This is a genomic window from Orenia marismortui DSM 5156 (genome assembly GCF_000379025.1).
Taxonomy (GTDB): Bacteria; Bacillota; Halanaerobiia; order Halobacteroidales; family Halobacteroidaceae; genus Orenia; species Orenia marismortui.
Window position 1 is genome coordinate 287,653 of the sequence record NZ_KB900618.1, and the last position, 57,671, is coordinate 345,323.

50 protein-coding genes and 1 riboswitch (2 of these 51 only partly in view) are annotated in these 57,671 nt (G+C 30.3%); of the genes, 15 read left to right on the forward strand and 35 right to left on the reverse strand.

The annotated features are described in order from the left end of the window. Positions 1-1,055, forward strand: the 3' portion of a protein-coding gene (locus OREMA_RS0107390) for an MATE family efflux transporter (protein WP_018248630.1). It extends 319 nt beyond the left edge of the window; only the last 1,055 of its 1,374 coding nucleotides appear in the window; its start codon lies beyond the left edge, outside the window; it ends in the stop codon at positions 1,053-1,055. A 170-nt stretch (positions 1,056-1,225) separates the two neighbouring features. Here OREMA_RS0107390 and OREMA_RS0107395 read toward each other — a convergent pair whose 3' ends face one another. Then, the gene (locus OREMA_RS0107395) at positions 1,226-3,382 is read right to left on the reverse strand and encodes a cell division protein FtsA (RefSeq protein ID WP_018248631.1); all 2,157 of its coding nucleotides are present in this window, start codon (positions 3,380-3,382) and stop codon (positions 1,226-1,228) included. 794 nt (positions 3,383-4,176) lie between these two features. Between OREMA_RS0107395 and OREMA_RS19425 the strand changes: the two genes are divergently transcribed. Then, a complete protein-coding gene (locus OREMA_RS19425) occupies positions 4,177-4,602 on the forward strand; it encodes a CPBP family intramembrane glutamic endopeptidase (RefSeq protein ID WP_407667764.1) in 426 nt (141 codons plus the stop codon). 291 nt (positions 4,603-4,893) lie between these two features. Here OREMA_RS19425 and OREMA_RS0107405 read toward each other — a convergent pair whose 3' ends face one another. Continuing rightward, the gene (locus tag OREMA_RS0107405) at positions 4,894-7,122 is read right to left on the reverse strand and encodes an alpha-amylase family glycosyl hydrolase (protein WP_018248633.1); all 2,229 of its coding nucleotides are present in this window, start codon (positions 7,120-7,122) and stop codon (positions 4,894-4,896) included. Positions 7,123-7,373: 251 nt separating this feature from the next. Between OREMA_RS0107405 and OREMA_RS0107410 the strand changes: the two genes are divergently transcribed. After that, a complete protein-coding gene (locus OREMA_RS0107410) occupies positions 7,374-8,324 on the forward strand; it encodes a dipeptidase (protein WP_018248634.1) in 951 nt (316 codons plus the stop codon). Between the two features lie 117 nt (positions 8,325-8,441). On the opposite strand, the gene OREMA_RS0107415 is transcribed toward OREMA_RS0107410, so the two are convergent. From OREMA_RS0107415 to OREMA_RS0107465, 11 genes are all read right to left on the reverse strand, one after another. Then, positions 8,442-9,254 (reverse strand): formate/nitrite transporter family protein, encoded by an 813-nt coding sequence (locus tag OREMA_RS0107415; protein WP_018248635.1) that lies wholly within the window; start codon positions 9,252-9,254, stop codon positions 8,442-8,444. 437 nt (positions 9,255-9,691) lie between these two features. After that, positions 9,692-11,092, reverse strand: coding sequence for an MATE family efflux transporter (locus OREMA_RS0107420; protein WP_018248636.1), 1,401 nt, complete (start codon positions 11,090-11,092; stop codon positions 9,692-9,694). 4 nt (positions 11,093-11,096) lie between these two features. Then, complete coding sequence (locus OREMA_RS0107425) at positions 11,097-11,549, reverse strand: MarR family winged helix-turn-helix transcriptional regulator (RefSeq protein ID WP_018248637.1); 453 nt, start codon at positions 11,547-11,549, stop codon at positions 11,097-11,099. Between the two features lie 84 nt (positions 11,550-11,633). Beyond that, the gene (locus tag OREMA_RS0107430) at positions 11,634-11,909 is read right to left on the reverse strand and encodes a hypothetical protein (protein ID WP_018248638.1); all 276 of its coding nucleotides are present in this window, start codon (positions 11,907-11,909) and stop codon (positions 11,634-11,636) included. Between the two features lie 236 nt (positions 11,910-12,145). Further along, positions 12,146-13,507, reverse strand: a complete 1,362-nt coding sequence (locus OREMA_RS0107435; RefSeq protein WP_018248639.1) for an FAD-dependent oxidoreductase — start codon at positions 13,505-13,507, stop codon at positions 12,146-12,148. Between the two features lie 389 nt (positions 13,508-13,896). Next, positions 13,897-14,361: a DUF4912 domain-containing protein gene (locus OREMA_RS0107440; RefSeq protein WP_018248640.1), complete on the reverse strand. Its 465-nt coding sequence runs from the start codon at positions 14,359-14,361 to the stop codon at positions 13,897-13,899. A gap of 541 nt (positions 14,362-14,902) precedes the next feature. After that, positions 14,903-15,955: a Gfo/Idh/MocA family protein gene (locus tag OREMA_RS0107445; RefSeq protein WP_018248641.1), complete on the reverse strand. Its 1,053-nt coding sequence runs from the start codon at positions 15,953-15,955 to the stop codon at positions 14,903-14,905. Positions 15,956-16,094: 139 nt separating this feature from the next. After that, a complete protein-coding gene (locus OREMA_RS19050; protein ID WP_169331533.1) occupies positions 16,095-16,817 on the reverse strand; it encodes a GGDEF domain-containing protein in 723 nt (240 codons plus the stop codon). Between the two features lie 811 nt (positions 16,818-17,628). Beyond that, positions 17,629-18,960, reverse strand: coding sequence for an alpha-amylase family glycosyl hydrolase (locus tag OREMA_RS0107455; protein ID WP_018248643.1), 1,332 nt, complete (start codon positions 18,958-18,960; stop codon positions 17,629-17,631). 420 nt (positions 18,961-19,380) lie between these two features. Next, positions 19,381-19,935, reverse strand: coding sequence for a manganese efflux pump MntP (locus OREMA_RS0107460; protein ID WP_018248644.1), 555 nt, complete (start codon positions 19,933-19,935; stop codon positions 19,381-19,383). Positions 19,936-19,989: 54 nt separating this feature from the next. Then, on the reverse strand, positions 19,990-20,295 hold the full coding sequence (locus tag OREMA_RS0107465; protein WP_018248645.1) for a Dabb family protein: 306 nt from the start codon (positions 20,293-20,295) through the stop codon (positions 19,990-19,992). Between the two features lie 836 nt (positions 20,296-21,131). Here OREMA_RS0107465 and OREMA_RS0107470 point away from each other — a divergent pair. Further along, the gene (locus tag OREMA_RS0107470; RefSeq protein ID WP_407667765.1) at positions 21,132-21,758 is read left to right on the forward strand and encodes a tyrosine-protein phosphatase; all 627 of its coding nucleotides are present in this window, start codon (positions 21,132-21,134) and stop codon (positions 21,756-21,758) included. Positions 21,759-21,854: 96 nt separating this feature from the next. Here OREMA_RS0107470 and OREMA_RS0107475 read toward each other — a convergent pair whose 3' ends face one another. Further along, on the reverse strand, positions 21,855-22,319 hold the full coding sequence (locus OREMA_RS0107475) for a DUF3189 family protein (RefSeq protein ID WP_018248647.1): 465 nt from the start codon (positions 22,317-22,319) through the stop codon (positions 21,855-21,857). A 96-nt stretch (positions 22,320-22,415) separates the two neighbouring features. Next, positions 22,416-23,141, reverse strand: coding sequence for an N-acetylmuramoyl-L-alanine amidase (locus OREMA_RS0107480; protein ID WP_018248648.1), 726 nt, complete (start codon positions 23,139-23,141; stop codon positions 22,416-22,418). 343 nt (positions 23,142-23,484) lie between these two features. On the opposite strand from OREMA_RS0107480, the gene OREMA_RS0107485 reads away from it, so the two are divergent. After that, entirely contained in the window at positions 23,485-23,709 is a 225-nt protein-coding gene (locus OREMA_RS0107485; RefSeq protein ID WP_244871494.1) for a hypothetical protein, read from the forward strand. A gap of 31 nt (positions 23,710-23,740) precedes the next feature. On the opposite strand, the gene OREMA_RS0107490 is transcribed toward OREMA_RS0107485, so the two are convergent. After that, a complete protein-coding gene (locus tag OREMA_RS0107490) occupies positions 23,741-24,856 on the reverse strand; it encodes an aminopeptidase (RefSeq protein ID WP_018248650.1) in 1,116 nt (371 codons plus the stop codon). A gap of 131 nt (positions 24,857-24,987) precedes the next feature. Then, positions 24,988-26,979, reverse strand: a complete 1,992-nt coding sequence (locus OREMA_RS18315) for a sensor histidine kinase (RefSeq protein ID WP_018248651.1) — start codon at positions 26,977-26,979, stop codon at positions 24,988-24,990. A 569-nt stretch (positions 26,980-27,548) separates the two neighbouring features. On the opposite strand from OREMA_RS18315, the gene OREMA_RS0107500 reads away from it, so the two are divergent. Further along, positions 27,549-27,728 (forward strand): hypothetical protein, encoded by a 180-nt coding sequence (locus OREMA_RS0107500; protein WP_018248652.1) that lies wholly within the window; start codon positions 27,549-27,551, stop codon positions 27,726-27,728. A gap of 98 nt (positions 27,729-27,826) precedes the next feature. Here OREMA_RS0107500 and OREMA_RS0107505 read toward each other — a convergent pair whose 3' ends face one another. From OREMA_RS0107505 to OREMA_RS0107515, 3 genes are all read right to left on the reverse strand, one after another. Further along, positions 27,827-28,117: a carbohydrate-binding protein gene (locus OREMA_RS0107505; protein WP_018248653.1), complete on the reverse strand. Its 291-nt coding sequence runs from the start codon at positions 28,115-28,117 to the stop codon at positions 27,827-27,829. A gap of 171 nt (positions 28,118-28,288) precedes the next feature. After that, positions 28,289-29,641 (reverse strand): nucleobase:cation symporter-2 family protein, encoded by a 1,353-nt coding sequence (locus OREMA_RS17380; protein ID WP_018248654.1) that lies wholly within the window; start codon positions 29,639-29,641, stop codon positions 28,289-28,291. A gap of 69 nt (positions 29,642-29,710) precedes the next feature. Then, positions 29,711-30,280: a xanthine phosphoribosyltransferase gene (locus OREMA_RS0107515; protein WP_018248655.1), complete on the reverse strand. Its 570-nt coding sequence runs from the start codon at positions 30,278-30,280 to the stop codon at positions 29,711-29,713. 270 nt (positions 30,281-30,550) lie between these two features. Continuing rightward, positions 30,551-30,652, reverse strand: a riboswitch (purine riboswitch). A gap of 296 nt (positions 30,653-30,948) precedes the next feature. On the opposite strand from OREMA_RS0107515, the gene OREMA_RS0107520 reads away from it, so the two are divergent. The 6 genes from OREMA_RS0107520 to OREMA_RS0107550 all read left to right on the forward strand — a co-directional run bounded on the left by OREMA_RS0107520 (position 30,949) and on the right by OREMA_RS0107550 (position 37,899). Next, positions 30,949-31,788: an ABC transporter ATP-binding protein gene (locus tag OREMA_RS0107520; protein ID WP_018248656.1), complete on the forward strand. Its 840-nt coding sequence runs from the start codon at positions 30,949-30,951 to the stop codon at positions 31,786-31,788. Next, a complete protein-coding gene (locus OREMA_RS0107525; protein WP_018248657.1) occupies positions 31,721-32,479 on the forward strand; it encodes an ABC transporter permease in 759 nt (252 codons plus the stop codon). The genes OREMA_RS0107520 and OREMA_RS0107525 overlap by 68 nt, the downstream gene beginning before the upstream one ends. 693 nt (positions 32,480-33,172) lie before the next feature. After that, the gene (locus OREMA_RS0107530) at positions 33,173-34,174 is read left to right on the forward strand and encodes an aliphatic sulfonate ABC transporter substrate-binding protein (RefSeq protein ID WP_018248658.1); all 1,002 of its coding nucleotides are present in this window, start codon (positions 33,173-33,175) and stop codon (positions 34,172-34,174) included. A gap of 386 nt (positions 34,175-34,560) precedes the next feature. Then, the gene (gene cysK, locus OREMA_RS0107535; protein ID WP_018248659.1) at positions 34,561-35,475 is read left to right on the forward strand and encodes a cysteine synthase A; all 915 of its coding nucleotides are present in this window, start codon (positions 34,561-34,563) and stop codon (positions 35,473-35,475) included. 262 nt (positions 35,476-35,737) lie between these two features. Continuing rightward, positions 35,738-36,442, forward strand: coding sequence for a muramidase family protein (locus OREMA_RS0107540; protein WP_018248660.1), 705 nt, complete (start codon positions 35,738-35,740; stop codon positions 36,440-36,442). A 401-nt stretch (positions 36,443-36,843) separates the two neighbouring features. Next, complete coding sequence (locus tag OREMA_RS0107550; RefSeq protein WP_018248661.1) at positions 36,844-37,899, forward strand: M14 family zinc carboxypeptidase; 1,056 nt, start codon at positions 36,844-36,846, stop codon at positions 37,897-37,899. Positions 37,900-38,051: 152 nt separating this feature from the next. Here the strand turns inward: OREMA_RS0107550 and OREMA_RS0107555 are convergent, their stop codons facing one another. The 12 genes from OREMA_RS0107555 to OREMA_RS0107610 form a co-directional block, all read right to left on the reverse strand. Beyond that, entirely contained in the window at positions 38,052-38,564 is a 513-nt protein-coding gene (locus OREMA_RS0107555) for a ParB N-terminal domain-containing protein (RefSeq protein ID WP_018248662.1), read from the reverse strand. A gap of 382 nt (positions 38,565-38,946) precedes the next feature. Next, positions 38,947-41,685 carry a heavy metal translocating P-type ATPase gene (locus tag OREMA_RS0107560; RefSeq protein ID WP_018248663.1) on the reverse strand — a complete coding sequence of 913 codons (2,739 nt, stop codon included), beginning with the start codon at positions 41,683-41,685 and terminating at the stop codon, positions 38,947-38,949. A 458-nt stretch (positions 41,686-42,143) separates the two neighbouring features. Next, a complete protein-coding gene (locus OREMA_RS0107565) occupies positions 42,144-44,732 on the reverse strand; it encodes an efflux RND transporter permease subunit (RefSeq protein WP_018248664.1) in 2,589 nt (862 codons plus the stop codon). Beyond that, positions 44,729-44,956, reverse strand: a complete 228-nt coding sequence (locus tag OREMA_RS0107570) for a YgaP family membrane protein (protein ID WP_018248665.1) — start codon at positions 44,954-44,956, stop codon at positions 44,729-44,731. The genes OREMA_RS0107565 and OREMA_RS0107570 overlap by 4 nt, the downstream gene beginning before the upstream one ends. Before the next feature lie 65 nt (positions 44,957-45,021). Continuing rightward, positions 45,022-46,293 carry a hypothetical protein gene (locus OREMA_RS17385; RefSeq protein WP_018248666.1) on the reverse strand — a complete coding sequence of 424 codons (1,272 nt, stop codon included), beginning with the start codon at positions 46,291-46,293 and terminating at the stop codon, positions 45,022-45,024. A gap of 31 nt (positions 46,294-46,324) precedes the next feature. After that, entirely contained in the window at positions 46,325-47,131 is an 807-nt protein-coding gene (locus tag OREMA_RS0107580) for an outer membrane lipoprotein-sorting protein (protein WP_018248667.1), read from the reverse strand. Positions 47,132-47,820: 689 nt separating this feature from the next. After that, complete coding sequence (locus OREMA_RS0107585) at positions 47,821-48,894, reverse strand: IS30 family transposase (protein WP_018248668.1); 1,074 nt, start codon at positions 48,892-48,894, stop codon at positions 47,821-47,823. Between the two features lie 303 nt (positions 48,895-49,197). Beyond that, entirely contained in the window at positions 49,198-49,449 is a 252-nt protein-coding gene (locus OREMA_RS0107590) for an SHOCT domain-containing protein (RefSeq protein WP_018248669.1), read from the reverse strand. A 70-nt stretch (positions 49,450-49,519) separates the two neighbouring features. Further along, on the reverse strand, positions 49,520-50,059 hold the full coding sequence (locus tag OREMA_RS0107595; protein WP_018248670.1) for a Spy/CpxP family protein refolding chaperone: 540 nt from the start codon (positions 50,057-50,059) through the stop codon (positions 49,520-49,522). Positions 50,060-50,924: 865 nt separating this feature from the next. Next, positions 50,925-51,374 carry a hypothetical protein gene (locus OREMA_RS0107600; protein ID WP_018248671.1) on the reverse strand — a complete coding sequence of 150 codons (450 nt, stop codon included), beginning with the start codon at positions 51,372-51,374 and terminating at the stop codon, positions 50,925-50,927. A 129-nt stretch (positions 51,375-51,503) separates the two neighbouring features. Then, on the reverse strand, positions 51,504-52,142 hold the full coding sequence (locus tag OREMA_RS0107605; RefSeq protein ID WP_018248672.1) for a class I SAM-dependent methyltransferase: 639 nt from the start codon (positions 52,140-52,142) through the stop codon (positions 51,504-51,506). Positions 52,143-52,283: 141 nt separating this feature from the next. Continuing rightward, positions 52,284-53,516 carry a permease gene (locus tag OREMA_RS0107610; protein ID WP_083900085.1) on the reverse strand — a complete coding sequence of 411 codons (1,233 nt, stop codon included), beginning with the start codon at positions 53,514-53,516 and terminating at the stop codon, positions 52,284-52,286. Between the two features lie 190 nt (positions 53,517-53,706). Between OREMA_RS0107610 and OREMA_RS0107615 the strand changes: the two genes are divergently transcribed. After that, positions 53,707-53,859 carry a ribbon-helix-helix domain-containing protein gene (locus tag OREMA_RS0107615; protein ID WP_018248674.1) on the forward strand — a complete coding sequence of 51 codons (153 nt, stop codon included), beginning with the start codon at positions 53,707-53,709 and terminating at the stop codon, positions 53,857-53,859. Positions 53,860-54,049: 190 nt separating this feature from the next. On the opposite strand, the gene OREMA_RS0107620 is transcribed toward OREMA_RS0107615, so the two are convergent. Next, on the reverse strand, positions 54,050-54,400 hold the full coding sequence (locus OREMA_RS0107620) for a four-helix bundle copper-binding protein (RefSeq protein WP_018248675.1): 351 nt from the start codon (positions 54,398-54,400) through the stop codon (positions 54,050-54,052). A gap of 433 nt (positions 54,401-54,833) precedes the next feature. Here OREMA_RS0107620 and OREMA_RS0107625 point away from each other — a divergent pair, with 433 nt between their 5' ends. Further along, on the forward strand, positions 54,834-55,745 hold the full coding sequence (locus tag OREMA_RS0107625) for a YIEGIA family protein (protein ID WP_018248676.1): 912 nt from the start codon (positions 54,834-54,836) through the stop codon (positions 55,743-55,745). A gap of 3 nt (positions 55,746-55,748) precedes the next feature. Further along, positions 55,749-55,955: a capping complex subunit for YIEGIA gene (locus OREMA_RS0107630; RefSeq protein ID WP_018248677.1), complete on the forward strand. Its 207-nt coding sequence runs from the start codon at positions 55,749-55,751 to the stop codon at positions 55,953-55,955. Positions 55,956-56,064: 109 nt separating this feature from the next. Here OREMA_RS0107630 and OREMA_RS0107635 read toward each other — a convergent pair whose 3' ends face one another. Beyond that, positions 56,065-57,168 carry a saccharopine dehydrogenase NADP-binding domain-containing protein gene (locus OREMA_RS0107635; RefSeq protein ID WP_018248678.1) on the reverse strand — a complete coding sequence of 368 codons (1,104 nt, stop codon included), beginning with the start codon at positions 57,166-57,168 and terminating at the stop codon, positions 56,065-56,067. A 101-nt stretch (positions 57,169-57,269) separates the two neighbouring features. Next, a protein-coding gene (locus OREMA_RS0107640; protein WP_018248679.1) for a heavy metal translocating P-type ATPase crosses the window boundary here: on the reverse strand, positions 57,270-57,671 show its 3' end. Its footprint extends 1,959 nt past the window's final position; 402 of the gene's 2,361 nt are visible here — the last part of the coding sequence; its start codon lies beyond the right edge, outside the window — the gene reads right to left on this strand; its stop codon occupies positions 57,270-57,272.

Consider the following 57,671-nt stretch of genomic DNA (forward strand, 5'->3'; position numbering starts at 1 on the left):
GAATATTAGTAGGTTTAGTTGGATTCTTTTATTCAGATATTATATTTAGAATTTTCACCTCAGACCCTGTATTGATTGATTTAGGAGTAGAATATACAAGAATTATCTTAGTTGGATCTTTGGCACTATTCTTTCCTATCGTTGCTAACAATATTTTAAGAGGAGAAGGAAATACCCTAATGCCAATGCTTACAATGTTAATTGGAGCAATTATAAATATTGTTCTAGATCCTTTTCTAATCTTTGGAATAGGTATTTTCCCAAAGCTAGGAGTTGCAGGTGCAGCTTATGCTACTGTTTTTGCCAGAATTATTAGTGGAATCTTCATAGCTTTAATCTTGTTTAGTGATAAAAATCAAATTAAATTAAAGCTTGAAGAATTTGAATTTGATTTTGAAATTCTGAAAGGGATTTATCAAGTTGGCTTACCAGCAATGGTTATGCAACTATTGGCAAGCTTTATGATTGCAGTTGTTAATATAATTGTAGGAGGTTATAATGCTACTGCTATTGCTGTAGTTGGAATCTATTTTAGATTACAATCCTTTGTTTTCATGCCTGTCTTTGGTTTAAATCAAGGTTACATGCCTATTATTGGTTATAATTATGGACATAATAAGCCTGACCGGATGAAAAAAACAATGAAGTATGGTTTTTTAATAGCACTTATCTTTACTACAGCAGGCTTTGTTATTTTTCAAATATTCCCAGAGCAGCTAATTAGATTATTCAATAAAGATCAGAAACTAATAGAGATTGGAGTTATAGCCTTAAAAAGAATCAGCCTTGCTTTTCCTATAATCGGTCCTGCAATTATTGGTTCTAGTACTTTTCAAGCTTTAGGCAAAGGATTACCTAGCCTAATTCTATCCTTTTTAAGACAGATGATACTCTTACTACCGATTATGTACTTACTTGGAATCTTCTTTGGCTTAGATGTTTTATGGTTTGCTTTCCCTATAGCTGAGTTTATTGGATTGATTTTATTGGCTTTCTGGTTATCTAAAACATTAAAAGATGTCTTTACTACTATGAAAAAAAGAAAGCTGAACTAAGCAAATAAAGGGCTGGTCGTATAATACGACCAGCCCTTTATTGTTATCATATTTAAATTTAATCTAAAATTACTCAATATAAAATCAATAAATTAGTCCTATAATCCTTTTAATAAGCAATTCATATTTTAGACTACTCTTAAGCAATTACCTTTCCCTGATTAAGAGAATTATTTATTATTTTCAATATAGACTTTGACTCTATCGCCATCAGTCAAAGCTTCAATCAATTGTGCCTTCTGATTATTTTTTTCTATAATTAACTTTCCTCCTAAAGACCTTGGAATCTTATAATTAATATGCTCTAATACTTGATTAAGTCTAATACCTCCACTTTGATACTCAATCTCATCACCTTGCTGGATAATATCATCTAATTTTGCAGGCTTATTATTCTTTAACAATTTATAATCTTTAGCTGGTACTGCGATTGCCTTCTCATTAAAAACTATATTAATCATAGATTCTTCTGAAAGATCGCCTAATATATCTTTGATCTTCAGATTAAAAAAATTATTCTCTACAAAGCTAATCTTATCACCTTCATCTACTTCTTTATCTAAAGAAACTTCTTTACCATTAACCTTAATCTTATAATTTTGATATTTATACTCTCTATCCTGACCATTTAAACTGTAGTTTATCTTATTAAATCTCAACTTCTCAATAGGGAAACCTATTACATCACTTATCACATCTTCAACCGTTTGTGGGATTGTATAGCTGATCTTATCTCCATCTGATAATTCTTGACTGCTATTAACTTTTTCTCCATTCAGATAATAAATTACATCTAATTCTATAGCATCACCATTAATAAAAATTTTCCTTGTTGGTAATTCTGGAACCACATCTTTAATTAATCCAGAACCATTTTTACCCTTTTCTCCTAATTCAATATCTACTTTATCTCCATTTTTAATCTCACTATCAATCCCTGCTTCTTCTCCATTAATAAATACTTTAGCAGAAGTACCCATAGTGCCAGGTATCATTTTCAAATTACCATTCACCTCTACTGACATAGCCAACCCTGGACTTGCTTTTAATGCTTTAATATCAAGTTCAGCAGCCAATAATGCATCAGATACTTTAGGAGGAGTTAAAGTAAATAGATGAATTAAGTTATCATTTAATTCAATATCAATGAAATTGGCTCTAGTTTGATTCTTCTTACAACTCATTGCAATTCCAAATGGAGTAATCGATTGTGTGCCTGAAATATCTTTAATCTTTCCTCTTACCCCTTGAATCTCCTCTCCATCCTTAACTCCTACTCTATTAACTGGTAATTCTAGATATTGGGATACTTTTTCTCTTAATAAAGGAGTTAAGCTTCCTCCACCAATACAGATTACCGCCTGAGGTGCTCTTCCATTCAACCTTAAAATCGCCTCAGCAATTAACTTAGCCAAATTATTAATCGTAGCTTCAATATTTTTAATGATACTTTGGGTAGAAATCTTAACTTTCTGGTCTAAAATGTCCTTCATCTCTACTTCTTCTGCACTATTTAACTTTCTTTTAATCATTTCTGCTGTATGGTAATCTACCATATAATTTTCACAAATGGCTTCTGTTATCTCATCACCAGCTACTGGAACCATATCATAACCAATAATTGCTCCATCTCTAGTAATTGCAATATCAGAAGTACCAGCCCCAATATCAACCAAGGCTAAATTAAAATTATACATCTGTTGTGGAACTATAATATTAGCAGCTGCAATTGGCTCTAAAGTTAAATGATCTACTTCTAAATCAGCCTGTCTAATTACTGTTAATAGAGAATCTACTACTATTCTTGGTAAGAAAGTAGCTATTAAATCAATCTCTATCTTCTTGCCCCTCTGACTGATTAAACTACCCACTTCAATTCCATCTAATTTACTGCTTAATAAGGTATAGCCTACAAAGTGATAACCACTTGCTTTCTCTTTATCCTTACCTGCTGCTAGCTTCTTTTGTGCATCTTGTACAGCAGCAAATTCTAGCATCTTTACATCTTCAGGACTAATCTCTTTTTTATTCTTAAACTCTATTTCATGATGTCCTTTAACGGTCTTTAATGCTCGACCGGCTGCTGCAATTCCCACTTTATTTAGTTTTAAATCACATTTTTCCTCTAGCCTATTTTTAATCTCTTTTACCTGATTAGCTACATCTATTACATTGTGAATCTGCCCATCTAACATTGATCTATTCTTATGCTCAACAACTTCAGAAGCAATTAAGTTTAACTCATCAGCTTCAGATTTTAATACAGTTCCTACTACAGTTCTGGTTCCAATATCTAAAGCAAAAATTATATCTTCTCTACTATCCATAAACTAAACCTCCTTAACTTTTTAAACCACATAGCCTTTTATAAGAATCTAAAAACTTCAGTTATAATCTCTTGATATCTATTTTGAAGAATAAATTGATATAAATATCAACTAAGCTAATATCTAAGTATACTTTCAAAGAATTATGTATTTATATAGTAACAACTATAAATAATCTAAGCTATTATATACAGATTAACGAACTTATAAATTTAACTAATATAAAATAAATTGCTGCTCTAATAATTTATTTAAACTTTTATCATTAAACTCCTGCTTACTTTTCTATATATATTAACTGCAGAATTAAAATTAAAATTTTGCCTTTTAAGGATATATAGACTATAATATTTGTATATAATAGCTTTTGTTTTAATATTAAGGAGGCAGAATTAATGAAAGATGGAAAAACTAATCCTAAAATCACCGATCTGATTATATTGATCTTCTTCTTTCTTTTCTTTCAATTTCTAACTATTAATATTCTAAGTCTTATATTATCTCTTTTCCAATTATCCCATACTTATAAGGCTATATTATATAGCTTATTAACCCCACCTATAACCCTAATTCTAGTTTTATATCTTGGTTTCAAGAGAAACAATCTATCTTTTGGAAGCTTATTTTTCAAATCTAAAATTCCTATCAAAAGACTTTTACCTCTAATTATTTTAAGCCTTGCTTTAAATATTCTATTGTCAGAGTCAAATAATATCTTACAAAGCTTCTATCCTTTATCTGTAGAAATAGTAGATATTTCAAATGCTTTATTTTCTACTAATACTCCTTTAATTATGATTATATCTAGTCTGTCTATAATAATCACCTCTATATTAGAAGAACTTTTATTTCGAGGGATTATACTGAGAAAATTATTAAAAAACTATTCGATTAGTAATGGGGTCTTATTATCATCATTATGTGCAACCTTCTTATCCTTTAACCCACAATATATTTTAAGTATCTTTACCTTAAACTTACTGCTAGGTTGGCTATATGTTCGTAGCAAATCTTTAAAGTCTTGTATAATAGCAAATATTTTTTATAACAGTTGGACTCTTATATCCTTATATTTAATACCTTACAAAATTAATGGCTATAATACTCCTTTAACCCAAACTGCAAAATTTCAACCCTTATGGTTTAACTTGCTAGGAGTCATTCTTTTGGCTCTAGGTACTTTTCTCTTAAAAAAATCCTTAGATAACATAAAAAGATAAAAGAAAGGGTCTTTTAAAAGACCCTTTCTTTTATCTTTTTAATTAAAATTAATTTTAAGGACTAAAGTCTTTAATAAGATATAATTATCCAAATTCAAAATCAAACTTAATAAGTATAAAGTTACATTTTGGCCGCTAGCTACTAGCTTTTAGCCTCTAGCTATTAGTATTATTTTTATAAGCTCTAAGCCAGCGGCTAGTAGCCAATAACCAGCAGCTAAAAATGTAGCAACCTCTACCTATAGCTATATTAATATTTCTTAATCTAATTTTATATTCACATATCTGTTACTATATTCGTTTATAAATAAACCCACTATAAGGTGGCAGTAAGAACTCATTAGATTGCTTATCTTTAATCTCCAGATTATTATATTCATTACCACCATCTTCACTATAAACACCTTCAATATCTGCTAGTTTAAACCACAGACCTGAATAAGCAATATTTAAATCTACTTTGACCTCTTCTCTCTCAAAATTAAGTAATATTAACATCTCATCCTGATCATCTTTTGTCTTCCAACCTATAACTCTCTTGTTTCTTCCTGCTTCTGATGATAACCAAGGACCTATAACCCAATTAAATTGTCCTGACTCAATTGGATTATAGCCTGTTATCTTTAAAGCAGAATACTTCTTTCGTAGATTAATCAATTTTTGGGTCCAATGATAAAAATCATTATACTCATACCCTGGACAATTTGGATCAGGAGTTATTTTGTTAATATCAATATTATTCCTATCCCTTCTCACACCTAATTCTTGGCCCATATAGATCATTGGCTGACCCAAAGCAACCATAGTAGCTATCATAGCAAGTCTAGACTTACGCTCTTTAATATCACATTCCAAGATATTATTACTTTCAACCTCGAATTTAACACTAGTCTCATCATGGCTTTCACTATAATTTATGACATTGTTTGTATGAGCTGCAAAGTGACCTTTAGAAAAATAAAAGATATCTCCCAAACCCTCTGGACTATTATCACACCAATTTCTAAAAATCCCTTCTCTTAATAGAGCTTTTATCTTGTCATGAAAAATATCACTCCACTGGGCATAACCATTATAACCTTGAAAGTTAAGATCACTTTCATTAGGTAAGTTTTCGGCAATTAAAATTGCATCAGATTTAAATCCAGAGTTTCTAATTTCATCTTGTATTTCATAAAGTAATTTATGATCTGTATAATTACTACTAGTTGCATCAAAACGAAAACCATCTACATGATACTCCTTAATAAATAATTTACAAGAATCTATTAACATATTATCTACTTCATCTTTGCCTGTTGCTAAACGATTACCCCATTGTGTACTCCCAGCAAAATAAAGACCACCACGATCTGACCCATCATCAATTAAATTCCACAAGGGATTAAATTTATTAGAAGTATGGTTGAATACTTGATCTATAATAACTGCTAAACCATGCTGATGTGCTGTATTGACCAATTCCCGAAACTCATCTGGTGTACCAAAGTCCTTTTCTACAGACATAAAGCTACAGGGATCATATCCTAAACCAAAATAGGTCCAAGCTTCTGAAGTCGGCATTAAGGCTAAGGCAGTAACTCCTAAATCATTGAAGTACCCAGCTTTAATCCTTCTAATAACCCCTTGAAAAGTACTTTGTTCATCTTCAGGAATATCAGAATCTCGATCTGTAAAACCATAAACATTTAATTCATAGATAATCAGTTCACTGATATCTGGAGTCCTCCACTTTTGATCTGTCCATTTAAAGCTTGTAGGATCAACTACAACACATCTCTTTAGTTCATCACTATAAACTCTAGTATACGGATCATAAACCTGCCTTTCGTTTCCAGCTGTGCCACCTTGTACATAAAATTTATATTCTATCTGCTCTAAGCTATTATCAATATCTTCTGCTAAAATTATAGCCCACCAGATATTAGGCTGATTATAATAACCACGATATAGCTTTAAAGGAATTAGCTTATCATTATCTTCTAGCCTACTATAATCTACCGGCCTATAAAATCCATTTAAATTCGAGGCTAAAGATACCTGAGCTGCTCGTGGATGAAAGAAAGCAAAACTAATAGATCCATCTAATAACTTATGAGCTCCCAATAAACTAGGAATCTGAAATTCTGATACATCTGTAGTTGGCAAATAAAAGTTCTCTTGGGGAATCAAATCTTTAATTTCCTCATAGACCTCTGTAATATGACCTATCGCTTCTGCCGGCTTAACTCGATAGATATTATGCCAACCTGCCTTAGACCAAACCTCTCCTCCCAAAGCTGGATTATAAAAACGATTACTTTGCTCCTTTTCCCAAATAACATCTTCTGCTTTTTGATCTTTAAACTTAAAGTTAAATGTTGAGTTCTTTAGCATTAGATCATAATAAAAACCATAGCTATCCCTACCAGATGCTTTAACCTCTTGTTCAATATTTCTCTTAGCATTCTGCCAAATCCATAAGACAGGGTTCTCAAAGTTATGACCATTATCATAGTGAATCCTAACTTTCGTTCTCACTATATCACTCCTAAATTTGCTTTTATCTATATAGAAACCGATAAAGGGTTCATATTATATATAAATTTAATTATCTAATTGCTTTATCAGCATAAAAGCTGTTATTATATTATTAACTAAGAAGTAAAAATTAATTAGTGAATTTTATCGTCTTAATTAATATATTCACAATATTAATAGAAAGTATAGCCTTCGGTTACTAGTCAATCATTACCATTGCTTTATAAATACTTAATTAGTGAGGTGCTAAAATGAAGTTAATCGATTTACATTGTGATACAATTTATAGAATTTTTAATAATGAAATCTCTTCTAATTTAAGAAAAAATCAATTTCAAGTTGATATTGAAAAATTAAAAAGAGCAGATTCCATGGCACAATTTTTTGCACTTTTTTTGGACTTAGAAGAAATTGATAAGAAAGCTTCACCACTTGAACATTGTTTGGCAATGCTAGATAGATTCTACCAAGAGATAGATAGAAATAAAGATCAAATAGCAATAGCTAAAAACTACCAAGATTTAATTACTAATAAAAAGAATAATAAAATCTCAGCCTTTTTAAGCATTGAAGAAGGTGAAGTCTTAGAAGGTACTTTAGCTAATCTAAGAAATTTCTACCGTTTAGGAGTCAGATTAATAACCTTAACTTGGAACTATCCTAATTCTATTGGCTATCCTAACTGTAAGAAAGAATATATGAATAAAGGTCTTAGTACTTTTGGTAAAAAAGTCATTTGTGAAATGAACCATTTAGGAATGTTAATTGATGTTTCTCATCTATCTGATGGAGGCTTTTATGATGTAGCAAAGTTATCATCTCAACCTTTTATAGCTTCCCATTCAAACTCACGTTCTATTAAAGATCATTCTCGTAACTTAAGCGATGATATGATCAAGATCCTTGCTAATAAAGGCGGAATAATGGGAATTAACTTTGCAGCTGATTTTTTGGGTAGTAGTGAAATTAGTAGAGTTAATGATATGATAAAACATATCAGCCATATTAAAAAAGTTGGTGGAATAGATGTTATAGCTATCGGATCAGACTTTGATGGTATTGACTGCAGATTAGAAATTAATAATATTGCAAAAATAGCTAGACTGACTGATGCTTTAAAAAAAGCTAACTTTACTTTTGATGAGATAGAAAAGATTTATTATAAGAATGCTCAGAGAGTTATTAAAGAGGTCTTAAAGTAACACTTCATTTTTAATTTTAAACTAAATATAAAACAATATATTCTTGCAAAAATAAAAATAAACTGACCTATAATAGGTCAGTTTATTTTTATAAATTTATTTATAAGGTTGAAATAGTTAAGCTACTTCTTTAATATCTTGATCTATATTAGTCTCAGTAGAATTATTGGATACATACCAATATACTGCTCCAATTAATAATGCTCCACCAACTATATTTCCTAAAGTTACAGGTACTAAATTTCTTAGATAACCTGCAACTGTGATAGTTTCAGGATGCCCTGGAATAAATAATCCCATTGCTAAGATTGTCATATTAGCGACACTATGTTCAAAGCCACTACCGATAAAGGCAAATAAACACCAGAAGATTAAAATTAATTTAGAGACTTCATTCTTAGCCTTTATTCCCATCCAAATCGCTAAACAAACTAACATATTACATAAGATTCCTCTAAAAAACAGTTCAGAGACTGGTGCATTCATCTTTCCTGCTGTTGCCCCCAAGATCAGATTTAATATTGGAGCTTTAGCAATCAATCCTGTCTTAAAAAATAGCCAAGCAACTCCAATAGATCCCACTAAGTTACCTAAATAACACCAAAACCATAACTTTATCATATCTTTAAAGCTAACCTCTCCAGATAACCAACCAACTGCCATCACTAAATTATTTCCTGTAAATAATTCAGAACCAGCAAAGATGACTAATGTTAGTGCTACCCCAAAGCTTGCTCCCATTATCGTCTTAATCAGTGGTGAACCTGCTGCTTTTAGTGGAGCACCAATTGAAAATACCAGCATAACTCCAAAGCCTACAAAAATACCAGCCAGCATAGACAAGACAAAATATCTAGCTAAATTACTATTCATAAAACTTACTTTCTTCTTGGCAGCTGTTGCTACATTATCTGTTGTTTCTTTAAACATTCTTATCACTCCTAGTTTATTAATTATTTTGTGAAAATAAACACTATATTAATAAAAAATAATGAACTAATAAAGATAAGCTAGTAGATTAAAGTTATATATTTCAATACTTGTGAAAATAAGCACTATATATGTTAAAAAATATTAGATAAAAAGAATTCAAAACCAGAAAAGACTTTGTTCTACCTTTCACAATCATATCATAGCATATCTAGATCATTTATGTTGTGATAAATATCACAACCCAGCTAATTTATACTAAAATAAATTTACTTGGTCAAAAATTAGTTATAGTTACACAAAAAAAGAAGTAGATCATAATTATGATCTACTTCTTTTTCTGCTTTATATTTATAGCTATATAACAAATAATAAGCTCATTTTATTTATCCTATAAAGATTAACTCGCTAATCAAAATCTGATCAAATTATATATGCTAAGCAACTAATTTTGTTTTTTCTCGATTCCCCTGTATTTCTTGCCACTTATCTGAACTATAACGCCACATAATTAGAACTGTTCTAACTCCTATATCTATTACCATGGCAATCCAGAAACCTATCAAGCCATAACCTAAATAATAGCCTAATAATAAGCTTAATAACATCCTTACTCCCCAGTTTCCAATAGCAATAATATACATTGTCCACTTAGTATCTCCAGCTCCTCTTAAAGCACCAGAAATAACCATTAAAATAGCAAAGACCGGTTGCATTAAGATACTAATCTTCATCGCTGGCTTAGCAATACTAACTACACTTAGATTATCTGAAAATAACTTAATAATCGGGGTAGTCCAAATAAACATTGGTATAGATATCACCCCCATGATAATCATAGTCAAATATGCAGTCTGCTTTCCATACTCCTTGGCCAACTCTTCTTTTTGGGCACCTAAGCTTTGACCAACTAAGGTAGTAGCAGCCATTGAAAATCCAAAACCAATCATAATTGGAATCATCTGTCCATTCATAATAATAGCATTAGCTGCAACTGTAATAGTACCCAAACCAGCAATTAAAAGTGTATATACAATCTGGCTACCTTGTCTAATTAATTGTTCAATCGATGCTGGAATACCAATAATAAAGATATCCTTAATAACCTTTAAGTCTAATTTGAATTTAACTTTACTAAGATCTATTTTTATACCTGCTTTTCCATGAATTAATACTCCAAATCCAATTAATGCTCCCACTACTCTACCTAATGCAGTTCCTATAGCAGCACCTGCTACACCTAATTCAGGGAAGAATCCAATACCAAAGATTAAAAGATAATTACAGACTGTATTAATAATATTAGTAACTACCATAATATATAATGGAGTTTTCATATCTCCAATCCCCTGCAAAAGTGCATTAATAATCATTAGTGGTAGGCCAAATATCATAGAAGCAAAAACAATTTTCAAATATACACTACCATTTCTTAGAACAAAGTTATCTACTTCCTCCATCAAAATCATCATTAATCTTAATAAATCCTCAGCAAAGATGATACCTAAAACTGCTAGTAGAGTAGATAATATAATACCACTAACTATAGATTGGACAATTACTTGATTAGCCTTCTCTTGATTTTTAGCCCCTGTATAACGAGCTACTAATGCAGTAGAACCAATTGTCAAAGCTGTTAAAGCACCTATTAAAACAAACATCAATCTATTACTCATATCAACTGCAGCCAATGCAGCAGCGCCTAAACTACCAATCATCATTACATCTACTATCCCTACTACACTTTGCAAAAACATACGTAAAACTGCTGGCCACGCCAATTTTAATATTCTAATTCTCATTTCTTTTTCAGTATAATTTTCTGTTAATTCTACCATAATCTCAGCCCTTTCTTTCCTCCATCTTCTCATAAATACAATTATAAACTTTGTTTAGTGTTTTAATTAAATTTCCCTGCTCTTCTTTAGTCAATAATTTTATACCCTCTTCTAGAAATAATTGTCTAATATCTAATATCTTCTCTAAGCACTCTTTTCCTTTAGCTTTAACTTCTAAGAGTACTACCCTTCTATCTTTAGGACTTCTATACCTTCTTACTAATTCATCTTCAACTAAACGATCAACAATTACAGTTAAAGTACTATTAGCGATATACATTTCTTCATGTAACTGACTCATATTAACCGGTTCTAATTTAGCAATCATCCATAAAGTTTTGAAACGTGGTAGGGTTAATCCTTTATTGATTAATTGCTCTTTAGTATATTGAGAAAGTAATTTGTTCATATTACGAATAAGATAATCAATCTCTTTAGTTTCATCTTTTAATTCCATAGTTTACCTCCGATTATTTTATCATTATAATATTTAGTGATTATAAATATTATAACAAAAAAATATTATCTTGTAAATTAATGATTAATTCAAGATATTAGTATCCTCCTTTAATATTTTTTCAAAAACAACAAATTTATGATCATCTGCATAATAAATTACCTTATATATACAATTTATCGGAATACAAATTACTCTTTCACTGTCATCAATTAATACAAGATAATAGTCATTTATTATCTCAGATATAGTACCTGTATATTCACTCAATTCTGATCCTGCTTTTAATATAATAGTAACTATCCCCTTCCATTGCAGGGGTTCTAATAATTCTATCAAAACTTGATTATCATAATCCAATTATAGTCCCCCTTTTTATGAGATACTATATAATATTTATATAAATATTATGTGTTACTAAAAATCTTATCTTCTCTACCTGATTAACTAAAATTATAACTTTAATTATTAATATAAAGTATATGATAATAGCTCTGCTTATAGAAGCTTAGATAATAAGCAGCTTACCTTATAGCCATAGATAAGCTTAAAAAATAAAAAAGATATGAGTATAAATACTCATATCTTCTTTAAGATTATTTATTTCTTTGCTTATCTGCCACAATTCCTGCTACCATTACTCCATCCTTTGGTATAGAAAAAGGTGGTGCATAAGCTAAATCTAAATCTATCAACTCTAAAGCTTTCATTTGATTATGAATTGCAGTAACTAAGATATCTATTCTCTTATCTACTCCAGCAAATTTAGCATCCCCTATTACCTGTGCTCCCAAGATGATACCACTATCTTTCTCCACAATTAATTTTACCGTGAATTTATTATAATTCGGATAATAACCTGAATGATTTCCAGATTTAATTACAGAACTAACTACTTCATATCCTTCAGCTTCTGCTTCAGCAAAAGTCAGACCAGTTCTAGCAACTGCTAAATCACAGACTTTGCTAATTGCTGTTCCTAATACCCCGTGAAATTTACCTTCTACCCCCATCATAGTACTTCCTGCTACTCTACCTTGCTTATTAGCAGTAGATCCTAGAGGAATCCAAACTGGATTTCCAGTTAATAAATGAGTGCTTTCTACACAATCACCAGCAGCATAGATATCAGAAACAGAAGTTTCCATTCTTGAATTGACCTTAATTGCTCCAGTTTCACCCAACTCCACACCTGCTTTTTGGGCAAGTTCTACATTAGGCTTGACACCTATTGACATAACAACAAAGTCACAGTCTAATTCTTTTCCAGATTCAGTCAAGACTTGTTCTACATTCTCTTCACCCTTAAACTCTGTTATACCATCACCAGTAATAACTTCTACACCCTTTTCTTTTAAATGTTCTAACACTATATCTGCCATATCACTATCAAAATTAGTTAAAATTTGTTCTGCTTTTTCTACTACTGAAACATCTATATTCTGTTCTAATAAACTTTCAGTCAATTCTAATCCTATATATCCTCCACCAATAACTACAGCTTTCTTAGGGTTATTTACTTCTATAAAATCAACAATTTTATCGGCATCATGTACATTACGCAAAGAAAAAATATTATCTAACCCTACTCCCGGTAATGGTGGAATAATTGAACTTGCTCCTGTAGCAATTAATAACTTATCATACTTTAGCTTCTTCTCTTTATTTTTAAGTAAATCTTTAACTATAACCTCTTTGCTATCTACTAATATATCTTCAACAGAATGTTGTGCTTTTACTTTTGCACCTTTCTTAGCTTCAAATCGCTCTGGGGTATAAATAATAATATCATCACGTTCTTCAACAATATTAGAAATATAATATGGCAATCCACATCCTGAATAAGAAATATCACTGTCTCTTTCAAAAATGATAATTTCTGCATCTGGATTTAATCTTTTAGCACGTGCAGCTGCACTGGTTCCAGCTGCAACTCCACCAATCACAACTATTTTCATCTTATCTCCTCCTTATATTTATTATATCCAGAGCTGAGCACTCTAAAAATTAATCATAAAATTTATCATAGTCCAATTCGATATTCTAAACAAGAAATGTCTAACTTTCTTTATTCTTTTAATTTCACTAAAGATTTGATTTTTCCTGCATCTTTTAATAATACCCAAATTCTCTAATCTAATTTTGAAGAGAATAATTGATTTTCTGTATAAGACGATAGTCACTTGTAACTCTTACCTAACAATTTGTTATAATATAAGTATAAGAATCTCTCTTTTAAAGAAAACTGATTAATATTCTCAAAAATTCTGCAATAAAGAAATAATAAAAGCACTCAGCTGAGTGCTTTTATCTTAATCCTTAATCTATAGTTATTTATTCTATAAGACTATAAGTCAATCTGATTAGATTTAATTATAGGAAAGAACTTCTCTTCTGAGTTTAATATTCCTAATTCAACTGTATAACTATGGTCTACTTTTAAATCATCTAAATAAAGATTACTATCATCTAATTCAACTCTAATATCATTATATTTTTCAACCTTATTATTTCTATCTATACTATAAACTCTTAATAATAAAACTACTTCTCTAATATCTTCATAACCAGCTTTAAATAAAGTTTTATTAATTCTATCAAAAGTATACTCCCAATAAATATAAGCTGTCATAGGGTTCTTTAATCCTAGATGAATATTATTTACATTATATTTATCAGGGATTGAATATTTACTTTCAATATTTTTTACTAAATTGTTAGTTATCCTCTTTTTTTGGGCTAAACTACTACTTCTAAAAAAATTAGTAGATAAATCATTTTGATTTAAGTACTTCTGCAAACTTTCTATCATTTTATTCTAACCTCCTAATATACTGAAATAATTATAGATAATTAATCTGAAAACCTTTATCTTGAAGACTATCTATAATCTACTAAACAAATAAAAAACTAAAAGCATCTAATTTGGAAGAAAATTTAAATATGAAGTTATGGAGTATAAAGTTAGATTTTTAGGTGATAGGTCATAGGTTAGTAGGTGGTAGTAAAATCTTCCTAACACCTAACTCCCAAACTGTAGCATTATCTATCTTAAATTCCACTTTGAAATTGGCTATCTAGAATAGAGTAACTAACTTCATAAGACATCTCCACCATGTATGAAGAAATATAATTATACAACTTTTATCTAAATAACTAATATTAGTTATGGTTTTCTATATAAGTTTACTCTTAACTGTTTAAAAATATTACTTTTTGCAGTAAAAATAACTCTATCTTTAATCATAAGCCTTTCATACTTTATGAGAATAGTAATATTAATATTACTATTCTCCCAATTGATTTACTTACTCTGATTTCTACTTATATCTATTTCTATACTTCTATCACAATTATAATACCTTAATCTTTTCTAATAAGTTGTCATCTACTTTTACTACTTTCTTTTCTTCAATAGATTTTAAAATAGCTAATATTGTCTTTAAATCCCATAGTTCTACATCTGGAGTTACAGAAATATCCTCCTGATTAACAAAAGCTTTATAAAAGTTTAATAATTCATTATAAAAACCTTGATTAGCTTTGTAGGATATCTGTTCTGAACCTCCATTATTATAAAATACATTAACAACTTCACAGCTTCTTTCTTCTAAATAAATCATACCTTTAGTTCCAAAAATTCTGCTTCCAATTAAAGGTTTTTGAGCTTCAATTCCACTTGGGAAATAAGCAAAATGTCCTATAACTCCACTCTTAAATTGCATATTAATATTAGCTGAACGATAAGGCATATACTCTTCTTCTTGGGGACTTCCAAAAGCATGTAAACTATCAATTGCTCCAAAGATATGGCGAAGACCTGCTAAATTATGAATAGCTCCATCTAATAATCTCCCTCCAGGAAAATCAGGGTGCTGTCTCCATTCTTTAGCAGCAAAACTATCAGCTATCATCTCTTGAGGAAAGTTAACTACATAATTACTAATAAAATAGATAATATCACCAATCTTTTTTTGCTCGATTAAATTCTTAATTATATTATTCTCCTCATTATATCTAAAATTTTCTGCAATCATAATATTATTGCCATATTTTTTAGAGAAATTACTATATTCTCTGGCATCTTCTAGATTAGTAGCCAAAGGTTTTTCACAAATTATATCAATTCCTGTTTTAGCAATATCCTTCGATACCGAGAAATTATCTGGTATAGGTACTGTAATATCTACAGCATCTAAATTTTCATGATTAATCATTTCACGATAATCTTTGTAAGCCTTGTCTTGGCTAATATTTACCATCTGGGTTGCTTTAATAGCTTGCTCTAAATTCACATCTGAACAAGATACTATATCATATTTATCCTGAAGTTGTTCATAGGCTGGATAATGTAACCTCTCCCAAGCCAATCCACATCCAACTATGCCAATTCGTAATTTCTTCATCAAATATCAACTCCCATAATTATTGTTATTTTTATTATTAGCTAAATTGCCCTTCCATACTCCATCAAATATATTCTACCCTTAATGCTAAGTTAAAAAAATAAAAAGCTCCTAATTAGGAGCTTTTTATTACTATTATTCAGCTAGATACAACTTTATTTTTCCCTCTATTCTTAGCCTGATACAACCTTTGATCTGCAAGGTTTAATATTGTCAATGGATCATTAGTATAAAAATCTTCAAAACCAGCCAAACCTATACTTACTGTCACATGACCTCTAATACTTTTATCATTAAAATCAAATTCACAGTCTTCAATTCCTACTCTAATATCTCTAATAGCCTTTAAGACTCTTCTCCTAGATGACTTCAAAAATAATATTGCAAACTCTTCACCACCATATCTACAAACTAAATCTTTGGAAGAAGTAGATTCTTTCATTATTTCAACAACCTTCTTCAATACACTATCTCCAACAATATGGCCATAAATATCATTTATTCTCTTAAAATCATCTATATCAATAATCGCTATCCCTAAGTTAATTTTTGAGGATGATTTATTTTCTTCTAATATATCCTCTACTAAATCTTTTAGTGATTGATCAAAAAACATTCTATTATATGCACCAGTAAGACCATCAATTTCAGAAATCTTTCTCAATTCTTCATTAAGTTTTTCAGTCGCCTTATAATATCTATAAATTATAAAAGACATTCCCAAGATACTTAATATTATATTAGCCAATCCGATATTAACCACTGTTACTCTACTTAATCTATATAAAATAGAATAATCAGCTGTTATTATATATGATATGCTAAGTGTAATTGTAATTAATAAAACTTCAATAATCTTCACTTTTAACTTCAAAAAAGTTGAGAACATTGTGAAGATAATTAGCCCAATTGAATAAAGATAAAAGTTACTTTCCCATCCAAAACAGACCGTCGCCAAAAATGAATGGGAAATAATTTCGAATATAGTGATATGATAAGCCAAACTAAGCTTAGCTTTACAATTTATTATTAGATTAAAGATATAAACTAAACAGCTAAATATATTAAAGATTGTCATTATCTTTATATTTAAAAAGGCAAATAACAATATCATCAGAAAATGTATCCCTAAACAAAGTAAATATACATAATTTGAAAAAATATAAAATCTAAAATCTTTATCTCTAATATTTTTATTATTAAAGTTATTACCCCCTTTAAATATAAACATTAAAGATCTTATTTCATCTTTTAATTTTGCTAATATAATAATCACCTTCTTTCTTAGCATATAACAAAATTTTAATTTTAAAGATAATGATTCTAAAATATATAAAATAAAGATAAATTGCAATTTAAAGTCTTATATGACAAAATTTTATTATGATACCATATTTCAATACTCACTAGTAAAAACCTTTTTATATCTCAAAACTAGTCTATTTATTTTTTAGAGCTTTAAATTAGATCTCTAGCAATAAGCAAGTATCGTTTAAGATAGATAAAGTGACATTTTCGGAGTTAGGCGTTAGGAAATGGGAGGTAGGAAGACCTTACTATCCCCTATGACCTATCACCTAGCACCTAAAAGTGTCTCTTTATCCCCATTAAGCAGCACTAGCGTATAAAAAGATCTGTGAGAATTTGAATTCTCACAGATCTTTTTATCTAATTTATAACTCACTTAACATCACTTTATCATCATCTTTATCAACATTTACTTTAAAAATTATAGGCTTTACTCCTAACTTTAACTTAGAATCTTTGACTTTAACTATTTTATTATCTAGCAACGATTTATACTTACCATCTGGAATAGCTAAAGTGATATGACCAGATTTATGTTCTAAATTGAATACTCCTAAGATCAATTTACTATCTTGTTCATAACTAGCAACTACTACCCCAGGCTTACTTGAATCTAAGATTTCATAATATCCTTCAGCAAAGATTTTATCCTCTTTTATCCTTCCTAAAGTTTTTAATAAATCAACATAATCTTCATTTAGTAAATCCCACTCTATTGGATCATGATCAAATAAGCTTGGAGTACTATCTTCTTCAGTCTCTTGACCTCCATGAATCAAAGTTAAACCTTGTTGAAAGTAGTAAAAAGCAGTCCAATTAACTAAATCTTCTTCCACCATAAACCACTTTCTTGCTCTTGCTTGGTCATGATTTTCGATAAATCTCATCTTTACATAGTTATCTGGATAAATGTATTCTTGTGCTTTAACTTTATCTATATATTGTCCAAAGGAAATTTTACCTTCCATATATTTTTTAAAATACAAGAAAGTATCATAATCATAACTCACATCAAAGGCTTGATAAACTTCTGAATCAGATAATCCTACAAAACCATTCTTTCTTAATGCTTTAAGAAAATCAGGTTCTATACTTTCAGCCAACCATATTATACCTCCTCTTAGTTGAGCAACCTCTTTTCTAGCCCTTTTCCAAAATTCAAGGGGCAACATTGGTGCTACATCACAGCGAAAACCATCTACTCCAATTTCTACCCAATATTTAAGCACATCAATTTGATAATCCCATAATTCTTTATTTTTATAATCTAAGTCTATAACATCATACCAATCGCCAACCTTATTTCCAACTTGATCATCAGACCTTCTATAAAACCATTCAGGGTGATCTTCAAATAATTTAGAATCATGAGAAGTATGATTATATACAACATCAATCATAACCTTCATATCTAGATTATGTGCTTGATCTATTAAATTCTTAAAATCATCTAAAGTACCATATTCTGGATTAATAGCTTTATAGTCTTTAATAGAATAAGGACAACCCAATTCTCCCTTTTTATTCTTCTGACCAATAGGATGAATTGGCATTAACCACAAAATATCTGTTCCTAAATCTTTAATTCTATCTAAATCTGCTATTACATCATTAAAAGTACCATTTTCACTGTGATTTCTTACATAAACCTCATAAATAATCTGATTTCTTAACTCAATAGGTGTATCAATCGCCATTTAAAGTCCTCCTTTTATAATCTATTAATAAATTAATTCGACTCACGAAAACGATTTCCTTCATAAAAATAATCCTAAAGTAGGATTAGACAGGTATAAATTTATATTTTAGTAATTTACAATATATTATTGATCATTAATAATCAAAACCATATAACCCCAAATATTAAGTAATAATTTATAAATATTGTATCAGTTTTTTTATTAATTAGAGAACTTGGATTTTATTCTTTTAATTATACCTACGAGCTTAAAAGATGAATCTTGGTGTAAAGCATTAAATATTTTCAATTATAAATTGATATAAAGGGCATATTTGAATTTTATTCTAAGATCAGATATTTATATAAACTGATAACTATAAGTAATAAAACCCCTGTAGCTTATTAATAAGCTACAGGGGTTTAAATTAATCATTTCTTAAATTATATCCATCAACATATTAAGTCCAAAGATAACTAAAATAGCTCCTCCTAAATAATTAGCATATCTCTCAACTATTCCAAAATTCTTAATATATTTAACAATCATTAATGAAAGAGCAGTTAATATAGCTGTTATTACTGCAATAGTAGTACCATTACTAAGTATAGGAATTATACTTAAATTATATAACACTGAAAAGCCAATACCTAAAGCATCAATACTTACACTTATCCCCAATATTATATAAGTCCAAGGGCTAAAATCCATATACACACAAGCATCATCACTTTCATAACCTTCTTTTAAAAATAAGATTCCAATTATTAATATAATAATTCCACCTATGTAATTGCCAAAATCAAAGAGATTACTATTAATATAATTCCCTAATTGAGCCCCAATTATAGCAAATAATCCTTGGAAAAATCCAAAAGAAAGTACTATTAAAAACTTTTCTTTGGCTCTTAATTGATTTCCACATCCCAAACCTAACGCCACTGCAAAAGCATCTAAAGCTAATGCAACAGCAATAAAAATAATATTTGTCATTTTATCACTCCTACTTCTTATATTACTGCTTCAAATAAGATCTATCTTAGCAATTTAAAGCTTATAATCAACTACAGCTCTATCTTTAGTTATTTCTCTTATAAATTCAGCCACCTTCAAATGAGCTGGATCCTTCTGATATTTCTCTAGATCTTCTTCACTAGCAAACTCTGAATATAATACTAAATCATAAGCTGCCTCAGAAGAATTAAGATTGACCCCTACTTCAATAAACTTAATTTCTTCTATCTCTCCCTTTAAACCTTCTAATATCTTTTTAGCCTTCTGAGCATTCTCTGCTTGTTCTGCTCCCATTATTGTAGACTCTTTTAGTTTCCACATTACAATATGCTTAATCATAGTTATTCCTCCCAATAATAAAATTTAATTATTACATAAGTATATTATTTAAGCTTTTTTTATAATTTCCCTTCCTCTCTAAAATATTAATTCTATAAATTCTTATAAATTATCACTAAACTTATTCTTAAAATAAATTATTAGAGATAAATTCTTTATAATCTTAATTCATTAATTGATAATACCTGGCTATTTTTTAAAAATATATTCTATATCTAGTAATATTATTAATTTTTCCAAAATATCTTATTCTAATAAATCAGAAGTTAATAACTTAATATAAAAATAGCTAAGCTCAAGAAAAGGTTTTAAAAAACTAATCCCTAATATATAATGATAATAGATTCTATTAATAGGAGCTGATTAAAATCAAAAAAAATATTACTACAGAAAGCCGAGTAATAGGTTATTATATTGAAAATGAAAAAATCACCTTTATATTTGATCCTAAATTTTATACTAATCAATTACAAGATATCTCTATAGAAAAGATATCTATAAATGCTAGTTTTACTGCTTGGAAGACAAACTTAGAATTAACAAAGATAAAAGATGAGTTATGGACTACAGAAGAGAAAATTAAAAATATCAATGTCCCTGGTAATTCTGGATATCCTGAATTTAGATTTGTAGTTAATAATAAATACTTTTTAGATGCCAGTAGAAATCTCCAACTATCTAAAAAATTCTATGATGGACATAGCGGGGGGTATAAGAATTTAATTTTATTTGAAGATAATAATGAAATAAAAATAAAAATTAAAAATATTAATAAAAAAATATCAGATTATAAAATAGATTATAGTTCAAATGAAGAATTAGCTAACTTTAGAGAAATTACTATAGGTAATATGGGGAAAAATACTTTATACAGATCTTATCATCCATTTAAAAAATCACGCCCAAAACACCCTTTAGAAGATCAAAGAATAACTATGGTTCAAGAATTAATTTCTGATAAAAATATAAATTCTATTATTAACCTTTCAGATACTAATGAAAGTATTCCAGCTGAATTCAAATGTTATAAAAATATGCTTGATAATGCTAACATCCTCTTTACAAATAAAGGCTATAATTATGATGTGTTTTATTATATTTCAGGTTCTGATGAATTCTCTAATTTAATTCGCAGAATAATAAACTTTATACTTGAACCTAGAAATAAAACACCTTTTCTAATTCATTGTAGAATTGGAACCGATAGAACTGGAATCATTATAGCAATTTTGGCAGCCTTTATGGGAGCAGAATGGAAAGATATAGTAATAGATTACCAAAAATCTAATCATCTTGGAATAGGAGAATATCGTGATGAAAAACTAATTGAATATGCCTTCAAAGAAATGTTAGGAGCAAATTTTAGAGATAAAAACTTAGAAAAATTAATGACAGATTATTTTAAGAATAGATTAAACTTAAATAATGATAAGCTTCAAAAACTAAAAGATAAACTATCTTAACCCTTAAAACTCACTACTTTTATTTAAATAAAAGTAGTGAGTTTTCCTATTAAGCAAAATAGATATTAGCTTTTGATAAATCTACAGATCAATTAATTAAGATTTCTTAGCTTTCAAATTCCTCTTCACATTACTTACCAACTCTACTAACTTTGGATAAGCTTTTAAGACTCCCCTAGTCACTATTGGTCTACCCAAAGAACTTATCCCTAAACCCCTAGATGTAAAACCTCCCACCTTCATTAAAAAATTAATAGTTGGCTTAGTATCAATTAATAATAAATCATCTTTCTTTCCTAATAAAGCGTAAGTATCTTGCAGCAAAGGCAAAGCTATCTTGCTAGAATATTTATAACCTAAAGTATATACCTGATTAGCAAATTCATCTTTACCTTGGTATATTAAATGGCCAATATCTTTCTTTTTTATCTTATCAAAAGTAGCTAATGATATTATATCTTCTTTTGTAGGAATATTATTCACAGGTAATTTATTTAAATGAAGAGCAGCAGCCACTGCAACTGAATGTGCTCCACCAACATCATGATAAATAATATGCATTTCCTTCCCCCTAATTCTACAATTTTATATTTATTTAGTTTAACTTATCTTAGCTAAAATATTCTAAATAATAATGAGGCTTCACCTTAAATAAGATTACTTTTGATAATAATCTAAAATTCCTTGATAAATGCTATCTACTAAAATGTCTTTAAACTTGGTCTCTGTTAATAACCAATTATCAATTTTCTTATTCAAAAAACCTACCTCGACCAACACTCCCAATCCCTTAGTATTATTTAAAATATAATAATCACCTACTCTAATATTATTCTGAGATATTTGTACCCCTTGATAATTAATTTGATTTATTCTATCCTGTATTTTTTGGGCTAAGAGTTTACTAAGATTTCTTCCCTTCTGATAGAAAAGGATTGGCCCCCTAATTCGAAATTTACCTGGGAAATAGTTAACATGAATACTAATAAATAAGTCAGATCTCTTATTATTAATTATATCTACTCTAGCCTTTAAATCTCTCTTATGTCTGCTTTTATAAGCTCTATTATGATGATCTAAAGAGATATCATGATAACGGGTCATTATAACTTTAGCACCTTTTTTACTTAATAAACTCCTTAACCTTCTGGCTATATCTAAATTAATATCTTTTTCTATTAACCCTTTATAAGATGTACCTCTATCTATTCCACCATGGCCTGGATCAATTACAATTGACTTAGCTATTATTAGATCTTTTCTACTAAAAACTGCTATAGGTCTTGCCTTGAAGATATAGTTTATTAAACTTCCTATAATAAAAAATAGTAGTAACAAAGAACAAAATAGTGATAAAAACTTTTTATTACATAAAATAACCACTATATCTCCTCCATACTATATAATTATCCAACTTTAGAGTGAGGTTTTATAGGTATATTGTGATATTTTGGCCGCTAGCTACTAGCTTTTAGCCTCTAGCTATTAGTATTATTTTTATAAGCTCTAAGCCAGCAGCTAATAGCCAATAACCAGAAGCTAAAAATGTCGCTTTATCTTTACAACTTCACTACTAAAGTTAGACTTACACTTATAACTATTCATTAGATAAGACTTTTAAGCGTATATGCTTAGCTAATATTTGGAATAATAAATAGTACATAATAAATAATGTGAGGTGATTAATCTGTTCTTTGATAATAAAATGACAGAATGGTCTCTGGGAATGGTGAATAAAAGCTTAGAAGAGATGAAGGAATCTGATATTGAAGAATATGATCAAACTTTAAAGATGTTCTTATTAGCAACAGAGGCTGCTACTCATTTTTTAAAGAATGATCAAGAATTTAGAGAAAAATTTGCTCAAATACATGCAGAATTTATCAAATCACCTGAAAGCAAATCAGTAATTGAAGAGTCAATTAAAGCTTATGAAAAATTGAAAAAGTAGCCTTTAAAGGCTACTTTTTCACATTAAAAATTTATTTTAAATTTTCAGGATTTAAAAGCTCTAATTCTGGAAGGACAAATTTTCCATCTTTTCTTATTAATCTATCATCAAAATATATCTCTCCTCCACCATACTCTGGAGTTTGAATACAGACCAAATCCCAGTGAATAGAAGATTTATTACCATTACTAGCTTCATCATAACATTTTCCAGGAGTAAAATGAAAACTACCTTTTATCTTCTCATCAAATAAAGTATCCTTCATTGCTCTTTCAATATAAGGATTAACCCCTATGGCAAATTCTCCAATATAACGAGCACCTTCATCAGTATCAAATACTTTATTTATCTTTTCAGTATCATTAGCAGTCGCCTTAACTATCTTCCCATCCTTAAACTCTAAAGTAATATTCTCATATGTAAAACCTTGATAAACTGCTGGTGTATTATAACTTAATACTCCATTAACTGAATCTTTAACTGGAGCAGTAAACACCTCTCCATCGGGAATATTTAACTTACCATCACATTTGATAGCTGGAATGTCCTTGATTGAGAAGGTTAAATTAGTTCCTTCTCCTATAATCTTAACTCTATCCGTATCTTCCATTAACTTTACTAAGCTATCCATAGCTTTTGACATCTGAGCATAATCTAAATTACATACCTCAAAGTAAAAATCTTCGAAGGCTTCTGTACTCATACTAGCAGATTGAGACATTGAATGATTGGGATATCTTAAAACACACCATTTGGTATTTGGTACTCTAATTTCTCCATGTACAGGCTTAAGAAATTTCTCCATATAAAGTTGCATATTCTCGCTTGGTACATCAGAATTTTGAGTAATATTTTCAGCAGATCTAATAGCAATATAAGCATCCATCTCTTCCATTCTTAGTTTATGATACTTGGCTTGTGCCTCTAACTGTTCTGAGTTTGCTTTCATTAACAGCTCTCTATTTAACAACTCATCATTAACCTCTACAAAAGGTAAGGCCCCTACTTGATAAGCTTCCTTAACTAATTCTCTGGCTAAAGGATTTTCACTACCAAAGACTTCAATCAAAATCTTTTCTCCCTCTTTTAATTCAACCGAATAATTGATTAGATTTTTAGCTAATTCTTTTACCCTTGGATCTAACATATTATCTCTCCCTTATCTAATTAATTCTTATATTTTTATTATACTATAACATATATATTCCTATCAACCTACTAAAATAATAGATAATAATTTCTTTTTAAATCTGAATATAAATAACCTATAATAATATCTTATAAATCAGCTTTATTATATATATCGGAAAATTCTATATTGGCCCTTTCTATAATTCCAGCTTTATTATATATTTTCTTAGATTGCTTATCTTCAGATATAACCCTTACTGGCAATTCGATAATAAATTCAGTCCATTCTCTATAGTTACTAGCTACCGTTATATAACCATTATGTGCTTCAACAATAGATTTTACCAAAGCCAATCCTACTCCACTTCCAATCGATTTTGGATCAAAATCAGACTCTACTTGCTCAAAGCGATTAAATAGCTTATCCAGCTCTGCCTCTGGGATTCCCATTCCTGTATCCTTAACACATACTGCAATACTTTCCTTCTGGTCAATAACCTTTACTTCTATCCTATCCTCTTCCGCTGTAAATTTAAAAGAATTAGATAACAGATTTAAAATAACTCTCTCTATCTTACTAGGATCACAAGCAATTAATCTTTCTTCAACATTGGTATCAAAGATTAGATCTATCCCCTGAGACTCTGCATAAGGTGCTATTGACATGACTATATCTTCAATTAAATAAACTATATTATAATTACTTAGGTTTAATTTCATCGATCCTGCATCAAATCTAGTAATATCTAGCAGATTATTAAGTAATCTCAAAAGCCTATAACAATTCTGCTTCATCATATTGGTATATTTGGTGAATTGATCATAATAAGGACAATTAACATTATCCTTATGGCTCTTCATTAATAATTCCACTACTCCCAAAATTATATTTAAAGGTGTCTTGAGGTCATGTGATATATTGGAGAAGAACTCTGTCTTTAATCTATCATATTCTTGAGCTTCTTCTAGCTTAATCTGTTCCTTTAAGATCTCTTGTTGTAATCTTTGTGTTTCTTTACGATCACTTATATCTTGGACCACAGTAGTTATATATCTTTCACCATTATATACTAAAGATGATGAAATTGTTTCAACTTCCATTATTCGCCCATCCTTAAAGTTAACTATATACTCATTAGATCCTAAAGATAGCTCTTCCTGTTCTAAGTCTTTTAACCTCTCTTCAAAGTCCTTATAATTATCAATCTTAAAATTTAATAATTCGCTAAAGTTTCTACCTATAGCTTCCTCTAAAGAATCATATCCCATTAATTCTAAAGCTGCTTCATTAGCATATAAACACTGCCTATTCCTATGTACAAAAACTGCACTTGGTAACAGTTTTATTAACTTTTGATATAGTTGCTTGCTTTTTATTCTTTCCCTTTCTGCCTCTTTTCTTGGACTAATGTCTATAAAGGTAGCTGATAACAAAATAGGGTTTCCTTTGTCATCCCTTATTAGATTACTAAAAACTTCTACTTCAAATTTAGAGCCATCACTTCTTCTTGCAACTGCTTCTCCATACCAGCTTCCCTGATTAACTATTGTTCTTATTCTATCTTTTAACTGTTCTCTATCATCCCAAAAATAAATTGAGTTCTTACCTAATATCTGATCTAACTCATAACCCCACATCTCTAAACAGCGTTTATTAGCATAAAGAATATTTCCTCCCAGATCTATAAATGAAAAGGCATTAAGGGAATTCTCTATTGCTTGATCTTTAATTTCTATATCTAATTTTAAATTCTCACAATCACTAATATCTCTAAAATTCAAAATCTGACCTTTCTGCTGATTATTCACTAGCAGTGGATAAAAGTTAACCTCCCAGGTCCTACCATCTTTAAAATGAAGATAGTCTCTATACTCTGTAGAAAGTTCTAATCTATTTTCAATATTAGATATAAATTTATCACAATTATTAACCTTTTCTTTTAATTCTTTTGCCAGTTTATAGGCATCATCTTGATCTGAAATATCTTCAAGAAAAGAGTACATTTCTATAAAACGCTGATTTTTATAAATAATCTTTGCACTAGAGTCTAGTATTATAATTCCATCACGAGATGATTCTAATAAGCCAGTTATAATTTCTTTATCTATTAGTAACTCTTCTTGACTTGATATAACCAACAACCCCCTTCAAATCTTTTAGTCTATAATTTCATATTCTTATTTAGTAAATCTACTAGTACTACTTCTATAACATGTCGGAATATCCTTCATCAAATGGAAAAATATATTAAATTAAGACAATTATATATAAAGTGGTTTAGTAATTATTAATTCATAGGTTAATTTATAAACTTATAATAGTATTAATAAAAATAATTTTAAGGTTGATTTTTTCTTTAATCCTCAAATCTCTTATCTTATTTTTAATCAATAAAAACAAGTACTTATCAAATATAGGTAATAACAAAAATAAACTTTAAATATTACAGCTCTAGATCAGATATAATTCATCTTCATCTAATCAAACTATATTTTTGATCATCTTTATTGAAACAAATTCTAAAAAAAGTACTATTTACCTAATAAAATTAATAAAATATAAATATCTAGGGCTATAAAATTTCTACAATCAATTATTAGAACTTATTCTAATCATTTCTATAAGAAAAATAAAATAATATCTATTTAATGATAATAGTTTTGACCTTCAAAATTAAAAATTACCTAAAGAGAAAGGAGCAATAATTGTGAATTATATTCTTATTATTATCATAGTTTTACCTATATTAGCCTTGGTAATATGGATGGATAGTATTAATAAAAAATATGAAGAAGAGATCAAAGATGTTAAACGCTTAATATATAAAGTTCATGATGAAGTTAGTGAAATAAAAAGAGTAAAAGATAAAAAGAATAGAAAACGCTAATTCTATTTCATTTAGAATCAAATTATAGTTTTTTAAAGATAATATTATTATATAAATAACAAAAACCTCCGATTATAATCGAAGGCTATCTAAACATTTTATAATATTCTATAACTCCAGTCATTACCACTATTATTATCCCAATGATCAGCAGAATCTCTAAAACAAAAATTAAATTTATTAATTCTATCCTCTACCCTTATATCTGCCACCCACTCACCATTAATATCTTTCATTGCAATATCTTTGATAGCTGCCCAAGAACCATTATACCCTAAACCTGCATGTAGATAGACCTGTTCAGCTCCATTTTTACTAAGTATTCCATTGTATTTTACTCTAAATTTATTTCCTTTATTATCTGCTAAGGGATGGACAAGTACTCTCATAATAAACCACTCCTTAATCTATACTTTTATCTTAATTTGTACAATTAAATCTTTTTTATGAATTGTTTTTAAATTATATGATTTTAAAAATACCTTATCCCTCTAAGTTTAATAAAAGAAATTTATCCTCATAAAGCAAAAAAGACCACTACTGTGGTCTTTTAAAAGTTTTTACTCTTCCATCTTAGGTAAAATAATATTCAATAGTAAGGCTGTAATAGTCCCTGTAGTAATACCTGATTGGAAGAAAGTCTTCAGCGCTTTTGGTAAATGACTTAAAATATCTGGTCTTACTACTACTCCTAAACCTAATCCTAAAGAGATAGCAATAATTAATAAATTTCTTCTAGTTAAATCAGCATCGTGTAATACTTTAATTCCACTAGCAGCAATCATTCCAAACATAACAATTCCTGCTCCTCCTAATACAGGATTAGGCATAATTGCAATTAAAGCACCTAACTTAGGAAAAACACCTAAAAACATTAAAATAATACCGGCCAAAATAACAACAAACCTACTCCCTACTCCTGTTAAAGGAATGATTCCAACATTCTGACTAAAAGAAGTATTAGGACCAGCCCCAAAAACTCCTGCTAACATACTCCCAACTCCATCAGCCATTAATCCTTTAGAAATATCTTCACTTTCTAATTCTTTATTACAGGCTTCACCAACTGCTAATAAATCACCAACAGTCTCAATACTAGTTACTAAATAAGCAGGTATAAAAGCAAAAAATCCAGTTAAACTAAAAGCGATTCCATACTTAAAAGGCATAGGTAAATTAATTAAAGCAGCCTCTCTTACAGCAGAAAATTCTAACATTCCCAAAGGATACGCTATAATATATCCAAAGATAGTACCAATTAAAATTGAAGCTGAACTCCAAAAACCTTTTGCAAATTGATTTAAGGAGACAATCACTGTTAATACTGCTAAGGTAACACCTATATTCTTTAAACTACCATAATCCGCAGCTCCATAACCTCCTGCCGCCCAATCAATTGCTACTGGCAAAACTGTTAATCCAATCAAAGTCACTACACAACCGGTTACAACTGGTGGGAATAATCTCCTGATTTTAGGAAAGAACTTACTGATTATCATTTCAATTGGTGCAGCTAGCAAAGTAGCTCCAAAGATACCTGCTAATCCCATAGTGCTTCCAACTGCTATAGATGGTCCTACAAAAGTAAAATCTGTTCCCATAATACAAGGTAACTTAGCACCTACTTTTCCAAATCCCTTAGCTTGAATAAAAGTAGCTAAACCAGCCATAAATAAGGCTGTACTAACCAAATATCCCATCTCAACTGCAGATAATCCTAAAACTCCTCCAACTACTAATGGCACAGCAACTATCCCACTAAATGCAGCAACAATATGCTGAATAGCCAAAGGAATAGCAAGTTTTAATTCAGGCTTATCATTAATACCATAAGTTAATTTATTATCTTCATATAAATCTTTATTTCCTTCACTAACAAAATCCTCTTGATAACTTAATGCTTCTTGACCCATCTTAATTCCTCCCATTTTTTGAATAATTAATTTTTAATTAGATTTATTAGCTTTAAAACAAAGTTACAATTATAAAAAATTAATTTCATTATCAGCTAAACTATCAATAATAGCTAAAGATTCAACCTTAATCCCCTGTTGGCGTAATAATTTTCCTCCAGGCTGAAATCCTTTTTCAATTACAATTCCTATACCAGCTAATTCAGCTTTTGCCTTGTTCACAATTTCTAATAGACCTTGGGAAGCATTTCCCATTGCTAGAAAATCATCAATAATTAGTATTTTATCCTCGTTATTTATATAAGTAGAATCTACACTAATATTATAAACCTTATTTTTAGTAAAAGACTTTACTTCACCTGTATAAACTTTGCTATCCATTGTAGAGGCTTTCTTCTTTTTAGCAAATACTACTGGTACATCTAATTCCAGACCTACCATCAAAGCCACTGCAATCCCTGATGCCTCAATAGTTAAAATCTTGCTAATCTCTTCTTCTTTAAATCGCTTAGCAAATTCTCTTCCGATCTCCTGCATTAGTCTAGGATCTATTTGATGGTTTAAAAAAGAGTCCACTTTTAAAATCTCTTTAGAAACTAACTTCCCATCATCCTTAATTCTTTCTTTCAATAATTCCATATCCTTACCCTCCCCTTAATATAAAATGCTCATAATATAAAAAACCCAGATAGATAGACTTCACTATAACAAGTGAAACCTATCCATCTGGGCTTTTCTCCCTCTGGTGTAATACATTAATGTATTTGTACCGCTTGGACCAGACAACTTAAAAACAATTGATAATTAACAATTTAGAATTGATAATTAAAACCTTAAAAATTTAAAAATATTATATCTTTATATCTAAATTATCAATTATAGGTTTTCAATTGCTCTTTAGTACGGAACCCTAGGTACACTTTCACTCGTAGTCAGATAGTTTACGGCTATCTGGTAGAAACGTCCGAGCCTTATTCTCGACATTATACGAGTACTAATTCGATATTTATTTTCTTATTAATAAAATAACATACATAAGTTTCTTTTTCAAGTAAAAGATGATCATTTATAAGATTTTTTGATTTCTAAAAAAAATTCAATACCTTGCTGAACAATTTCGCAAAATTATCATTTTAGCCGTACTTATCCATAATCAAGTTCAAAAACCACATAAATAATGCATTCAATCTAAATTTTCTATTGACATGGTTACATATACCATATATAATCTACTTAAAGATTGTAGTTAATTCCTATCGGAAAACCCTGAATTAAAATATATTAAGCTTAGAATTAGGAGGTTCACAATGATAACAATAAAAAATATTAATAAAAAATTCAGACAAAAAGATGGATCTGATCTAACTGTATTAAAAAATATAAATTTTAAAATAAAAGAAGGAGAATTTATCTCTTTACTAGGCCCTTCTGGATGTGGTAAATCAACTCTACTTAATATTATAGCTGGATTAGAAACTACTAACTCAGGAAAGATCTTGGTAGAAAATAAAGAAATTAATGGCCCTGGTTCAGATCGAGGTGTTGTATTCCAAGAAGCTGCCCTCTTTCCTTGGCTTAGTGTATTAGATAATGTAAAGTTTGGACTGAAGAATGCAAATATTAAAGAAAATCAAATTGAAAAACAAGCATTAAAATATATTAGCAAAGTCCATTTAAGTAAATTCCAAGATTCGTACCCTCATCAATTGTCTGGTGGAATGAGACAAAGAGCAGCTATTGCTAGAGCATTAGCTATGAATCCCAAAATATTATTGATGGATGAGCCTTTTGGTGCTTTAGATGAACAGACTAGAATGATGTTACAATATGAATTACAGAAAATTTGGCTAGAGAGCAAAAAAACTATTCTTTTTGTTACCCATAATATTAGAGAAGCTGTACAATTATCAGATAGAATAGTTGTCTTTGGTACACAACCAGGAAGAATCAAAGAAGTATTTGAAGTTAAAGCAGCTAGACCTCGTAAAGAAAATAAAGGTTACCTTTTAGAATTAGAAAATAGAATCTTAGCTGTACTTAAAGAAGAAATAGAAAAAGTAATGAAGGAGGAAATGGGCGATGCATACAACTTTGAAGAAGGTTCTCTTCCTTGGGATCCTAATCGCAATATGGGAAGTCATATATAAATTACAAATTTGGCCATCAATCCTCTTCCCTTCTCCTATACAGGTAGGAGAGACTTTATATACAGGCATTATTGATGGCTCTTTTATTATAGCTTTGGGACATAGTTTTAAAAGGTTATTAATCGGTTATGGTCTTGCTTTAATTATTGGTACAATTTTAGGCTTAATTATAGCTTCATCAAAACTGATGGATGAGACCTTAGGAGCATTGGTCTTGGCTTTACAAAGTGTCCCTTCTATTGTTTGGCTTCCATTAGCTATCTTATGGTTTGGTATGGGAGAATCCGCAATTATCTTTGTAGTAATCTTAGGTGGTACTTGGAATATGGTAATTAATGCATCTACTGGTATTAAAAATGTTCAACCATTACTTATTAAGGCTGCTAAAACTATGGGAGTTAAAGGATATAACCTATTCTTTAAAGTTACCATCCCAGCAGCAATCCCCCACCTAATTACTGGAATGAGACTATCTTGGGCCTTCTGTTGGCGAGCCTTAATGGCTGGAGAGCTATTAGGCAGTGGTAATGGATTGGGACAGATTCTGATGTGGGGCAGAGAGATGGGGAATATGAGTATGGTAATCTCAATTATGATTATCATAGCTAGTTTAGGAAGTTTAACTGACAGCATTATCTTCAAGCCACTAGAAGATAAAGTTCTAGAGCGTTGGGGACTATCAAGTAAATAGTAAAGGATAACGAGTGACTAGTTAAAGTCAAAAATATAAAAATAAAACAATTATTAACCACAGATTAACACAGATAGACACCTATAAGAAAATTTAATTAAAGAATTTAAAGCCTTATTTTTACCACGCCCCCTGAGAGGAACCATAAAAATTAAAATCCACGAAGGGTTATGTTTCTAAACCCAAAGGGTGTTCTTCCACGAGGAAGTACTCTTGGGGTGAATGAACAAGACTTAGCACTAATAAAAGATTCAAAAAATCTTTCAGACCTTAAATCTTTATAAATATTTTAAGTTTTTATCTTTCTATTGCTCTTATTCGTGTGTATTAGTGATCATTAGTAGTTTCAAAGTTTTTAGTTTATCTTTATTTCACTTATGGTTGGAGATCTATATAAGTTGAACTAATGATTCTCACAAATATAAATCAAAACCTTTTTGATACAGACTAAAATCTAACTAAGTAGCAACTTAAACTCCTAATTTATTTAATTTTTAAGTCTATGTTTGTCTGTGTAAATCTACGTCTAAATATTCTTTTTATTAATTTTAATATGAAGAACTTTAATTAAATCTATATATAACTACTACTTATAGAATTTAAATATCACACTAAGGTTTTAAATATTTTTAAATTTTACTGATCACTCGTCATTCATCACTTATTACTGAATTAAAAAAGGAGGAAATAAAAATGAACAAAAAAACTATGTTATTGTCAATCTTATTAATCACTATTTTGGTGATTACTGGTTGTGGAGATAAAGGAACAAAGACAACTACTAAAGTAAAGGAGATTACTATTGGCTACTTCCCTAATCTAACTCATGCTCCTGGAATTGTAGGTGTAGCTAATGGTAGCTTTACAAAGGAGTTTGATGGAATTAAGCTTAATGTTAAGACCTTTCCCAAAGGTTCACTATTTATGGATGCTATGGCTACTGGCCAAGTTGACATCGGTTATGTAGGTCCAGGTCCAGTATTAAATCGTTATTTACAAGGTGCTAAAGTTAAAGTCTTAGCCAGTGCTAGTGTAGCAGGTAATGTAATTATTGGCAATGGAACTAGTAATATCTCTTCTGCTAATGATTTAGCAAATAAGACTATTGCTACTCCTGGTTTTGCTTGTAGCCATGATCTATTATTAAGAAGATTCCTATGGGATAATGAGCTGAAGATGGAGAAGCGTGGAGGAAATATCAAACACATTCTACAAAAACCAGCTACTATGATGGGACTATTCAAACAAGGACAGATTGATGCTGCTGCTGTTTCTGAGCCCTGGGCAGCTGTAATGGAAGAAAAGATTGGAGCTAAAGTCTTAGTTAATTGGGATGAAATGCCTTGGGAGGGTCAAATGCCAGCTACTGTAATCGCTACTACTACTGATTTTGCAGAAAATCACCCTGAATTAGTTAAAAAATTCTTAAAAGTTAATGAAGAAGTTATTGATTTTATTGCTAATAATCGAGAAGATAGCTTAAAATTAATGCAAGAGGAGATTAAAAGAATTACTAAACAAGAACTATCTATTGATATCTTAGATCGAGCATTAACAAGAACTAAACTTACTTCTAATATCGATCCTAAAATTATCCAAGAATTTGCTAATATTTCTGGTGAATTAGGAGCAATCAAAGGAAGCACTGATATTACAGGGTTAGTAGATACATCTTTCTTAGAGGTAATAAAATAAAGATTAATAGTAGATAACGGGTAGTTGATACTGCTCGTTATTCCTTTGTTATATATGACGAATTAAAAAAACACTTTCTTAAAATTAAAATTTGAGAATTTGACTTTAAAGAAACATAAGCAACTTTTAATTCATATACTGATTAATTTATTAAATCAAAGATTGATTATTAACTAAAAAATTTATTAAAATATTCTAGTCCTTTTAGTAAAGTACGAGTGTTTTCCTTGAACTTCAAATGATTTTTTGCTTACTTTTTTATCTATGAAAAAAAGTAACCCGCCTATAGGCGGAATCTATATTCTGTCTTAGCAGAATTTGAATAAAAAATTCAAAGATTAAGATACCTCTCAAGTAAAATAAGAAAGAAAGGATGGTAAAAAAATATGAAAATTGCTAATAATATTACAGAATTAATCGGCAATACTCCTATTGTTAAACTAAATAAAATAGTACCTGAAAGCTCTGCAGATATTTATGTCAAATTAGAGTACTTCAATCCTACTAGAAGTGTTAAGGCTCGCCCTGCCTATAATATGATTAAGCAAGCTGAGATAGATGGAACTCTCAAAACAGGTGGTACTATTATCGAACCTACCAGTGGAAATACGGGAATTGGTTTATCTATGGTAGCTGCAGTTAAGGGGTATCGAGCTATCTTAGTTATGCCTGAATCAGCTTCACAAGAGAGAATCAATATGATGAGAGCCTACGGTGCTGAGGTTAGACTCACCCCTGCAGATCAAGGGATGTCAGGTGCTGTAAAGGAAGCAGAAGATTTATTAGCAGTGATTAAGAATAGTTTTATGCCCAATCAATTCACTAACCCTGCTAATCCTGATGCCCATCGAAGTACTACAGCCAAAGAGATAATTGAAGCCTTTGGTAATGATCTAGATATCTTTGTAAGTACTGCTGGAACTGGAGGAACTGTCTCTGGTACTGGAGAAGAACTAAAAGAAGAGCTTTCTAATCTTAAAATCTATATTGTAGAATCTGAAAATTCACCTGTTATTTCTGGAGGTGAATCAGGAAAACATAAAATACCTGGTACTGGTCCTGGATTTATACCAGACACCTTAAATAGAAATATCTATAATCGAATCTATAGGATCAATGATGAAGATGCTTTAGATATAACTCGTCAATTAGCTGCTAAAGAGGGAATATTTGTAGGTCCATCATCAGGAGCAGCAGTCTGGACCGCCCTTCAAGCAGCTAAAGAGCTTGGTAAAGGTAAAAAAATCCTAGCAATGGCTCCTGATACTGGAGAACGATATTTAAGTACAGATTTATTTTAAATAGTTTTTTATAGCTTAAATCAAATAAGAGAGAAACAATAATTATTCCTCTCTTATTTGATCTTTACTATAAAAATTTAATCAGCACTAGTACTATAAAACTTATAAATCAAAAATATCTAATTGACCTCCTGTCAAAATACTTATCTATAAGTAATTAAGTAGAATATTAGACTAATATAATTAAGATTAAAATCATTCCAATTTATTGCTTTAATACATATCATATAGAAAAGTCTAATATGAAAGGAGGATTTAAAAGATGGCCAATCAATCAGATAATCCTAATTGTCCTAATGCTTCAATATATACTATTCGACCTGGAGATACATTATATAACTTATCTCGTCGCTTTGAAATAACTCTAGATGAGATATTAAATGCCAACCCTGATATAGACCCAAATAATCTAAAGGCTGGACAAAAGATATGTATTCCTGTAGAAGAAATTTCCGGTAAATGCCCTACTGGATTTCTTTATACAGTTATCTTAGGTGATACTTTTTTTAGCATAGCACGCCGCTTTAATGTCTCAATTGATGCTTTAACTTCAGCAAATCCAGGAGTAAATCCTAATCAGTTACAAATAGGACAGGAATTATGTATTCCAGCTGCAACGCCACCAGTCAGACCCTGTCCAGGTCGCTTTTACACAGTCCAAGCAGGCGAAACTTTTACTAGTATAGCTAAAAAATTCGGTTATACCCTTGATGCTCTCTTAATCGCTAACCCCGGAATTGAATCAAAAGAGCTTAGGGCAGGACAAGAAATATGCTTACCACCAGCTCCTGGAGCAGGGCCAGTATCATGTCCTGGAGGATCAATTTATATTGTAAAACCAGGTGAAACTTTATTTATTATCTCTCAAAAATATGGTACTCCACTCAATGAACTAATAGCAGCTAACCCTCAAATTGAAGATCCTAACCAGCTAGAAGCAGGGCTTCCTATATGTATACCTGGCTAAATATATTTTTTTAGCACTTTAAAAAATCAAATAGTAATAAAAGCAAAGAAAGTCCCAGGAAGGGACTTTCTTTGCTTTTAAAAATTAATAGCTGAATAAAGGTAAAAATAAAATGATTATAATAAATATCCATAACCAAACATAGTTATCACCATAATGACCCATTTTTTAGATCCTCCTTCCTACTTTATCTAATACATATTATGATTCATAACAATAATTTGTCAACTCCAGATAAACTTACTTATTATGTAGTTCAAAGAGTAACCTAAGTAATTGAATATAAAAAAATAGAATAGAGATAATATAAAATGATTATAACTAATAAACCCAAAACAAATAAAGCTATATTAAAAGAAGTTAATAATTAATACTAAAATCTAGGTTGGAGTGAACTTAAATTGTACACATACAAAAAAACTTTTAGATTCATTGCTCTATCTCTTATCTTAATAAGCATTTTAGGATGTACAACTAAAAACTATAACAATAATTTCAAATCTAAAAAAGATAGCCCTCAAAGAAAAAAGCAAGAAAAAACAAATCCAGAAAATCTACCTAAAGATCCAATTATCACAGCAACTTCTGATTATACTTATAGCAAAATGAAAGAACAGATCAATCAGCTAAATAAACGTTATAAAAAAATAAAGACATCATCAATTGGCAATTCTGTAGCAAATCGCAACCTATACCTATTAAGACTAGGTAATGGTAAGAAGAAAATTGCAGTAGTTGGAGGCTTTCATGGAAGAGAAAGTATAACATCACTTTTAGTTCTTAAATTAATCGAAGACTATAGCAAAAATAAGAGCATAAATAACTACAACCTCAAAAAAATCTTAAATCAAACAAGCTTTTATTTTATTCCTATGATAAATCCAGATGGAGTAGAGATTGCAGTCAATGGTATCAAAAATTTAAAAGATAAGAACTTCTATATTAAAGCAAATGAAGGTAGTTCTAATTTTAAAAGATGGAAGGCCAATGCTAGAGGAGTAGATTTAAATAAACAGTTTAACGCAGACTGGGAAGAAGTAAAAGCAGAAGACCAGCCTCATTTCGCTCATTATAAAGGTTCTAAAGCTGAGAGTGAACCTGAGAGCAAAGCTTTAGCCGACCTAAGTAGAAAAGAAAGATTTGATGCTATTATAGCATTCCATAATAGCGGAAACGTGATTTATTGGTATTATAATCAAAATACTGACACCTATAAACGAGACTACCTTTTAGCTAAAAAGATCAGTTCTGTAAATCACTATAAACTCATAACTCCTGATGAAAGTAATAAGAAAGCAGCAGGCTATAAAGACTGGTTTATTAAAAAATTTAATAAGCCAGGATTCACAATTGAAATTGGCAATACAAAATCAGAAGAACAATTACCTGCTTTTAACTTAAATAAGTACTTTAAAGAAAATAGAACAGTCTTATTAGAGCTTGCTCAAAATATATAGATATATATTAAACTGATATTATAGAAAATCCCTCTTGCGAAATTACAATATATAAACAAAAATCAACCTTGATAATATTATCAAGGTTGATTTTTAGCTCTTATTCAATATCAATTTATCTTAATTACTTTAAACTAAGAATTAAAACAATTTCAATAAGGTAAATAGGATTTATCTCTTGAATTTCTTTCACTACATGTAGTACATTCCTCTTCTCTTTCTTCATATCTAGCATAGACATTAATACCAGTCTTTCTAGCTATACATAACCTATGCCTACCGTCTAACACACTATAATGACCACATCTAAACTCTTTTATAACTATAGGCTCTTCTTCAAATACTTCTACTAAATTCTCTAAATCCTTATTCCTACTAAATTCTAGTTCACCTTTAAGATAACTATCATAATCCTCCATTGCTTCTTTTAATCCAATACAATAATCAATTTCAAAATCAGCACTTGAATTATAACTATTATTCTTATTTCTTATCTTATCTAAATCATCTTCTACATTAGAAAGAGGTTCATCTTCATCAAAAAAACAGAATCCATATGCAAATTGAGCACAACGATTATCAAGGGTACTTTTTCTATCATGCCTTTCTAGAATTCTTTCAACTAATCTATTGTCTAGAATTCTAAGACTACAGATTTGATTCATATAAATCCTCCCCTCTTAATTATAGCTTTTTACATTATCAGCTTATAAGATAATCTCCTTAGCAAGATAACACATAGAACTTAGTAATAATTATTATCATATCTATCTTATTATTACACTTATTATTAATTTAATAACCATAAAATATTTTTTTATCAATCTATCAATCTTTATCCTTATATTTGAATAAAAAAATAATTTTACCTGCTAAATTATAAATATAAATTTAATTTAAACAATATCTAGCTTTAAACCTTTATTATTCTTTTTATCCAGCTATAATAGCTAAAAAAGTAATTCTCTACTTTAAATATTAACTTTGTCAAAGTATTATAAGTAATAAAAAGGATAGGGATTTCTCCCTATCCTCAAAGATAAACTTCTATTTAATTCCTACTACTTCATATCCAGCCTCTTCTACAGCAGCTGTTAACTTAACATTATCTACATCTGAAGAGAGCTCAACGATAGCTCTATTCTCATCAGCACTAACATCAGCTGATTTGACCTCAGCCATTGCTTCTAATTCTTTTTGAACACGACCTGAACAATGTCCACAACTCATTCCTTCAATTTTAATTGTTTTTTTCATCAATTTTTCCTCCTCCAAATCACTTTCTTTAATCTTATTAGCTTTAACAGTATCAACTCTAGATTGAGGTTTAAAACCTTTTAACCTCAAAGCATTAGTCAATACAGATACTGAACTCATTGACATTGCTGCTGCTGCAATCATTGGATTAAGTAATGGCCCTCCAAAGAGATGTAATAAACCAGCAGCAATTGGAATCCCTGCAGTATTATAGGCAAAGGCCCAGAATAGATTCTGCTTGATATTCCTAATAGTTGCTTTACTTAATTGAATCGCTGTTACTACATCCATAATATCATCTTTCATCAAGACAATATCAGCACTTTCCATAGCTACATCAGTACCAGAACCGATTGCCATCCCTACATCTGCTTGTGCCAAAGCTGGTGCATCATTGATACCATCACCAACCATTGCTACCTTCTTACCACTATCCTGTAACTTCTTAACCTCACTAGCTTTATCCTCTGGCAATACCTCAGCACGGACTATATCGATACCAACCTCTTTAGCAATAGCATTAGCTGTTCTCTTATTATCTCCTGTAATCATAGCAACCTCAATTCCCATCTGATGAAGAGTCTTAACTGCTGCTGCACTACTTTTTTTAACTGTATCAGCAACGGCAATAATCCCTGCTAACTCTTTATCAATTGCCATAAACATCGGTGTCTTACCTTCATTAGCAAGTCTATCAGAATCCTCTTGTAAGCTTACGTTTATTTCTTTATCATCCATTAACTTTCTATTTCCAAGTAGGATTGACTTTTCTTCTATCTCTACTTCAATTCCATGGCCTGGAATCGCCATAAAGTTATCCAATTTCTTAAACTCTACTCCTACTTCTTCAGCACCTTTAACAATAGCTTCTCCTAGTGGATGTTCAGACCCCTTCTCTGCTGAACCTGCCAATGATAATAACTCCTCTTTAGAGTAATCATTAACTGTTACCACATCAGTAACCTTTGGCTTTCCTTCAGTAATAGTTCCTGTCTTATCAAAGACAATAGTCTCTATCTTATGAGCTGTCTCTAATGGAACTCCACCTTTGATTAATACTCCATTCTCTGCCCCTTTACCAGTACCAACCATAATTGCTGTTGGTGTTGCTAAACCTAAGGCACAAGGACAGGCAATTACTAATACTGAGATGAAGATTGTTAAAGCAAAAACTGAACCTGCTCCTGTTAAATACCAAGCAATTCCTGACAGAACAGCAATTCCAATTACTACAGGAACAAAGTATCCGGCAATTATATCTGCCATTTTGGCAATTGGAGCTTTAGAACCTTGGGCCTCTTCTACTAGCTTGATAATCTGAGCTAAAGCAGTATCCTTACCAACCTTAGTAGCCTTGAATTTAATAGTTCCATTCTTATTAAGAGCAGCACCGATCACCTTGTCGCCAACCTTCTTCTCAACTGGTATACTTTCCCCTGTTAACATTGATTCATCAACAGCAGTATGACCTTCAACAATAGTACCATCAACTGGAATCTTCTCTCCTGGCTTAACTAAGATGATATCTCCTACCTCCACCTCTTCAATAGGGATAGTCATCTCTTCGCCATCATGGATTACTGTAGCAGTTTTGACTTGTAAATCCATCAGCTTCTTAATCGCTTCTGATGTCTTACCTTTAGAGACTGCTTCTAAGTACTTACCTAATAAGATTAAAGTAATGATTACTCCTGCGCTTTCAAAGTACAAATTCATAGCATATCCAACATCTCCAATAGATATTCTAAATATAGCATAAATACCATAAAGAATAGCTGCTGATGTACCAATAGCTATCAATGAATCCATATTAGGATTACCTCTAAATAATGACTTAAAACCAACAGTATAGAACTTATAACCAGCTATCATCACTGGAATAGTTAATAGTAACTGCACTAAGGCGAAATTCATTGGATGAGCTGATGGCTCTATAATATCAGGAATTGCTAATCCTACCATATGACCCATAGAAATATAGAATAATGGTAATGTAAAGATAGCAGCAGCAATGAATTTCTTCCAAAGAGTCTCTATCTCTTTATTCTTTCTCTCCTTATCGGCATCAATTCTTTCTCCTGCTTCAATCTCTAAGGCTTCATATCCCGCTTTAGTAATAGCATTCTTAATCTCTGAAATTCTATTTTCATGGGGATTGTACTTAACCATAGCCTTCTCTGTAGCAAAATTAACATTTACCTCTTCAATTCCCTCTAATTTATTAACTTCTTTTTCTACAGCAGCAGCACAGCTGGCACAAGTCATACCACCTATCGGTATATTTATCTCTCGTAATTCAACCTCATCTTCAACACCATAACCAGCATCTTTAACCGCTGCTTTAATGTCTTCTAATGTATTTGTGGAAGCATCAAATTCTACATTTAATTTCTCCGTAGCAAAGTTAACATTTGCTTCTTTAACACCAGCTAATTTATTTACATTCTTCTCAACTGCAGCTGAACAACTAGCACAACTCATTCCTGTTACTTGAATTGTTTCTTTCTGCAGTGCTTTTGCATCTCCCATCCTTATCCCTCCTCTTATTTTATTATTCCTTATCTATAATAAAATATTTCTATTATACCCCCTCTGGGTATCTTTGATTAATGCAATAATATCATAGATAAGAGATTATGTCAAGAACTTTGAAAATTAGCACTCCTTGTAATGAGTCCGATTATCAAAACCATTCATTAGTGGACTTATCTATAAACTCCCTAATTCCTTCTATATATATTAATTATTTAAATTATACTAATAACACTTTAGCAATAGATATAGCTTTATTAACATATTTCAATTATATCTGTATACCCCACCAAGGTATCTTTAGATTTTAAAAGTATTTATTCTTCTCTAGCCAAACATGGAATATTAGACATAATAAATACCTTAAAGCAAAGATATGCTTAAAAATAAAAATATCAAAAAGGGCATTCAACAGAATGCCCTTTTCTTCTTTCAATTAATCTTCTTAAATATTCCTATCTGTCTTTAAATAAATATTTCTTTAAAACAGTAATTAAAGCTGGTAATATAAATAAAGTAGCTAGTGATGAAACCCCTAAAATAGTTGCTAATAAAATTCCAACAGTTTGATAAGGCACCAATGGAGCAAATAATAATGGTAAGAATCCAATAGCAACAACCAAAGCATTTCTCGTAATGGCTCTTGCAGGCTCATCAAACATTTTTGCTATAGTTTCTTTCCATGATCCTAGTTCTTCATATAACTCTCGACTACGCTCAATAAAGTGGATAGCAAAGTCAACTGCTAATCCTAAGGTCAAGGATGAAAGAACTGCTACTGGCATATCATAACTCTTACCAACCAAACCGATCATTCCATAAGAGAAAGCTACTGTAACTGTTAATGGAATCATACTCAATAATCCCCAGAATGGTGAACGGAATAGAATACTCATAATTATTAATACAATTACAAAAGAACCAAGTAACGACTTCAACATTCCCATTACCATCTTATTCTGCCACACTACATTTACATAAGTCAACCCGGCCCAATTATACTCTAATCCAACTGGTGGAGGATTTTCTGCTATCCAAGCATCAACCTTCTCTACCACCTTCTGCATATTTTGATTGTCACCTTTTTTAAGCTGAACCCAGATATTTGCACTACTATAATCTGGTTCAACAAAATGCCATAATTGATTTGGATTATGACTATTTTGGAAGGAGATTAAGCTTTGTCCTATTCCACCTGCAGAATCAGGAATTTGATAATATTCTTCTTTTCCTTCTCTTAATTCTTTATAAACCTTTTTGACCACATCTGGCAAAGAACTGGTCTTTCCTACATCTTCAGTACTTTCTAGCATCTTTTGAACTTCAGCTATATACTCCAATACTTCTGGTTGTTTAAAAGTTTGATATTTTACCTCTAAATCATCTAAAGCATAACTTAAATCTTCAATGGCCCAATCTAAATTCTCTTGCTCCTTTGTCTTAATTTGATTAATATAAGTTTTAAGCTCTTGCAGCAATTTCTTCTTATTAAATTCTTCGGCTTTAATAGCTTTGTCATATCTATTATTAATCACTTCTCTTATCTTATTCATTTGGGTATTAAATTCTAGATAGATCTCTTGGATAGCATCGACTTCCATTAAGATTTCATCTTTAGCAGTTTTTAGTCCTTCAGCACTATCTTTACTATCCCAGACCATATATGCCATATAAGTTCCACCAAAGTGTTCATTTAATACTCTATCAGCTTCACGTAAAGGGTGATCTGCTTCAAACCATTTTACCGGGTTATCATTGACCACAATTTTAGTAATACCATATCCTGCAATAGTAATAACAAGCAAAGTAATTAACAGAATAACCTTAGACCTTTTATAAGTCATATTACCCAAAAACTTAAGAGAATTATCTAAGATTCCACCTTCACCTTCATCTGCTGCACCAAAGTTCTTCAAAGATTCTTCTTTAATGAACATTGTATAAGCTGGTACAAAAGTAATTGTTAAGATCCATGCCATCATAACCCCTACAGCTACAAAAATTCCAAAGACCTGAACTGGCGGAATTGGTGTTAAGGCTAAAGAAGCAAACCCTACACTAGTAGTTAATGAAGTATAAAGCATAGGAACAAAAAGCTCATCCATTACCTTAATAATCGTCTTACGCTTATCCTTAATATGCTGATACCTATCATAAAATTCACTTAGAATATGGACTGAATCTACTACAGCAATTGGCATTAAAAAGATTGGTATCATCGAACTCATAATATGTACTTTAAATCCTAATCCAATCAATAACCCCATAGTAGTAATCACACTGATCATAGCAACAATCATTGGTGAAATAATCACAGATATCTTCTTAAAGAAGAACCATAATAATAAGAATATAATTAACATCGCTAAAGGTGCAGAAATAGCCATCTGCTTAAACATCTGCACTCCAAAAGTATCCTCAGCTACAGGCAGACCACTGATATAATAATTATCTGCTGAATTCTCAAATCTATCAATATAAGATTGAACTTCACTAGCAACTTCATAACTTAAATCTTTACTTTCAATTGGGATATAAATAGCTAAAGCTTTTCCATCTTCAGAGACCATAGTTCCTTTCAAAATAGGGTTATCCATAGACTCATCTCTGATCTTCTCAGCTTCCGCTCTTGTTTTAGGTGGCTGATCCATCAACCAGTTAAAGTTTACTACACCTAATCCACCTTGCTCAATATTATCTTGGGTAGATGGTGCAATGATATCTGAATCAATTACCCCTTCTATCCCTTTAATCTTATTGGTTATTTTATATACCTTCTCCAAAGTATCAGGATTAAAGACACCATTAGGATCTTTATCATTGACTATCCCTACTACTACCATATCATATAGCTCAAATCTTTCTTTGACCTGATCATTAAATACCCTAACAAATTGCTTTTCACTTAACATATTTTCAGGATCGGTATCCACCTGAATTTTAGGAAGCTGTATTGCTAAAGCAATTGTTAAAATTAAAAAGAATATTACAACTGTTTTGGGTCTATTAACAGCAAATTTCGTTACTTTCTCTTTAAAGTTCATTCTTTATCCTCCTCTCTTATAACAGTTTTACAATTATATTCTGGCAATCCTAATGCTCTTAATAGAGTAATCATTGGACATTTTTTAGTAAATGCTGACTGAAGAAGATTTAGTCCTATAAAAACTGTAAAATAAAACCAATAAGGACTATAAAAAACCCCTAATAAAACTGAAATCAATACAAAAGCTCCTGCAATAGCACGCAAAGCATCATTAATAGTCATTGTTAGATCAACCTCTCTTAATTATAGTAATATAGGAGGTAGAAATGCCTCCTACCCATTTAAAATTAATAGCTATACCTCATTCTCATATAAAGATTAGAATTATCTTCCAATTGACCAAAGAAGGTGTAGTCCTGCTCACCTAAGAAGATATTTGCTCCTGCACTAAAATTGATATTATCTGTCCAATCATAGCTAAACTGTGGTCGTAAATAAGCATCTTTATCACTTAAAGAATAAAAAGTAAACAAGTCAGTACGTATTGTCTGTTTATTAAATAACTTAGTGAAGCGTAAGGTTATTTGCTCATTATTCTCTTCACTTAAGTATGGATAATTAGCTCCTAAGCTACTTACATAAGCATCATAATCCTCCATATGTTCTAGATTGTATTGCACACCTACACTAAAATCATTACCCAAATCTCTACTATAACCAATCAAAGCTTTGATTGAAGAGTTTGGAATATTCCATTTATCCCCAGCTTGATCATCAGCAGAATCATAATATCCAAGCTCTAGATTAGCTACTCCACCCATAACATTATTTCTCCAGCTAGCACCATATACATTCAAAGGAGCAAACTCTAAACCATTCCCGGCTTGATTAGCATTAGGCTCTTTATAAAAACCTTTATAAGCATAAAAGGCTAATTCATTTCCTTGGTAATTCTTCTTTACTCTTAAGGCTAATTCTCCATTCTCCCAATCCTTCTCAGGTAACTTAGCAGAAAATTGAGGATTCTCCAAATTTGCTTCAATATTTCCTCCTTGGCCAGGATCAAAGAAGGTTAAACGTTCACCTTTAAGATAATTATCGGCTGTAAAACTTGGGCTCCAAACTACATCAACAATTGCCCCTCCTTGAGGAAAGAAGGAAAATTTAATTGAATCTGATGGTGCCTTTAGATACTCTTGATCTCTTCCTAGGAAGAAAGATTGATAATCTTTAGGAAATAGATCATTGATAAAGATTAAATCTCCTGTTCCCCAAGTTAAGACTTGACGTCCAGCTTTTATTTCAAAATTAGCTGATGGATAAGCCCAAATATATCCCTCTCTTAACTTAATATCAGCTTGATCTGTAATATTATCTTTAATAATATCTGCTTTAACTTGAAATTCTCCATTATAACCTAAAGCACCCCAATAACTTAACTGTGCTCTAGTCTCATATAAGAGTAAGTCATCATTAATATAATCAGGACTATCATATCTACCACCGATTGAACTTTCTACAAACCCATGGAAAGGCAAACTTTCTGCCGATACAGTTCCTATATTTAATACTAACATTACTAGTAATAATAAGAATGTATAATTTACTACTCTCTTCATATCATAAATCCCCCTTCCTGTCATCAAATACTCATCTCAATAATCTACGTGGTGGACGTCGTAAATAACGTTCTGTAAAGATGTTCTCAGAAATACCTAAATTATACTGAATATTACTAAATCGATTAATAGTATAAGCTCCAGTCTTTACATCTTCAGCTTTCATAGTCATAATAGTAGGATAACCTTCAATATTCTCTACCTTTTCTGCTGTAATAACTCGATATAACTCTTCTTGTTGATTATAATATTCAGACCTAACTGGAATGAAGTTATCCTTATTAATCCACATCTTATAATAAGCAAATTCTACATTATTCTTATCCTTTGGTATCAATTTTAAAATATATTTTCCATTCTCTTCTCCAATTAGCATATGTTTATCATCAGTTAGATTTCTACCAGAGATATCTTCATAGGTAAAGTGAGAACCCACAAAACTAGAACGCTTATCTGCAGCTGAAACTCTACGTACCAGATCTAAAGCAGGCAGATACAACCATCTATTATCCTCTGTACTTGGCCTCTTATCTACCATAAAGACCATCTTTCTTACATCAGCTGGTTCTTTAAAATAGGCATAATATTTTTGTTGACCATTATCCTCAATATCCTTTCTTAACATAGTCAATCTTCTAACCCTTTTTCTCCCTTGAGCATCAACAATAGTCATCTCTACAGTGGCCTTGCCATCTTCACCTTGATAATAAGCTGCTGTATAAGTCTTGTTTACAATTTCTTCTACACTTAAATCTTTAGCTGAAACCCTTTCTTCACTCAGCACTAGACCTGTAAATAATGTTATGATCAATAATCCCCATGATATTTTTTTAAACATTTTTTTCTCCTCCTCTATTCATTCATTTATTTATGTATGATATTTTTAAATTTAACATCAAAGTTTCATTATCCTAATATTACAAAAGTCTATTCCACCTTTTATCTCTCTTTTTTGCTAAGATTTTATTTATTAAAACTCCATAATATTTCACACTCCTCCTTTCCTATAAGATTTACGATCTATTCCCGATTCAAACTTTTCATACAAAGATTAAAAGCGAAAATCTTTTCTATTAATTTAAAATGTCTTAAAGTATCTAATATTTACTGTCCTATATTAATATTAACATTTACTTATCACCATTAACTAACATATCAATTACACAATAGTTACAAATTCTTTTATCTGATGAGTTAAGCAGATATGATTAATTAACATAGTTCAATTTTTGCTTTGTTTAAACAATAATTTTTTACTCTAAAATTCTAAAATCAAAAGAAAAGACTATCCATGATCTCTAAAAGACATAATTAGTTAATAAGAGCGTTTATATCCTTCTATCGTTATATCTAGATTAATGAATATATTTTTTAAAAAAATATGATAATGATTATCATTTGTACTAATAGTATACATAATAAAACCACTAATGTCAATAAATAATTTTAATGATTTAAATCTTGAGAATTGCAATATAAAATGCACGTTTTTTTGTGAAACACTTATACCCCATATAATATAAACTTTTAAGCTACTTTTAATTTATTTTCAAAAACTTCATTCGAAGTTTTAAAATCAAACATCTTTCTTGGGTAGTTATTCATCCATTGTTGAATATTTTTAACCTCACTCGTACTAATATCTTTAAAACTGCTTCCTTTTGGCAAAAACCTTCTAATCATCTTATTTAAATTTTCATTACTACCTCTTTGCCAAGAACAATAGGCATCAGCATAGTAATGATTAGTTCTTGGTATATTACTTCCTGTAAATGAAGTCTCTATTCCTTCATAATCATAAAATTCCCGCCCGTTGTCTGTTGTTATCGTCTTAAATAACTCTCTAAACCTTCTTACACCTATTCTTCTTTCAATTCGATCTAATCCATTTATAACTGCTTCTTGAGTCTTATTAGATATTTTTTCTATTATCTCTTTTCGACTATATCTTTCTGTTAAAACTAGTAAGAATGGCTCTCCTTTTCCTTTTTTACCTTCTACTAAGTCCATTTCCCAATGACCTAACTCTGTTCTTTTATTAGCTTCCTCAGGTCTATCTGATATCCTTCTGCCATCTTTTCTCCTCTTAGTTGATTCCTTTTCTTGTCTTTTAGTACCTTTAGATTTTTTATAATTACCATAGACTAACTCATCTCTATTTACCATCAAGATACCTTTGTCTATATAATTGTATATTGTTTTCCAATGTAGCTTAATTTCAAATCTTTCATCTTCCTGTATTTGATTAGCAATTACTTCTGGAGACCATTTATCTTGTTTTATTTTTCTTTCTATAAATCTTGCTAACTCATGTTCCTTAGCTATTTTTATCTTAGTTCCTTTAGCTGTAGCATTTTTATCATAGACTTTTTGCGCTATTTCAGCATCATATTCTATTCTTGTCGTATAATCAGAATTTAATAATTTTAATTCACCTTTCTTAAGCTCTCTACTTATTGTTGTTCTATGTTTTCCTAACTCTTTTGCGATCTCCTTATCTTTCTTACCTTGAATATTATATAAATGCTCTATTATTTTCCTATCTTCCAAAGTTAGGTGTTTTCCTTTTTTACTTTTTCTGTTATAATTATTTTGACACATATTTTAATACCTCACTTTATGTTATTTGTGGTTATTTAACATTATATATGAGGTATTTCTATGTGTCACTTTTTATTTTTTGATCTACCTGTGCATTTAATTATACAATGCTCCAATGATTTAAATCTTAATACTAATCACTGTTACAATATCTAAATCACAATAGGATTTCAGATATGTATCTTAGCCTATTGTTTATATAAACAATAGGCTAAGTATAAATTTAATATTCTAATTATATTAATATACCTTATTGTGTTATTCATAAATAAAAAACAAACTTTCAACTATATAACCTACAAATTAACTCTTTATTTCCTCTTTAATCTCTTGAAACTCCTCTTTACTAATCTCTCCTTTTGCATATCTCTTTTTTGCAATCTCCAAAGGATCCTCTTTTACATCTCTTCTATAAGTTTCAACTCTATTTGTAGACTTATTAGAATTTCTTAAAAAATAGATTACTATAGCAATTATTGCTATCCAAAATATCCCCATCATTAACATTCCACCTCCAAAAAAACCTCTCATTCCATAACCCCAGCCATGCATCATAATCTATCACTCCCTTTAGAAAATAAATTAGAGGTTTAATTAAACCCCTAATTTATTAATTATTTTTTTATTACCATCCCATCATACCATTATTACCATGCATCATATGACCGCCCATCATACCACGACCACCCATATGACCTCTAAATCCTCTTCCACCCATCATGCCAAATCCATTCATCATACCAAAGCCCATCATTCCATAATCCTCTATAAGATCTAACTGTTCATTAGTTAATATATCTCTCATCTCTAAACGCATCTCTGTCATTAAAATAGACATCTGATTTCTAAGCTGATTAACCTCTGCTTGTAATTCTAATATCTCATTACGCTTAGCATCTTTATCAAAATATAGATCTCTCAAATCTCTTCCTTTATCCCCTAAGTCATCCATTAAATCATCCATTTGATCATAATATTTATCTTGTAACTCTTCGATCTTATCCTCTTGTTCCCTTGATAGATTTAAGTCATCATGATAATTATTATTTCTATAAGTATTTCTAGGCCCTTGATTAAATCCATTTCCTCCACCATGGGCAAAAGCATAGACTGAAATTCCCAATACCATCGTCATCACTAATACAAAGCTTAAACTTCTTCTCATATTTATCTCCTCCTTATTTTTTAGCGAATATTTAACATTAAAAAGTAACTGTTTACTTGTTAATGTTCCCTTCACTCTTTAATCATATTATAGACTACAAATATTAAGAAAGTATTAAGAAAATATCAAGATTATTTAAAGCTTTTAAAAATATAACCATATTAAAGAGTATTTCTTAAGAAATTTAATTTTAATTTATAAACGATCAAATTTTAAACCAATTAATACAAATGATCAATTTTAAATTATTTTCTACTAATGATATAGCAATCCAACCTTAAAGTGAAATAAAAATAAACTAAAAACTTTGAAAACACGAATGGTCACACGCCCTGAAGAAGGACCTTAGAAATTAAAATCCCGCGAAGGGTTGTGTTTTTAAACCTGAAGAATTTATTTTATTTTCTAAGGAAGTACTCTTGGAGTAAATCCATCACTGGCTAATTCTCTAGCTCTTTAAAAAAGACCATTAGCAATAAATTTGCTACTAGCCAATAGCCGCTAGCTAAGTACTATTCGTGTTCATTCCCATCCCAAGAGTATTTCCTCGGAAAAATCATCCTCGGGGCATGGTAAAAATAAGGTTTTAATTTACTTTAGAGTTGTTTCTCTATATGTCTTAAACCAGAAAGAATATTAACCTGAATAAACAGGTTAATTATAGCATCTGTAAATTAATCTAATCATTTTTGCTCATTTATAATTTCAATGATATTAGGTGAATTGAAGTCAAAAAAGTTTTAAATCTCAATTAATAGTATCTAGAATATAATAAATTGTGAATAAATTCAAAACTTATTTCAATTAATTTGACAATCTAACATAAATAAAAAGACCTCCATCATGGAAGCCTTATACTTATCTATTAATTAGAAAAAACCCTTTTTAAAAGATATCTTGCAATTATAAATCCTAGTGGCAAAAGTACTAATAATTGAATTACAGGTAATAAACCTATGTTAGTTGCAGGAAATAAAGGCATGTCAATGCTATAGCCCCAACGATTATTATATAAGGCATGAACTTCAAAGAAGAAGCTAACAAATAAAGCATATAAAATACTTATAACAATATCTTTCCTCTCCCACCTCTTCATAAGCCAATTCTTATCATTATTTACAAAGGATAATAACAGAAATAATACCAAAGCAATATTAACATCACCAATAGTAGCACTAACCATTAATTCTGTATGCTCAAAAGAACTCTGCCCCTCCATTGTATAAAAGATACCACATTGTACATATTCCCAAATCCCATGTAAAATCAATTGTACAATAGCTACTATAACTAAATTTTTAGCAAATTTTTTCATATCTTCCTCCCTACGATAAAATAATTAACCTTCATATATAAGTTATAGAAAGATATACTTAATACCTTTATGAACATATTCCAAAATAAGCTATAATTTTTTATAATTAATATACAACTCCTAACTAATTTAAGGACACAGAATTAACTCTTTAACTACATCCAATAATAAATTCTCCTCCTTAATAATTTCTAACCCTGCCTTATTTATATTTTTTATAGTCTCACGATTAATATTTGCTCCCCAAGTTAATAAACTAATCCAATTCATACTATCCATCAGATATCCTAAAGGCTCTTTTTGACTACGCATATGCTCTAACATTAGAATCCTACCATTATCTTTACAGACTCTTTTTAACTCCTTTAAACCCTGTACTGGGGCAGGTACAGAACAGAAAACACAACTAGTCACGATTATATCAAAATAATTGTCTGGAAAGTCTAACTGCTGTATATCCATCTCTTGTAACTTAATCTCAACATTTAATTCTTCTGCTCGTTTTTTAGCCTCTGCTAACATTTTATCACTAAAATCTACACCGTAGACTTCAATATCTTCAGGATAATAGGGAATATTTTTGCCAGTACCAATCCCTGCTTCTAATAACCTAACCCCTTCTTTTTCTTTGGCTATAGCTTCAACTTGTTGCCATAATTTTTGACGCCAATCTCCCATTCTTCCTTTTTCCATCATTGCTTCTAACTTATCATAAATTGGTGCAATCCGATTATATCTATGTTTGATTTTATCTGTTTTTTTAGACATAACTAATCTTCCTCCTTTAAAGGTATCCTTATTTATAGTTTGCAGAATTCAATTTCATTATTAACTCTAATCACCTATATAATAAAGAAATCCTCAGCTGATTATTCATAATAGTATCAGCTAAGGATGATTATAAATTTATTAAATTGCGATATAAGAGGCCAAGCCTCCTATTAAAATTAGAATAAATGCTTTAGTAAATAGACCTTTAATATCTAAACTATTATTTTCTTCTCCATGGTCCATATCTCCATGACTATTTTTCTCCTTCAGCTGTTTTTTATAAAGATAAATCAAAGCTCCTGCTAAAGCTACAAATAAAATATTCATCCAGAAAGTATAATCTATCTTAAATTGAGTCATTTCAGTAATTACCTTATTACTATCTGGAACAATCCCAATCACAGAAAATATCCCATTTAGAATTAATGCAGTTAGAATAATACTTAAATACATAATTCCAGCTATATAAAAAGCTATCTTCTTACCATAATACTTAGCATTGACTGCAACTAAAGGCGGTACCATCAAATCAGAATAGATAAAGCCCATAATTCCAGCAAAAAATACCCCGTTAGCATTTAAGACTGTTGCCAGTGGAATATTTCCCATAGAACCAATAAAGGTCAATGCTGCTACAAAGGGAGCTACTAAAGCATTCTCAATGGCAATTACCCAAGATGGTAATAAATTAGTATAGTCCATTAAAAATATTTTAGACCAGATATCATCCGGGATAAACACAGCTACAAAACCAGCAATAGTAAATCCAATTAATATCTCTTGCCAGACCATCTTCCACTCCATCACAAAGTTCTTAGCAACTAAATTCCAACCTTCTTTACTGGTGATTCTTTTCTTCCAATCAAAATCATCCTCTGCTAAATCTGTCTCACGATCTACCTTCCTTTTAGCAGCTTCAATTAAACTACCAGGATAAGTAAGCTTAATTAAGATACTACTAATTGCTATTAAAAGAAATCCACCAATAATCTCGGCAGCTAAAAACTCCCATCCTAAAAAGATTAAGATTAAAATTCCCAACTCTATTACCAAATTAGTTGAGGCAAACATAAAAGCTACTACAGTAATAAAATGAGCCCCTTTCTGAAGTAATGCTCGTGCTGCTGACAAGGCTGCAAAAGAACAAGATGATGAAACACCACCAAAGATAGTAGATAGTGAGATACTTTTAAAATTAGCTTCACCCATATATTTAGTTAACTTCTTCTTAGGAACAAAGCTTTGAATCATACTACTGATAAAATAACCCAAGATAAAAGCCCACCCAGCCTTCCAGAAGAAACCAAATGCAGTTATAGTTGCTTTTCCATAAAGCTTCCAAAAGTTATTAATAAGTATCTCCTCCTTCATCTAGTAAAATAAGTAGTAATAGTTACTATTATAATATTTGAAGAAAGAGATAATTTTTCCTGCAAAGAAATAAAAGCTTATACCTCAAATTCTTTAATATTATCTTCTAAATTCTGAGCAAATTTTATTAACTTTCTGTTAACCTCCTTATTAAAATAATGTAATTATTATTGACTTATTTGTTAGGGGTATGTCAGATTTAACTACTAGAAAAAGAATTACCACTACTTTAGATAAAGGTTTAATTGATAAATTAGATAATCTTTCTAAAGAAACTAGAATACCTAAATCAAAATTATTTGATGAAGCTATTAAGGATTTACTTAAAAAACATAAAAAATAAGGTCAAGACCGTCCACTCTTACCACAGGGCAAGCCACAGTGCTTTGCGACTGGACTTTAACTTCTATCACTCTCAACTATTGAGTATATTATAAAAACTAAATATTAAGAAAGTATCAAGATTATTTAAATCTTTTAAAAATAAAAAAAGAGCAGACTGAAATAGCCTACTCTTCTCTATAATAACATAATTACCCTTGTACCATATTACGACACTCTGTAGCACAATCACGACAAACCTGAGCACAAGTCTGACAATGATTATCTTTAAACTTCTCACATTCAACTGCACAAGCATCACAAATTTCAGCACATAAACCACAGATCTGTTTGGCAAATCTACTATTACCTGCCATATATTTAGCTGATAATGCACAAATATCAATACAATCTAATAGTAATCCTATACAATCTACTCTAGCATTTACATCTGGTTCATGTAAGCAGGCATCTAAACAAAATTCGCACTCAGTCATACATTTGTTGCAGATATCAATACATTTTTGATATCTATCCATATGGGTTTGCATTGCTGTTGTCATATTTAATCCCCCTTAGTTATTTAATTCATAGATATTATCTGATTAGCCAACACTATTTATACTGTAATTTAATACCACTTAATACCAAAGGTAAATAACTTTAAAAATAATCATGAATTATTAACTTATCTACATTCTATTCTTTTCTTAAATCTATCCCATAAAAACTACTTAATAGAACATACTAGTCTAAATCAACAATTTTCACAAATAATCTAATAATAAAAAGATTAAGATTATAACAAAAACAAAGTTGTAATCACATACTTCTTAACCAGGTAACTAAGCCCTCCTTATCAACTTTTACTCTAATATATATACTTCTTCATTATCTTGTTCATTTTATTCTTTAATTCTATAAGTTAACTAGTATAATATTAAGATCTATTCAACAAACTAAATTTTAACTAGTAATTTAGAAAGGAAATGATCTATGAATAATGAACTACTCTCCCAAAAGTATATTATTTTAATAATAACATCAATTATAATGGGAACTTTAGCCCGAATAATTACCATCAAAGAAGATTATCGCCAATATCCAAGCTACCCTAATGGCTATCTAATCCATCTTATCACTGCCTTTGTTGCCGCTGCATTAGGTGCAGTAGCTATCCCTGCTCTACTCACTAAAAACTTTGTAGCAGTTACCTTTCTGACTCTAGCTATCCAACAGTTTCGTGATATCAGAAAGATGGAGCGTAATAGCCTTAAAGATTTAGAAGAGACTGAATATACATATAGAGGTTCGGCTTATATTGATGGAATTGCTAAGACCTTTGAAGCAAGAAATTACTTTGCTTTAGTTATCTCCTTTGTTACAGCACTAACTATTCAGTTACTAAATCATAGCTTAGCTTTGGTCAATATCATCAGTGGTATCAGTGCAGGATTGATTACAATGATAATTTTAAAGAGATTCTCTAAAGGAAAGACTGTTGGGGATATAGCTGAGGTAAAGAAAGGAAAGGTAGAAGTAAGGGGCTCAGAACTATATGTAGATAATATTTATATCTCTAATGTTCTAGGTAGTGAAAATGCCCGTAAGATGTATCAAAATGAAGGAGTAGCAGCAATTATCTATCCTAAGGAAGAGCATTTTAGAATTACTCTAGATAACTTTGGTCAGCGTCAAGCTATACTTTTTGAAGCTACTCGTACCTTAGGAGTAAAACGCTATCACTTCACTAGAAAAGAGTATCAACAGGGACGAGTAATTATCTCATTAGTCCCTATCATTCAAGATACTGATGCTTTAATTGAAGCTATTAAAAAAGCTCCTCTATTGGAAAACGTTAAAAAGAGTCATAAAGTTATGGATACCAACTTAATAGGGAGGAAATAAAAGATGGGTAGAGAAGCCAGCATGCGACCAACTTATCAAATCTTAGCCTATATTACCACCGATAAAGAGAGAATATTAACTGGAGGAACCTTAAACTTATTTGCTAAAAATAAAGAAGAACAACAAGAACTAACTAAAGATATAGCCAAAGCCATGAAAGCAGATGTAGTAGAACTACATTGTGGAGATTATATGGTAATTAAAGTTTAAAAATAGTAACATAAAAAATTAGCCACAGAATTTAGTCTGTAATTGCTTAATTTAATATAATTAAATATAATAGCAAGTTAAGATTTATCTTCTATTTATAAATATCCAACTAAAAATTATCTATAGTAACTTCCATCCCTAACTCTTTTAATCTTTCTAAATAACCTCTTGATGCTACAACATAGCCCATAAAACTACTTCCTACTTTCTTAATTTCACCATCAAAAATCTGTAATACTGCAGCAACCACTGGAATAGCTGTTGCTAAATACATATCAGTTTGTTCTAATAATATTGAAGAATTTTCTAAAGATCCGTTTTTCTCTCCAAGAGCCTCAATTTTTAGAGCTAATCCAAAAGGAGGTCTAGTGAAATATTTATTAGCCCATGAAAAGAGTCTTACACCTAAATTTAGAGTACTTTCCAAATGGCTTAAGTTTAATGTTTTCCAGATGAAATAAATTCCATCAGCAAAAGGATTTATTCCTGCTTGATATGTACTTAACTCTTCAAGATTCAATTTATTTGGAATTTCCTCTAATTCTGAAAGATAAACAGGTACTGCTATTCTTGTTTTAAATTTATTACTAAACTTTATCTTTTTCATTGCAAAGGGTGATGCTTTTTGCCAAGCATTATTTTTATAAATAAGTGCTGTTTTCCCAGCGTGTGAAATGATATCATAGACTCCACCATAAGGTATATTTTTATCGCGATACAAAGAACTAATCTTCATCTTCTTTATCGAATCATAATAACTTCCTACAAGGTGAGCTAACATTGCTGGACAACCTGGAATAATGCCTGCTCCAGTTAAAAATATTAGTTTTTCTTCTTCTATCTTTTTTGAATATTCTTGCAATACCTGATATTTTTCAGTATCCGCATTTAAATCAATATAATTAATTCCTGCCTCTAGCGCTGATTCTATCACAATTCTTTCTTGACCATCTCTATAAGGAAAAGAAACTATAACTAAATCACAAAATTTAAATGCCTCCCTTAATTCTTCAAAATTTCCAGCATCAACCTTAAGAGCAGATACTCTATTCTTATGAAATTTATTATTTAATTTCTTAGTTTCTGCTTCTGCTTTAATTAAATTTCTTCCAGCAATTATAATTTCAATTCTACTTGTATTGGCTAATAATAGTTCTGCTATATAACTCCCTGCTTTACCGTATCCACCTAATATAAGTGCTTTTTTCCCCATATATAACTCCTCCTAACTTTTATTAACCTTTCAAAAAAATATAGGATGCAGTAATATTTCTGCATCCCATAACCGGTACATTTAGTCATCATAAAACATATTTAAACTTTCATCCTAGTAATTCTCATTGCATTCAATACAGCTAATAATGCTACACCTACATCGGCAAATACTGCAAACCACATATTAGCTAGCCCTAAAGCCCCCAGTAAAAGCACAATACCTTTAATTCCTAAAGCAAAGATAATATTTTGCCAAACTACACTTCTAGTAAACTTAGCTACATTAATTGCATCAACTAGATTACTTGGTTTATCCTTCATTAAGACCACATCAGCAGCCTCAATTGCTGCATCAGAACCTAATCCCCCCATAGCAACTCCAATATCTGCTCTAGCCAAGACAGGAGCATCATTGATACCATCACCAACAAAAATTAACTTATCATCTTCATTAGTTAATAACTTCTCTACCTCACTGACCTTATCTTGAGGTAACAATTC

What these genes read in the sequence shown, in the direction of transcription:
- OREMA_RS0107530 (WP_018248658.1), top strand. Translation starts at nt 33,173, where the DNA reads ATGAACAAAAAAACTATGTTATTGTCAATCTTATTAATCACTATTTTG.
- OREMA_RS0107560 (WP_018248663.1), bottom strand. Translation starts at nt 41,685, where the DNA reads ATGGGAGATGCAAAAGCACTGCAGAAAGAAACAATTCAAGTAACAGGA.
- OREMA_RS0107625 (WP_018248676.1), top strand. Translation starts at nt 54,834, where the DNA reads ATGAATAATGAACTACTCTCCCAAAAGTATATTATTTTAATAATAACA.
- OREMA_RS0107505 (WP_018248653.1), bottom strand. Translation starts at nt 28,117, where the DNA reads ATGAGAGTACTTGTCCATCCCTTAGCAGATAATAAAGGAAATAAATTT.
- OREMA_RS0107580 (WP_018248667.1), bottom strand. Translation starts at nt 47,131, where the DNA reads ATGTTTAAAAAAATATCATGGGGATTATTGATCATAACATTATTTACA.
- OREMA_RS0107485 (WP_244871494.1), top strand. Translation starts at nt 23,485, where the DNA reads ATGGTGAATAAAAGCTTAGAAGAGATGAAGGAATCTGATATTGAAGAA.
- OREMA_RS0107595 (WP_018248670.1), bottom strand. Translation starts at nt 50,059, where the DNA reads ATGAGAAGAAGTTTAAGCTTTGTATTAGTGATGACGATGGTATTGGGA.
- OREMA_RS0107630 (WP_018248677.1), top strand. Translation starts at nt 55,749, where the DNA reads ATGGGTAGAGAAGCCAGCATGCGACCAACTTATCAAATCTTAGCCTAT.
- cysK (WP_018248659.1), top strand. Translation starts at nt 34,561, where the DNA reads ATGAAAATTGCTAATAATATTACAGAATTAATCGGCAATACTCCTATT.
- OREMA_RS0107610 (WP_083900085.1), bottom strand. Translation starts at nt 53,516, where the DNA reads ATGAAGGAGGAGATACTTATTAATAACTTTTGGAAGCTTTATGGAAAA.
- OREMA_RS0107635 (WP_018248678.1), bottom strand. Translation starts at nt 57,168, where the DNA reads ATGGGGAAAAAAGCACTTATATTAGGTGGATACGGTAAAGCAGGGAGT.
- OREMA_RS0107620 (WP_018248675.1), bottom strand. Translation starts at nt 54,400, where the DNA reads ATGACAACAGCAATGCAAACCCATATGGATAGATATCAAAAATGTATT.
- OREMA_RS0107605 (WP_018248672.1), bottom strand. Translation starts at nt 52,142, where the DNA reads ATGTCTAAAAAAACAGATAAAATCAAACATAGATATAATCGGATTGCA.
- OREMA_RS0107455 (WP_018248643.1), bottom strand. Translation starts at nt 18,960, where the DNA reads ATGGCGATTGATACACCTATTGAGTTAAGAAATCAGATTATTTATGAG.
- OREMA_RS0107555 (WP_018248662.1), bottom strand. Translation starts at nt 38,564, where the DNA reads ATGAATCAAATCTGTAGTCTTAGAATTCTAGACAATAGATTAGTTGAA.
- OREMA_RS0107490 (WP_018248650.1), bottom strand. Translation starts at nt 24,856, where the DNA reads ATGTTAGATCCAAGGGTAAAAGAATTAGCTAAAAATCTAATCAATTAT.
- OREMA_RS0107395 (WP_018248631.1), bottom strand. Translation starts at nt 3,382, where the DNA reads ATGGATAGTAGAGAAGATATAATTTTTGCTTTAGATATTGGAACCAGA.
- OREMA_RS0107585 (WP_018248668.1), bottom strand. Translation starts at nt 48,894, where the DNA reads ATGTGTCAAAATAATTATAACAGAAAAAGTAAAAAAGGAAAACACCTA.
- OREMA_RS17380 (WP_018248654.1), bottom strand. Translation starts at nt 29,641, where the DNA reads ATGGGTCAAGAAGCATTAAGTTATCAAGAGGATTTTGTTAGTGAAGGA.
- OREMA_RS0107420 (WP_018248636.1), bottom strand. Translation starts at nt 11,092, where the DNA reads ATGGTAGAATTAACAGAAAATTATACTGAAAAAGAAATGAGAATTAGA.
- OREMA_RS0107600 (WP_018248671.1), bottom strand. Translation starts at nt 51,374, where the DNA reads ATGAAAAAATTTGCTAAAAATTTAGTTATAGTAGCTATTGTACAATTG.
- OREMA_RS0107465 (WP_018248645.1), bottom strand. Translation starts at nt 20,295, where the DNA reads ATGATTAAGCATATTGTAATGTGGAAACTAAAAGAGTCTACAATAATG.
- OREMA_RS0107415 (WP_018248635.1), bottom strand. Translation starts at nt 9,254, where the DNA reads ATGTTTAAAGAAACAACAGATAATGTAGCAACAGCTGCCAAGAAGAAA.
- OREMA_RS0107460 (WP_018248644.1), bottom strand. Translation starts at nt 19,935, where the DNA reads ATGACAAATATTATTTTTATTGCTGTTGCATTAGCTTTAGATGCTTTT.
- OREMA_RS0107410 (WP_018248634.1), top strand. Translation starts at nt 7,374, where the DNA reads ATGAAGTTAATCGATTTACATTGTGATACAATTTATAGAATTTTTAAT.
- OREMA_RS0107590 (WP_018248669.1), bottom strand. Translation starts at nt 49,449, where the DNA reads ATGATGCATGGCTGGGGTTATGGAATGAGAGGTTTTTTTGGAGGTGGA.
- OREMA_RS0107440 (WP_018248640.1), bottom strand. Translation starts at nt 14,361, where the DNA reads ATGATAGAAAGTTTGCAGAAGTACTTAAATCAAAATGATTTATCTACT.
- OREMA_RS0107435 (WP_018248639.1), bottom strand. Translation starts at nt 13,507, where the DNA reads ATGAAAATAGTTGTGATTGGTGGAGTTGCAGCTGGAACCAGTGCAGCT.
- OREMA_RS19425 (WP_407667764.1), top strand. Translation starts at nt 4,177, where the DNA reads ATGATTATATCTAGTCTGTCTATAATAATCACCTCTATATTAGAAGAA.
- OREMA_RS0107520 (WP_018248656.1), top strand. Translation starts at nt 30,949, where the DNA reads ATGATAACAATAAAAAATATTAATAAAAAATTCAGACAAAAAGATGGA.
- OREMA_RS0107515 (WP_018248655.1), bottom strand. Translation starts at nt 30,280, where the DNA reads ATGGAATTATTGAAAGAAAGAATTAAGGATGATGGGAAGTTAGTTTCT.
- OREMA_RS0107525 (WP_018248657.1), top strand. Translation starts at nt 31,721, where the DNA reads ATGCATACAACTTTGAAGAAGGTTCTCTTCCTTGGGATCCTAATCGCA.
- OREMA_RS17385 (WP_018248666.1), bottom strand. Translation starts at nt 46,293, where the DNA reads ATGAAGAGAGTAGTAAATTATACATTCTTATTATTACTAGTAATGTTA.
- OREMA_RS0107475 (WP_018248647.1), bottom strand. Translation starts at nt 22,319, where the DNA reads ATGCATATTATTTATCATGATGTTGGTGGAGCACATTCAGTTGCAGTG.
- OREMA_RS0107615 (WP_018248674.1), top strand. Translation starts at nt 53,707, where the DNA reads ATGTCAGATTTAACTACTAGAAAAAGAATTACCACTACTTTAGATAAA.
- OREMA_RS0107570 (WP_018248665.1), bottom strand. Translation starts at nt 44,956, where the DNA reads ATGACTATTAATGATGCTTTGCGTGCTATTGCAGGAGCTTTTGTATTG.
- OREMA_RS0107445 (WP_018248641.1), bottom strand. Translation starts at nt 15,955, where the DNA reads ATGAAGAAATTACGAATTGGCATAGTTGGATGTGGATTGGCTTGGGAG.
- OREMA_RS0107425 (WP_018248637.1), bottom strand. Translation starts at nt 11,549, where the DNA reads ATGGAATTAAAAGATGAAACTAAAGAGATTGATTATCTTATTCGTAAT.
- OREMA_RS0107540 (WP_018248660.1), top strand. Translation starts at nt 35,738, where the DNA reads ATGGCCAATCAATCAGATAATCCTAATTGTCCTAATGCTTCAATATAT.
- OREMA_RS0107565 (WP_018248664.1), bottom strand. Translation starts at nt 44,732, where the DNA reads ATGAACTTTAAAGAGAAAGTAACGAAATTTGCTGTTAATAGACCCAAA.